Origin of the sequence: Corynebacterium sp. MSK012, assembly GCF_030232435.1 — a bacterium.
Classification (GTDB): Bacteria; Actinomycetota; Actinomycetes; order Mycobacteriales; family Mycobacteriaceae; genus Corynebacterium; species Corynebacterium jeikeium_D.
This window is the reverse complement of the sequence record NZ_JASPJU010000009.1, coordinates 57,672-115,342: the sequence shown is the minus strand read 5'-3', so window position 1 is coordinate 115,342 and position 57,671 is coordinate 57,672. Positions and strand designations below refer to the sequence as shown.

Genomic DNA, 57,671 nt, shown 5'->3' with positions numbered 1-57,671 from the left:
AACACAGCTTGCGTGCCGACGATCTGCGAGCTCGGAGTCACCAGCGGCGGGTAACCGGCGTCCTTTCGGACAATCGGTACTTCACGCATGACCTCTTCGACGCGGTCACCCGCGCCCTGGGCCTTGAGCTGGTTTTCCATGTTCGACAACATGCCACCAGGAATCTGCGACATGAAAATGTCGGTATTGACCAGGGTTTTCGACTCGAACTCTGCGTACTTCGGACGCACCTTGCGGAAGTGGTCACGAATGGTGATGAGGTTATCCATGTTCAGGTCGGTGGTGTAGTCGGTTCCCTCCAACATTTCCACCAGCGACTCGGTCGGGTTGTGCCCCGGGCCCAGCGACATCGACGAAATTGCCGTGTCCACGACATCCGCACCAGCTTCGATGGCCTTCATCAAAGTCACCATCGTGACACCGGTGGTCGAGTGACAGTGGACGTTAATCTGGGTGTCCTCGCCGTACGTTTCCTTGATGCCGCGGATGATGTCGTAAGCCGGCTGGGGTTTCAGCAGCGCTGCCATGTCCTTCAACGCAATGGAGTCCGCCCCCATATCCAGTAGACGACCAGCGAGCTTCACGTACCCGTCGACGTCGTGAAGCGGAGACGTCGTATAGCAGATCGTGCCCTGCGCATGCTTGTCGACGTTCTTGACCGCGCGCATGGCGTGCTCGAGATTGCGTGGGTCGTTGAGCGCGTCGAAAACACGGAATACGTCCATACCGTTTTCAGCGGACTTCTCGACGAACTTGTCAACCACCATGTCCTCGTAGTGGCGGTAACCGAGGAGATTCTGGCCGCGCAGCAGCATCTGCAGGCGACTATTCGGCATCAGCTTGCGGAATGTCCGCAGGCGCTCCCAGGGATCTTCATTAAGGAAGCGGATGCAGGCGTCAAAGGTTGCGCCGCCCCAGCACTCCACACTCCAAAAACCGGCCTTGTCCATTTCTTCACAGACATCGACCATGTCTTCCATAGCCATTCGCGTTGCCATGAGGCTCTGATGAGCGTCTCGGAACGCTACTTCCGTTACACCAATGGTTCGTGGACTCATAACTCCAAAAGTAAAGGCCTTTGGGAATCTTCGCGCGTTGGTGACCGCGAATATTGGTGATTCGGCGCCCGCCAAGGTGCGTTTAGAGTGTCAAATTGCCCACTTGCAGGGTTAAATACTTATTTTCGCGCGAAGTTTATGCTCTTAACCGTTCGACTCGAATTTTTCCTTGGGGGTCGTTTTTGCGAAGTGCGCTCGACAGATGGGACGGATGGCGCGCCCACACGGGACCGAAAAAGGCTCATGTTTTTTACAAAACGGTTAAGGTAGTCACATGAACCAAGCAAATACAGTCGGCGATTATCAAGTATGGCCGGGTGAGCCTTACCCGCTCGGATCTACCTACGACGGCGCTGGCACCAACTTTGCACTCTTTTCCGACGTTGCGGAAAAGGTTGAGCTTTGTCTGATTAGCGCCGAAGGCGAAGAAACACGCATTGAGTTGGAAGAAGTCGATGCGCATATCTGGCACTGCTACATCCCGTCTATCATGCCGGGCCAGCGCTACGCCTACCGCGTACACGGCCCATTCGATCCGGCCAACGGTAAGCGTTGCGACCCCAACAAGCTGCTGGTCGACCCATACGCCAAGGCTTTCGACGGCGAATTCGACGGTCACCCATCACTGTTCAACTATGACATTCATGACCACTCGAAGCGCAACACCGAGGACAGCCTGGGACACACCATGACCTCCGTGGTCATCAACCCATTCTTCGACTGGGGCGCTGACCGCGCACCTCGCACGCCGTACAACGAGACCGTGATTTACGAAGCCCACGTCAAGGGTATGACCATGACTCACCCGGATATCCCGGAGGAGCTACGTGGTACCTATGCCGGTCTCGCGCATCCGGCAATTATTGACTACCTCAAGGACCTTGGTGTCACGGCTATCGAACTGATGCCGGTCCACCAGTTCCTCCAGGACGACCACCTGCGCGAAAAGGGGCTGCGCAACTACTGGGGCTACAACACCTTCGGTTTCCTAGCACCACACCAGGACTACTCGGCTTCCCAAAAGCCAGGCGGAGCAGTCAGCGAGTTCAAGGGCATGGTGCGCGCATTTCACGATGCCGGCATTGAGGTCATCCTCGACGTGGTCTACAACCACACCGCCGAGGGCAACCACATGGGCCCAACCATCTGCTTCCGAGGCATCGACAACGAGGCCTACTACCGCCTGGTCGAAGGCGATCGCCAGCACTACATGGACTACACCGGCACCGGTAACTCCCTGAATGTGCGCCACCCACACTCGCTGCAGCTGATTATGGATTCGCTGCGCTACTGGGTCTCCGAGATGCATGTCGACGGCTTCCGCTTCGATTTGGCATCCACCCTGGCTCGAGAATTCCACGATGTGGATCGCCTCTCCGCCTTCTTTGACTTGGTGCAGCAGGATCCGATTGTCAGCCAGGTCAAGCTCATCGCAGAACCGTGGGATGTCGGCGAAGGTGGCTACCAGGTCGGTAACTTCCCACCGCAGTGGACTGAATGGAACGGTAAGTACCGCGACACCATCCGCGACTTCTGGCGCGGTGAGCCATCCACGCTCGGCGAGTTCGCTTCACGTATCACCGGCTCCTCGGACCTGTATGCAAACAATGACCGCCGCCCAACTGCGTCGATTAACTTCGTGACCGCGCATGACGGTTTCACCCTCAACGACTTGGTCAGCTACAACGAGAAGCACAATATGGCCAACGGCGAGGACAACCGCGATGGCGAGTCCCACAACCGTTCGTGGAACTGCGGTGTGGAAGGCCCGACCGACGACGAGCGCATCATTTCGCTGCGCGCCCGCCAGCGTCGTAACTTCCTGACCACTCTCCTGCTGTCCCAGGGCACTCCGATGATTAGCCACGGTGACGAAATGGGACGTGGCCAGAAGGGCAACAACAACGTCTACTGCCAGGACAACCGTTTGGCCTGGGTCGACTGGAATCAGACGCGTACCAACTCTGAACTGGTCGAATACACCCAGTTCCTGACTGAGCTGCGTGCGGAGCACCCAGTCTTCCGACGCCGCCGGTTCCTGCGCGGTGGCCCGCTCGGTGCGGAAACCGACGATCGTGACATTGCCTGGCTGACCTATGAGGGTCGTGTCATGACGACCGATGACTGGAACTTCGACTTCGGCAAGTCGTTGATGGTCTGGCTCAACGGCGATGCCATCACTGAGCCTGATCGCCGAGGTCACAGGATTGAAGATGACTCCTTCCTGCTGTGCTTCAACGCCCACCACGAGGACATCATGTTCCAAATTCCGGGCACCGAATACGCACACAGCTGGGAAGTCATCATCGACACCACAGAGATCACGGGTCGCCCGACCCGCGAGCGCATCGTTGAGCCAGAAGGCGAGCTCCGCGTGCCAGCCCGTTCTACCATCGTGCTGATCGAGCGGCACTAGCCGCATCCGCGTTGGGTGTAGGGGCCCGGGCCTGGGTTGGTTCCTACACAAAATCCCCTGTCGGCGGAAGACTTTTCTTCCACTGACAGGGGATTTTCGGCTCTGAGTTCAACTCAAAACAGGGTTTGGGTCAACACAGCACCGCGGGAGCCGAGCTGGCGTGAAGTCTTCTTACGCAGATGCGCGCATATTGAACTCCGCCTGAGAGTTCAACCAGTACTCCGGCTCGGTGTCAAAGTAGTCGGACAGTCGATTTGCGAGGTCAGTGGTGACCGCAGTGCGGCCGGTGCGAAAGCGCTCCAGAGTTGAGCTTGGCACGCCGATGGCAAGAGCCAGTCGGTAGATAGAGAGGTGTCGCGGCTCGAGGAAATTATCGTTCAAGATAGAACCAGGGTGCACAGGATGCGTGCTCAAAATGTTTACTCCTTATTTCATCGCTTCACTGGCATACGTTGTTTCCGCTTTGCCCTTCGCTTGAGCTCGAAAGCTCGAACGACCAGTTACCGCCGTTCGTCGAAAAGTATAAGGAGCGCCCGCTCAAAATGCATCCGGACATTTAACCCCCCAAAACATGTGGTTTTCAGGGGTACAGACACCCCCACTGTCCGAACGCTCCATAAATATTCCTATTTTTGTGGGCATTTCCACATTGTCGGAAGCCACGTGTACTCGGCGAGAACCGCAGGTACCACAGCCTCTATGGGGCTCAATCCGCCATCGGCGCTACCATCTAGTGCATGACTACGACCACGCCATCCTCCGAGCCCGCCGTCGTCTTCGAGCTCACCGGCGACACGGTGACTATTACCGCAGATGGGCTCCGCCTTACCCACACCATCAACACGGCCAGCACCGCCCCCGCGAAGCCCCTCCCGCTTACCGACGTTGCCGAGGTCGCATCGGCAAGTAAAAACGGTGTCTACACTCCGGCCAACCGCTTTTTCCCCGGCACGGTAGACCTCGGGGTAGCTTTACCAAAGGCCCGTGTGATGCCTCATCGTCAGGCAGCAGCGCAGTTGCTGGCAGACCTCGTGGCGGAGATAGCCAAGAATCCTGAGTTCTACAACTCAGCAGATGCTTTTACTTCCACGTTGATGCCGTGGGTGGCACAGCGCGCGGCGGTCACCGAAGGCGTGAGTGTGGTTGAGGGCGCGGGCGACGTCGTAAAGCACTCTGTGCCTTTTGCACCGCTTCCTACTGGGGATGAGGTTGCGGTGTCAGACATCGCACCGTTTGCGGCGTTCGATGTAGAGACAGCGAACGAAGACACCGGCTCGATTATTCAGCTTGGTGTTGCGGTCGTGCGTGGCGGGAAGGTGACGGATCGTTATTCCTGGATGTGCCGTCCGCCAAAGGGGCTGGAGTATTTTGATGAAGCCAATGTCGCGATTCATGGCATCACAGCGGCGGATGTGGCCGGTGAGCCGTCATTTCCGGAGCAGCTGGCGAAGTTTGTTGACGTCGTTGGGGATTTGGACGTAGTTGCTCACAATGCGCGGTTTGATTTCACAGCCCTGTCGCGGGCGTGCCGGGCGGAAGGCATTCCAGCACCGAAGTTGAATTTTGCGTGTACTTATATGTGGGCTCGGCAGATGCAGTTGGGGCTGCCCAACTTGAAGCTGCCGACATTGGCGGAGGCCGCGGGGACGTCGCTGGAGAATCATCATGATGCGACGGCCGATGCGGTCGCATGTGCTGAGGTAGCGCTGTGGTTGATGGAGCAGCAGCGCGCAACATCGGTGGCTGATTTGAGCCAGAAGGTCTCGCTGAGCTTGGGCCAGATTGGCAGTGGACGAGTGCGGATGGTGCGCTATGACCCGGCTGGTGTCGCCAGCACTGGTGCCGGGACCAACGCGGGAACTGGTGCTGGTGCTGGTGCGCAGTCCGGCAGTTCCGCGCCGTCACGACGGCCGCGTCGCAATGCGAAATGGGATGCGGCCAAGACACCGGACACCATTCCAGACCCGAATCCGGACGCGGATCCAAGCGGCCTGTTGTACCAGCAGCGGGTGACACTGACCGGTGATTTTGCACCGTATGACAAGGGCTTTCTGTGGGACAAGATTGCCTTTGCAGGTGCGAATATCAATAAGGGTGTCACGAAGAAAACGACCATTTTGGTCGCCGGTCCGTGGGATTCGGTGACGTCGAAGGAGAAGAGGGCTCGACAGCTGCAGGCCGAAGGCCAGGAAATCCAGATCTGGACTGAGAAGGAGCTCTTCACCGCACTCGGGCTGAATCCGGAAGAGGATGGCGCGTCCGAAGCGGGAGACACTGCGGAAGGAACACCTAGCGCCAGCACCGGGGACAACTCCAGTGAGTCGGTTCCAATGTTTGGTTCCACTTCCCTGCCGGGCGATGACGGAATGCCACCCTTCTAGGCCACGTTCACGAGAAAAAATTCGCATTCGGACGGCGGGTGCAGACTCTGGGGCTAGCTGCTGCCACAGCGGTCAGGCAGCAGCTTTTCCTGGTGGGCGGTATAAAGGGGAACATGAGTCGCCGACCAATTACGTCCACCTACCGTCTCCAACTCCGTGGCCCCAAGGCCGACCCAAACGGGCGCGCTTTCACGTTCGCTGACGCGGCTGAACAGGTCGGCTACTTGGCAGACCTCGGAATTTCACACCTGTATCTGTCGCCTATCCTCACCGCCGTACCGGAGTCTAACCATGGCTACGATGTCATCGATCCGACGACAGTGAACCCGGAGCTCGGCGGCATGGAAGAGCTGCAGAAGCTCGCGCAGGTGGCGCACAAGGCCGGTCTGGGCATCATTATCGACCTGGTACCGAACCACCTCGGTGTTGAGGAGCCCAAGCTCAATGCCTGGTGGTGGGACGTTCTGACCTATGGCAAGGATTCTCAGTTCGAGCCATACTTCGATATCGACTGGCACGAGGACAACGGTGCCAACGGCAAGATGGGGTTGCCGATTCTGGGATCCCCGGAGGATATCGACAAGCTGGAGCTCGACACCTCTGGCGACGAGCCACTTCTGCGTTACTACGACAACACATTCCCGGTGCGCCCCGGCACCGAGGACGGCACCCCGCAGGAAGTACATGATCGCCAGGCCTATCGCCTGATGTACTGGAAGGACGGGGTCATTGGCTACCGTCGATTCTTCAGCGTCAACGGCCTGGCCGGCATCCGCCAGGAAAACCCGGTGGTATTCGAGCACACACACCGCATCATCCGCGAGCTGCTAGCTGCGGACATCATTGACGGTGTCCGCATTGACCACCCGGATGGCCTCAGCAACCCATTCGGATACCTCAGTGAGCTGCGCCGTCTACTCGGCGATGACAAGTGGCTGGTTATCGAGAAGATTCTGGGTGCCGAAGAGCCACTGGATCCGAGGCTCCAGGTTGACGGCACCACGGGTTACGACGCCCTGCGTGAGTTCGACAATGTCTTCGTCAACCGCGACTCCCGAGACGCCATGAGTATGTTGGCTCTGCAGCAGTCCGGCTCAACCTGGGACAAAACTGCCGTGCAGGCAACTGCGCAGGCTCTCAAACACGATGTCGCAGCGCACGAGTTGGCTGCAGAAGTCCGTCGTCTAGCACGTGCCCTGCGCCGCGATAACTGGTCTATCAGCGGTACCAGCGTCAGCGATGAGGTACTTATCGACACCATCTGCAAGCTGGTCGCTGCCATGCCTGTCTACCGTTCGGACTATGTCTCCCTGTCGCGAGTGGCTTCCACGGTCATTGGTGAAATGGCAGCGCGTTTCCCCTCGCGTGTCTTTGCCCTCGACCTCATTTCGGCAGGTTTGGTAGCCGGTGGTGAGGCCGCCACGCGGTTCGCTCAGGTTTGTGGTGCGGTCATGGCAAAGGGTGTCGAAGACACCACCTTCTACCGTGCCTGCCGCCTGATCAGCCTAAACGAAGTCGGCGGTGATCTCGGTCGCTACGGCATGTCTGCGGCGGAGTTCCACCTGTTGCAGTCGGAACGTGCTCGCCTCTGGCCACGAACCATGACCACGCTGTCCACGCACGACACCAAGCGCGGCGAAGATGTCCGCGCCCGCATTCTCCAGCTCTCCGATGTCTCCGGCGACTGGGCTGAAAATGTCCGCAACTGGATGGCCATCACCCCCGCCCCGGACGATGCCACCGGCTACTTCCTGCTGCAGAACATCATCGGAGTCTGGCCGACCGACGGCGTGATTACCGATGAACTGCGCGAACGCCTCCACGACTACGCCATTAAGGCCATCCGCGAGGCAGATGTGCACACCTCCTGGACGGAGCCGGTCGAGGAGTTCGAACTCGGCATCCGCAGCTGGATTGACGCGCTTCTCGACGGCCCCCTGACCGACTCCATCACAGAGTTCGTCCGCTCCATTGCGCCAGCTGCCCTGACCACGTCACTGTCGCGCAAGCTCCTCCAGCTTGTCGGCCCCGGCATCCCCGATACCTACCAGGGGACGGAGTTCACAGAGGACTCCCTGGTTGATCCTGACAACCGCCGGTTCGTCGACTACGATGCGCGCGTCGCGGCGCTGGATAAGGTTGCTCGCGATGAGGTCACGTCGGTAACTAAGAGTCCAGAGCACCCAGCTGAGCTGCCGGAGGACTTTACGGATGCCGATGCGGACGTCGCAAAGCTGATGGTGACTCACCACGGAGTGAAGCTGCGTGCGGAACGCCCGGAGTCCTTCGTCGGCGGCGCCTACCAGCCAGTATTCGCCGTGGGTGTCGGCGAGCGTCATTTGGTCGGTGCAGCACGTGGACCGAAGGGCGAGCCGGAAGATGTTATCGCGCTGGTGACGCGCCGTCCGCTGGGGCTGCAACGCGAAGGCGGTTGGGGCGACACTACAGTGACACTTCCCAAGGGATTCTGGACCGACCGTTTCACTGGCCATACTTGGTCCGGCACCATCGCCGTGGCTTCTCTGTTCAGCTCCTTCCCAGTAGCACTGCTGGTACGCGAGGACGATGACGACTAATCGAATGAAGGATTCGCTTCCCGACGATTCCCGCGACCAGACCCGCAAGACTCAGTTGGCGGAGGATCGAGAGGTTACACGTGCACTGCAGTCGAAGTACGACTCGTGGGCAACTCGGCACCCCACCGCCGCGCAGGACTTTGTCGATGCGATTAAAGAGATTCTCTCCGATGCCGGTTTGGCCTTTGACAATGTCACGGCGCGGGTGAAGTCTTTCCGCTCATTGCGGCAGAAGGCCCTGCGTCGTGAAGCGGACGGCAACTACGTCTACCCTGACCCGTGGCACGGTATCCACGACATCATCGGTGTGCGTGTAACCACGTACCATTCGACGGAGATTCCCGCGATCATGGATGCGCTGGGAGATTCGCTGACTGTGCTGCGTAGGATTGACAAAACCGCGGAGACACGAATCAGCGGCCGGTTGGGATACGGCTCCCAGCACTTGATCTGCAAGGTGTCGACGGCGGCGCCGTCAGAGCTAGCTCCATATGCGGATATGCAGTTTGAGGTGCAACTGCGCACTGTGCTGCAGCATGCGTGGGCGGAATTTGAGCACGATATTCGCTATAAGGCCCCTGAGGGAGCGACAGACCCGCGGATTGATCGAGCTTTTGCGCTGGCCGCTGGCCTTATTGAGCTCGCGGATCAGCAGTTCGACCAAGTCGTTGCCGTGCTGGAGGAATCCACGCCGGACGATTCCGCGCAGGGAGAGGGCAAACAGCCCTCAGCTCCGGCAAAGACCACAGCCGATGACATTGTGGTGACTGAGGAAACCCTACCCGGCGTGCTGACGATGCTGCTTCCAGATGCGCCCCGATCGAAATCAGAGCATTACGACTGGGCAGAAGAACTGCTGGAGCGCAATGGCATCCGCACTGTCGGGCAGCTGCGAGAGCTACTTAATCCGCAGCGCCTCAGCGCGGTAAGCAAGGCCATGAAGTACCGCTTTAACCCAGGTCATGTGCGTGTTATCGATGACCTATTACTAGCGGCTCGCGGTGAAAAGCACATCAAGGCCACTGCGGATACCAGCCATAACCCGAAGCGTCGACCAGCCCGTTTGCGCGCACGGTTGCAGCAACTAGCGGAGGCCGGGATGCCTATGAGCGACGTCCCCGAAGACGATCGAGCTGACGGCGATCGCGCTTCGTAGGCCGCCCGGCACCGCGGTCGCGCGTCGGCATCGATGCGAGAATCTCCTTCGGAGGCGGTGGCGGAGAGTGGTCGATATAGCACTGCCTGGCCACCGGAGCTCCGACCCGCTTCTTCACCGTCTTGGTGACCTCAACAATGTGTTCGCGGTGGTTTGCCCACAGTCGCACTCTGTCCCCGGGGACGACCAGAACTGAGGGTTTCACGGCTTCGCCGTTGACTTTGACGTGGCCGCCACGGCACGCATCTGCGGCCAATGAGCGAGTTTTCAGCAACCTGACCGCCCAAATCCAGGCATCGATACGCACTGGTTCGGTAGACAATTGCTGCTGAGCAGGCATTTACTGCGGATCCTTGTAGTTCACAATCCGCTGAACCTTTTGCCAATTGAGAAAACCACCGACCAGGCCGACTACTGCCAGGATGAGGAATAGGGACATGCTTCCGGCTAGAAGTCCGAGCACTGCACCGCCGACGACACCGCTGCCTGCCCACACAACGGCATTGCGGGAGTACTTTCGCACCGCGTTCTTACGGAGCTCAATGGGGTTCTGAGGTTGGGGCTGAAGATAGCTCATGGAGTACATATTAGAGCGTTCTGGTCGCCCTGACGCATCGCATAGGTCGATAGGGCGTACAATTCGGGAAAAATTTCTACAGCTATAGCAAACCTGCTAGATATTCCTATTTGGGTAGGTAATTAACACAATGGCGTAGGTTGATTGCTAGTGTTAGTCCTATGACAGAAACTGTCCGCCCCCGCCACCGCATGGTCGACCGCGTTGCGGCGATCCTCGAACTCGTTGCGCGCTCTAACGAAGGTCTAACCCTCACTGACATCGCCCACACGCTGAACTATCCGCTCAGTACCACGCAGGGCCTTGTCAACGGTCTGACTGTGACAGGTTACCTTGACGAGTCCAACAAGCGTTACACGCTCGGCATGGCGCCGTTTCTGCTCAATGTCATGGCCGGTCGTCGCATGGTCAACGTTCCGACGGCTGAGCTCGAGGCGATTCACAACGAAACTGGCTTGATTACCGTGCTGGCACTGCCGGTTGGTGGCAAGCTTTTCTACCTCAAAACCGTCGGTGAATCCATGCGCTACCAGTACCTGACGGAGAACTTCCTGCCGCGCTCGCTGTTGCGCACCTCTGCAGGTTGGGTTTTGATGAGTCGGTTTGAAAAGCGCGAACTGTGGTCCTACCTGAACTCCGCGCGGCCGGAAGACCAGGTCTATGTGGATGATTTCCTCCGCCAGGCCGGGGAAATCGCAGAGACCGGCGTCTGTGCTGCCCCGGGTATTGCCGAAGGCGGTGGCGTTGACGGTGTCTCTATCGCAGTGGAGGAAGACGGTGCTACTGTCGCGGCAGTCTGCGTTTTCGGTCGGCCAGAAAAGATTGCGGAAAATAAGGACGAACTGGTGGAAATTCTCAAGCGCCATCGCGGCGCACACAACGGCGAGGAATCCCCGAACCAGGGTTAGCGGCTGTTAAGCGCGCAGCTCCCACCAGATTTCGCCACCGTCCGTAGACGGCTCGCTAGCTCCCTTAGTCAGCGCCTGCATTTCGCCGTCAAGCTGGGCAATCCCATCGGCAGTCACCGCGATGGAAAACTCCACGTTCTGGCCCCACCGCGTTTCCACGATCTCATAACCACGAGCACGCAATTCCGCTTCGATGCGACCGGCATCTGCGGCGGAGACACTCACTACTCTCAAGGCTCTTTGCACGCGCCGCATGCGCGTGACTTTTTCTAGACACTCTGAGACCGAATCCGAATAGGCCCTCACAAGCCCACCCGTGCCTAATTTGATGCCGCCAAAATAGCGGATCACTACGGCGGTGACATTCGTCATTCCAGAGCCCTGGAGCACATCGAGCATTGGGCGCCCTGCCGTGCCGCCAGGTTCACCGTCATCTGAGGATCGCTCCACCCGATTCCCTCCGACGACCTCATGAATGTATGCGCTGCAGTGGTGGCGAGCATCCGGGTACTCCGCCTTGGCCAAATTGATGACCTCTCGGGCGCTGTCTTCGTCGTCAGCACGCGCGATCCACGTGATGAAGCGAGATTTCTTAATCTCGATTTCATTCGTGACGATGTCACCGCCGGCGGGGACAATCAGCTCGATGTCGCGCTGCTTCTGCGTCGCTTCGGTCGAAGTGGATGGCTCGGTGGTCATAGTGTCCATTGTTGCGTATGGGCTTCGTGCACACCCAATCACCGTCGCTCGCTACTATCTCGACTTCACCTTGGACTCACCTCAAATACGCGGTGTTCGAAAACGGTTCCCCTGTGCCAATCCGCTGACTGACCTACCATGGTGCCCATGAGCAACTACCGAGTCTGGGCCCCGTACGCTTCCGAAGTCCGTCTGCTGTTGGGCAATCCTGACGCGCCAGCGATTTTTGATATGCATCCAATCGCTGACGCCACCGATGGCTACGGCGCCAACTCTGGTTGGTTTGAAGCTGATGTGGCTCGTACACCGGGGGATCGCTACGCATTTTCGCTGCGGGCACATGCGGGATTCGGCGCGCCTGACGACGAATCGGGGGACGGCTCCTCCCCTGCTGTCGGTGACTGGACAATACCGCTGCCAGATCCGCGTTCCCAGTCGCAGCCGGATGGTCCGCATGGTTTCTCCGAGGTCGTTGACCTGGGTGCCTATAAGTGGAAGGACTCGGCCTGGTCGGGCCGGATTCTGCCAGGAGGTCTGATTTATGAGCTGCATGTGGGCACCTTCAGCGATTCTGGTGATTTCGAAGGTTTGGTGGAACATCTAGACCATCTGATTGAGCTGGGGGTAACACATATTGAGCTGATGCCAGTGCAGCCTTTCGGTGGTGACCGTAATTGGGGCTATGACGGTGTGTCCTGGCACAGCGTGCACGAGGGCTACGGTGGCCCGCGGGGTCTACAGAAGCTGATTGATACGTGTCACCGAAAGGGTTTGGCTGTCATCTTGGATGTGGTCTTTAACCACTTTGGTCCAGACGGCAACTATGTGGGATTTTTCGGCCCCTACACCGCTGGTGGTTCGACGGGTTGGGGTGAGGTTGCCAATCTCACTGGCGACAACTCTGATGAGGTGCGTGCGTATATTTTGGATGCAGTGCGCCAATGGCTGGTGGATTACCACGTCGACGGTCTTCGTCTGGACGCGGTCCATGCCCTGCATGACGAGGGGGCATTCCACATTCTGGAGCAGATGCAGGTTGTCGCAGACACTGTCGCAGCCGAGACTGGTATTCCGCGTTCTTTGATTGCAGAGTCCGACCAGAATGATCCGCGTTTGGTCCGCCCGCGCGCTGCAGGTGGCTTTGGCCTCAACGCTCAGTGGGATGATGACGTCCACCATGCACTGCACACGCTGGTCTCTGGCGAGGACCACGCCTACTACTCAGACTTTGGGTCGGTGGAAGCGCTAGCTAGTGCTTTGGAAACTGGCTTCTGGCATACGGGCACAATGTCGACGTTCCGTGGTCGCACTCATGGTCGTCTCTTCGACCTGTCTGTACAGCCCATGCATGCTTTCGTAACGTACACGACCACACATGATCAAACGGGAAACCGCGCTGTCGGTGACCGTCCGTCGATGAACCTCACTCCGGCGCAGCAGGTTTTAAAGGCAGCAGTTATCGCCTGCAGTCCTTTCACCCCGATGCTCTTCCAAGGTGAGGAATGGGGCGCCTCTACCCCGTTTGCTTTCTTCTGTTCCCATGAAGATCCGGAGCTGCAACGGCTCACGCGCGAGGGACGCCTACGTGAGTTTGCCCGTGCCGGGTGGGATCCGAAGGAGGTATCCGACCCATCGGATCCAGAGACCTTCCACCACTCGAAGCTCAATTGGCAGGAGGTCTCGGAGGGCTCGCACGCCACTATTCTGGCGGCCTACCGCGATCTCTTCGCGCTGCGGAAGTCCCACCCGTCGCTTCGCACTCCCTGGTCGGCATCTGTGGTGACTGAGTATGACGAGGACAATCGTTGCCTCGTCGTTGTGCGCAGCCAGGATGAGCGCGAAATGGGTGCCCGAAACTCGGATGCCTTTGAAACTGTCGCTTTGGTGGCGAATTTCTCCGACGCCGAAACCAGCGTCAGCCTGGATTCCGAGTTCGGTTCCGCCCACCTGCTGCACACTTTTGAAGACGCAGCAGCCAGCATCGTCAATGACGAAGCTGCCGGTCCCGAAATCTCGCTTCCAGCGTGGGGCTACGCTGTCGTCTCGCTCAGCTAGTCAGCCGGATTTTCAGCCTCGGTGTCGGACTCTTCCTCATCCGCTGCACCCGACTCGGGTGCTGGCCACGGCAACTCGGTGACATCACCGTGGAGGACGTGAGCCACCAACGCGTCTGCGATGAGAATATCGCTCATCACCAACGTCGGAACCAGGTCCGCCAGCTGAGCCCACATCGGAATCAGCTCACGGACAGCGGCGACACTGGCATCAGAGTTCTCAGCCTGAGTACGAGCCAATACGCGGGCAGCCACTGCAATAAGCAGTGACGTTCCCGGCACCAGAGTCCAGTGCAGCGAAGGATCATCCGCATCGATGCCGTCGAGCTTGTGGAAGCGCACATTGACCGCCTTGCGCAGTCGTGGAGACGCCTTCGATACCGTCTTAAACAACACCCGAGAGGCGGCGGCAAGCTGGGTCATGACACCGGATTCCACAATCTCAGCACGATTGCGTACCACTTCGTAGATTGCGGTGAAGCGAGCGTCATCGTCGGTCAGCGGACCCGGGACCATGCGGTAAGGATCAAAGACCTGCGACAGAATAGCGCTGGCCTGTGCTTCCGGCAGCGAGGTAATCTGCACCGAGCTCTGGTCGATAGTAGCGGACTCCAGGGTGGTGTCCTGGCCGCTGGCAGCAATGTCCAGCAGTCCCTGGCCACCAGTTGTGCGCAGGTAATCCAGCTGACGAGAACGGTCCACGCTCTCATCAGTGAGATCCGCCAATGCTGCCAATGCACCGAGCCACGGCACACGGCGACGCCCCGGCACTGGCTTAGTAGCGCTGAAGTCTCCCAGCACGAGTCCGGAGGCGATAAACATACCCGGCTGATCGTCGAGCGCGATGACTGAACGGTTCAACGCTGCCAGACCGGCGCGTGGTTCGGCACACAAGATCGCACCCAACCTAGGTGCGGCCAGCAGCGGATTCGCCTGCACCATGTCGGTTGCACGACCAGCCCGCAAGGTCGCCAGTAGTGTCCACAAACGTGCGAGCTGATCCTGATTTAGCTCGCCCCACAGTTCCTGCGCGCGAGCAACGGGATCGGTGTCCTCGCCATCGAGGTCGATAGCCTCTGCATCATCGACATGATTCAGAATGGTCGACCCGGCCGCCGGCCACTGCGGGTGGCGTTCCTTTTCCACACCGAGAGTCACCTGCGCGACAAATGGGCCAAGGCCGCGGAGTTCGGCGGGAAGCTCGCATTCGCCCTCTACGACTTCCAGGGCGACGGGTTCGCGCCACGGCTGACCGGCGGCCCAGAGCCACAGGGTCATCGGCAAGTGCGAAACGTCGTCAGCGACATCAACCTCGATGATGTCAGTGGCTTCATCGTTGAAGGCAATCTGGCGGATGGCATCGCGGGAGGAAGCCTCCACCAGTGGTACAGACAGGCGCTTCCGTCCCGTCACACGTGTCCAGTCCAAACTGATGCGCAGGGCCTTCAGCAGGGAGATACGGTCGGCAAACTTGCCGAACTCCGCGTAGCCAGTATCGCCGAAACGCTTGATGGGGACACGACAGATGTCGCGCTCACCGCTGGAAACTGCAACATGCGCATGGCGCAACTCGCCCGGGGCATTGACGACAATCTTGCCGAAGGCATCGACACGCTTCGGGCGGGTGACCAATGTAGTGGTGCGGCGGGCGACGGATTCGTCGGCAAGCGGAACCTCAAACTGCAGCGTGCCTGGCGTGACCTGCAACTGCAGCCATGCGCCTTCTTCGGTGGAAAGCTCGACGGTACCTGTGACTTCGTCTGCCCCGAGGCGTACGATAGCGGGCTCGGCGTCAAGCGGCTTGTCACCCGAGACAACGCGGATGTCGGCGGGGCTCAGCCCGTCGATGGTTGGGATGCGGAAGCCGTCGCCACCACCGCTGTAAGTAATCGTGAGGTCTGCCTGCTCGGCAATGGCGAAGTGCTTCTGGAAGCTGCGGCCACGCGGATTGACCAGGCGAACCACGAACTCGCCGACCCACGGATAATCATCATCGGTAAGGATCTCAACCTCGCCACCCGCGGCGGGCACCTCGAGGTCATAGACCATGACGGAATCCGTGGTAAACGCACCATAGCCACCAAAATCGGTGACAATGGCGCGCCAGGACTCGTCCTTACCGGACAGCGTCGGCGGGAACACAGCGACCGGCCCACCGGCGTAAACCGGGGTGCCGTAGGCAGACACCGTGCCGTCGAGACGTGCGTGGGGCATGGTCATTCGCGGTTGCCGCTGCGGTGATGCCGAGCGAACCTCGCCAGCCGCCCCGGACCGACGAACCTGAACTGCATGAACATCGCGAAGGTCGATCTCAGCGACTTGCCACAGCTCCCAGTTAAATGGGCGCGGGTCCGATAGCAATGGCACCTCAGCGCCTGTGACGGGGTCAACGAGTGTGGCATCAACCGGGTAGACCACCGTAGCGGACGTCGAGTGTAGCGAGACCTTGTCTGTGACTGACTGACCGTCGGCACCGAAAATGAGAATCGGGTCCTCAGTGCTAATCGCGGGGACTCGCCAGTGCTTCTCATCGCCGATTTCCACCAGCACATCGCGCACCGGCTCATCGATGGTCACCACTGGACGCGGCAGCGAATCCTGCAGGCCCACCACCGGCGTCGTTGCTACCGTGCCGCCGAAGGTGACACGCCAGGTCCGTCCCGCCGGATCCAGCGGCGTCGGTAGCTGTACGCCAACGGTCTGCGTCAGCTCATCGAAGTACAGCTGCGGGCGGCCGGTCGTTGCCACCACGCCCACGGCTTCACGACGATTCGCAGTACCCGCCGGACGCATACGCAGCTCTTCACGCGCAGCGGCCACCAGAATAGGCGGCAGCCCCGCATCGAGCTGGCCGAGTTCTTCCCGAGCCTCCCAGTTGGCCGGATCAGCGGCGGTGGCAATGGCATAGCCGAGGGTTGCCTTAAACAACTTGTGCGCCTGACGAGGTGCCGTCCTGGCCAACTGACGCAGCGCCAGTGGGTAGACACCATCTTCCGCCTCTGCGATTTCGGTCAGCAGCTCCTCGAGCAGCGGATGAACCTTCGACAGCGCCTGTACCAGGTCATTTGATGAAGGGTCGGATAGCTCCGATACGCCCGCAAGCTCCTCACAGCGCTCGATAATCAGTGGCATCACTGATAGCTGCACACCCGCGTGCAGAAGAAGCACCTGCGCTGCCCGCTGCAGCGGATCCGCGTCGGCCTGGCTGCTGTCGACGTCGTTAGGCAAACCAGCATTGGCCAGCATTGTCGGCACTGCGGCGGCGAGGTGCTCGATGAGCGCGCCGGTAGTGTCAGCGTCTGGATCCAGCTGCAGAGCGGCTGGCCAGTCCAGCCACATTTCGCTTGCCGACGCAACACGCGCGGCGCGTCCTACCAGCGAGGCAAGGGTGACCAGCGGGTGATTGTCAACGACACTCTTCGCAGCTTCAATATCGGCAGCAGTACCACCCACCAGATGATGGGCCAGGAGCGTTCCCAGGAAGCGGTCGATACGCTCAACCTCGTCCATCGCCAGCCCTGACCAGACAAACAGTGGCTCAACTTTGGCCTGTGTGGCGGATTCCAGCAGACCCGGAATCCGGGTGGCCAGGTCCTGCTCTGCGGCAGCCAGCCACATTTCGACAATCACGGTATTTTCCACTCGGACACCCTGGTCGACACTGCTTGCCCCAGTCATAGTGGGTGGACGCTCCCCTTCGCTACAAAGCTTGCTCGAAAAGATTCATTTAATTAACGAAGCTGGGAGGACTTCCTCGGAGGTTTCCCAGCTGGACCCAGCAAGTCTAGGTCAAAAAGTCATACTCTGGTGTGCCGGGTACCAGTCGGCGGCACTTCAGCGGCGAGGCATCCATGCGTGCCAGCAATTCCTCGAGGTCAGAGGCACGACGTAGCTCAATACCGACAAGAGCCGCGCCAGTTTCGCGGTTGTTGCGCTTGAGGTACTCGAACTGCGAGATGTCGTCATCCGGGCCGAGAACATCGCTGAGGAACATACGCAGCTGGCCGGGCTTCTGCGGGAAGTTGACCAGGAAGTAGTGCTTGAGGCCGCGGTAGACCAGCGAGCGCTCCATGATCTCGGCATAGCGCAGCACGTCGTTATTACCGCCCGAGATGATGCAGACAACAACCTCGTCCGGTTCAAACTGCATCTGCTCCAGAGCTGCCACAGACAGCGCACCGGCCGGCTCAGCGATGATCCCTTCGTTCTGATAGAGATCCAGCTGCGCCTCACAGACCGCGCCCTCCGGCGCAATCATCGGATGAACGCGGTTGCGGTTGGCCTCCAGGATGTGCCATGGCAGGTCACCGAAACGGGCCACCGCGGCGCCATCGACGAACGGATCGGTGTGCCCCAGCGTAATCGGGCCATTGTTCTCCAGGGCTGCGCGCATGCAGGCCGCACCCGCAGGTTCCACACCCATGACCTGGGTGTTCGGCGACATATCCGACAGGTAAGAGGTGACACCGCTGAGCAGACCACCGCCACCGACCGGTACGCAGATGGTATCCAGAGTCAACCCCTGACCGGAGAGCTGCGCAATAATTTCAGCTGCGACAGTGCCTTGTCCGACGATGGTGTTGAAGGAGTCGAATGGCTCCACCATGGTGGCACCAGTGCGCTGTGCGTCAGCACGCGCCGCAGCGGCGGCCTCATCGAAGGAGTCCCCGACAACGACAATCTCAACGGCATCGCGGCCGTGGTAAGCGATACGGTCGCGCTTCTGCTTCGGCGTGGCATTGGGCACATAGATGCGCCCCTTAATACCCAGCTGGCGGCAGGCATATGCCACGCCTTGAGCGTGGTTTCCTGCAGATGCCGCAACGACGCCTGCTGCTCGCTCTTCGTCGGTAACCTGAACCATGGCGTTGTAGGCACCGCGAATCTTGTACGAGCGCACGTCCTGGAGGTCTTCCCGCTTGAGGAATACCTTTGCACCGGTGATTTCGGAAAGACGTGGGCTGAACTGCAGCGGAGTGGCCGCAATAACCGAAGAAATTCGTGCCTGCGCAATCTGAATATCGGCCGCGTGAACAAGTCGGCGTTCGGTCTGGGAAGCAGGCACAGAATTCTCACTCATGAGCTATGACTCTACTCGGTCATACAACCGGTTGCGACAATCAGGGCCGCGATAAGCTACCCCAAAATGCTGGCCCCAATCGTCGCCTTCAGATCACCAATCAAGCTGGCGTCCCGGTCGACCCGCAAGTGCTCGCCGAGAACCAAAGTGGTGTGGGAATCGCCGTCGACAAGCTTGAGGTAAACGTCGGAGTCGCCTGGGTTGTCCAGCAGTACTGACTTCAGCTTGGCAATCATCTCCGGAGTGCACTGATCAGTGCGCATGGTCAGACGCAGCGGCGCCGAAGTGGAGCCATTGCGACCAAGGTCCGGCAGCTTCAGGTCATCACAGACCACACTCATGCGGTCATCGCGGTACTGAACGCGGGCACGAATAAGCACGATGGCGTCTTCAGCAATGCTGGTGGCAATCATCGCGTAGGTTCTCGCAAAAGCCATAACTTCCACGCGCGCGCCGTTGTGGTCCTCAATACCGATAATCGCCCAGGGCTGGCCGTTCTTATTCACGCGACGGTCAACGCTAGAGACAATGCCACCAATAGTGATTTCGGTGTTGTTAGCGACTTCCCCACCGACGACCGTGGTCAAAGCGGTATCGGTCTGCGCGGCCAGCGATTCTTCGAACCCATCGAGTGGATGACCGGAGACATAGAGGCCCAGCATTTCTCGTTCCAGGGTCAGCTCGTGCTTGCGATCCCACTTTTCATCCGGCACACGGATTTCAAAGATGCTCTCCGATCCGGTGTCCTCTTCCCCACCGAAGCCCGCAAACAGGTCGAACTGTCCCTTGTCTGCAGCCTTCTTGGTCGACAGCACCGAGTCAATGGCCTCTTCGTGAATGAGCGCAAGGCCCTTTCGTGGGTGCCCCAGCGAGTCGAAAGCGCCGGCCTTAATCAACGACTCGGTGATGCGCTTGTTACACGGCAGCGTCTCAATCTTGTCCAGGTAGTCCGAGAACGACGTGAACTTGCCCTTCTCCTCGCGCGTCTTCACAATCGACGCGACCACATCATGGCCGACGTTGCGGATAGCGCCAAGGCCGAAGCGAATATCCTCACCGACCGGCTCGAAGTCCATACCCGACTCATTGACATCCGGCGGCAGCACCTTAATGCCAAGGTGTCGACAGTCCGACAGATAAATAGCCAGCTTGTTCTTATCATCCGCCACCGAGGTCAACAGCGCCGCCATGTACTCAGCGGTGTAGTTGGCCTTCAGATACGCGGTCCAGTAGGACACCAGGCCGTAGCCCGCCGCGTGAGACTTGTTAAACGCGTACGAGGCGAAGGGCAGAATAATATCCCACAGCTTCTGGACAGCATCCTTAGAGAAACCATTTTCCAACATGCCGCCTTCGAAGTTCACGAACTCCTTGGCCAGCACCTCGGGCTTCTTCTTACCCATGGCCTTACGGAAACCATCTGCTTGGCCCGCGGTGTAATTCGCCAGCTTCTGCGAGATCTTCATGATCTGCTCCTGGTACACGATCAGGCCGTGTGTTTCTTCCAGGATTTCTTTCAGCTGCTCATCCAGTTCCGCGTGGATGGCGTTATAAGGCTTGCGACCATTCTTAATATCCGCGTAGTCAAAGTGCGCGTTCACACCCATCGGCCCCGGACGGTACAGCGCCAGCGATGCCACGATGTCGTCGAAGCCCGTTGGCTGCATGCGTTTGAGCAGCTCACGCATTCCGCCACCATCGAGCTGGAACACACCGAGGGTGTCACCGCGCGACAGCAGCTCATAGACCTTCGGATCATCGGTCTGAAGGTCATCGAGCAGAACTGTCTCGCCTCGGTTGGACTTGATGTGCTCAATACAGTCACCGATAACCGTCAGGTTTCGAAGACCCAGGAAGTCCATCTTCAACAGACCGATGGCCTCACACGCCGGATAGTCCCAGCCAGTGATAATCGCGCCGTCAGCCTGTCGCTTCCACATCGGGATGTGATCCAAGAGTGGCACCGACGCCATCACCACGGCACAGGCGTGCACGCCGGTCTGCCTAACGACGCCCTCGAGACCACGAGCCGTCTCGTAAATTCGAGCCACATCCGGGTCGGTTTCAATAAGCTGACGAACCTCGGCGGCCTCGCCGTAGCGTGGGTGCTCCGGGTCGACGATGCCGCTCAGCGGAATGTCCTTAGCCATAATCGCAGGTGGCAGCGCCTTAGTAATGCGGTCTGCAATCTGGTAACCCGGCTGACCGAACTGCACACGCGCCGAGTCCTTCAGAGCCTGCTTGGTCTTCACCGTACCGAAGGTGACCACCTGCGCCACCTTGTCTTCGCCCCAGCGATCGGCGGCGTAGCGAATCATTTCATCGCGGCGGCGGTCATCGAAGTCGATATCGATATCCGGCGCGGACGGGCGCTCTGGGTTCAGGAATCGCTCGAAGAGAAGACCGTGCTCAATCGGGTCGATATTGGTGATCCACGTCGCGTATGCAACCAAAGAACCGGCAGCGGAACCACGCCCCGGACCGACCTTGATGCCCACCTCACGGGCATGGCGGATCAACTCCGCCACGATAAGGAAGTACGACGGGTAGCCCTTACCGTCAATCACCTCAATTTCGTACTCCGCGCGCCGGATGTACTCCTCCGGTACCTCGCGCCCTTCAAAGCGCTTGCGCAGCCCCTCCATCACGTTGTGATGCAGCCATGTCGTCGGCGTCTCCCCTTCCGGAACGTCCGCCTTCGGCATGCGATCGTGCGGGTGCTCCTCCCACAGCTCGTCGTAGTCCTCGACGCGCTCTGCGATGAGCAGCGTGTTATCGCAGGCACCCGGGACTAGGTGATCCCAGGTCGCGCGCATTTCTTCGGCGGACTTAATAAAGTAGCCGTCACCGTCGAACTTAAAACGGTCCGGGTCATTGAGCGTCTTGCCCGTCTGCACACAGAGCATGGCCTCGTGAGCCTTGGCCTGGTCACGGGTGACGTAGTGGCAGTCATTCGTAACCAGTGGCGGCAGGTTCAGCTTCCGGCCAATCTCCAGTAGCTCACTGCGCACGCGGGTCTCAATATCCAGCCCGTGATCCATCAGTTCAAGGAAGTAGTTTTCCTTGCCGTAGATGTCCTGCCACATCCCGGCGGCCTGCAGAGCCTCGTCGAACTGCCCCAGACGCAGACGCGTCTGCACATCACCCGACGGACACCCAGTGGTCGCGATAATGCCCTCGGCGCGTTCTGCCACCAACTCGGCATCCATACGCGGGTACTTACTAATTTGTCCCTCATACGATGCCATCGACGACAGGTAGAACAGGTTCCGCAGGCCCTGCGCATTCGCAGCCAACATGGTCTGGTGCAAGTAGGAGCCACGACCCGAGACATCGTCTCGACGCTGATGCGGTTCACCCCACTGAATGCGCTTTTTATTAAAACGGCTCTCCGGCGCCATATATGCCTCAATGCCGATGATTGGCTTGATGCCCTTGGACTTCATCTGCCGATAGAACGCATTCGAGCCAAACATATTGCCGTGGTCGGTGACACCGACCGCAGGCATTCCCTGTCGCGCAACCTCGTCGGCAAGCAAATCGATCTTCGCCATACCGTCGAGCATGGAGTACTCGGTGTGATTGTGGAGGTGCACGAAGGAGGAGTTAGCCATGAGTCCAGATTGTAGACAATCCCCCGGACTGAACAAGATTCCTTCGAACACCGCTGGTCAGAGGGGTTCCGCCACCCACACCGTCGTCACGCTTGATGACGACAACCTCGTCGCGTCCGTTATCCCCCAGCAAATGGCGGCAACACGTCCAGAGTTTCGACTCCGCTGACGCTGGCAGAGCCGTCGATGCGCTTGCCGTCGGCGAGGAACGAACACTGCTCCGCGACCTGGCTCAGTGTTAGCCCTGAGTCCGTAGTTCCCGGGTAGCGCTGAGATAGCTCGTCGATGACGTCAGCGACAGTGGCGTAGTTGTCTTCCAGCTGCACGGACTCTTTTCCAACTGCGGCCATTGCGGCGGCGTACAAGCGAACTTGAATCATTGAACTCCACTGCCTTACACAATCAGCGATGAAATATTGCGTATATTAAATACTAGTAAAACTGCGATGGTGAAGGCCTTTTCGGAGACCCCTCACACTGCAGCATATAGGTAGTCTCGAAAGCGTAATTTTATTCGGATTGGCATGAAGGACTGTGATGACAAACTCGCATGTTCCCTGCTCCTCGTCGAGCTCATCGGCGACGAACACGGATGCACAAAAGCGCTCAGCAATTGTCGTTGTCGCCTCTACCCGCGCCGCTGCCGGAGAATACGAAGATAAAACGGGAACCGTGCTGGTGGATTTCCTTCGAGACAAAGGCTTTTCCACGCCAGCGCCAGTGGTCGTGGCCGACGCCGACATCGCAGATACTGTGACTGAACTGCTGCAATCCGCCGATGCTGCACCAGATGTGTTGCTTACCACTGGTGGAACGGGCGTCACCCCGGACGATCAGACTGTGGAGGCCGTCGCTCCTCATATCACGAAAGAAATGCCGGGAATTTCCTACGCTTTTTGGGCGCGCGGATTGGAATCGACACCAACTGCAATTCTTTCCCGCTGCGTGGCAGGCATTGCCGACTCCACATTTGTAATGACATTGCCGGGCTCTTCGGGAGCGGTAAAAGACGGAATTGCCGTGCTGAGCCCCATTGTCCACCACATTGTTGATCTTGCTCACCGAGGAACCGGATAGCGCTATGAACACCCACAATTCTGGCTGCATTCTCGATGTCGTTTTACACGACGACGCCCTGGAACCACTTGCAGCGGCTACCAAAAAGCAGATTGTCACTGATGAAATGGGCGCGCTAGTTACTTTCGATGGCATTGTTCGCAATCATGACAATGGCCATAGCGTGGAATCGCTGACTTATACCGCGCACCCAGATGCACAGAAATTTATGGCTGAAGTCGTCCAATTCGTCGCTGTTGATTTCCCCGACGTACGCCTGTGGGTAGCTCATCGCACTGGCAAACTGGCAATTGGCGAATTAGCATTTTGTGTCCTGGCCGCATCTGCGCACCGCGAAAATGCATTCCGCGCCTGCAGCAGAATCGCCGACCGCGTCAAAGCCGAAGTGCCCATTTGGAAGGAGCAAGTGCTTGTCGACGGACGCTCCACCTGGGTCGGCCTCGATGAGAACATCACTTCATAGATTGCGGACTCTCAGTGAACCGTTATGACGAATTCTGAACTTTCCAGCTCTGACCTGGCACTTTCTGACAGATATCGCCGCCAGTTATCGCTTCCGAGTTTCGGGCTGAGCGCGCAAAAAGCCTTGGCCGAGGCCCATGTGCTGTGCATTGGTGCAGGTGGCCTCGGCTCACCTGCGCTGCAATATCTCGCAGCTGCGGGAATTGGCCACATCACAATTGTCGACGATGACGTGGTGGAACTGAGTAATCTGCATCGCCAGATTATTCACACCACCGACGATATTGGGAAGAATAAGGTCAATTCGGCTAGCGCACATATTGCGGCAATTAATCCGGACACGGTGGTTGAAACGCATTCTCGCCGCCTGGACTGGGAATTTGCCGTGGAATTGTGCGCTCGCGCAGACGTGGTTTTTGATGGCAGCGATAACTTCGCTACTCGCCATATTGTCTCCGCCGCGTGCGCACAGAATGAGATTCCGCATGTGTGGGGCTCGATTCTCGGATTCGATGCGCAAATGTCCGTTTTCTGGGCGGGACGTGGCCCCATTTATGAAGACCTCTATCCTCATCCGCCGGCAGCAGGACAAGTTCCCAACTGTGCTCAAGCCGGTGTTTTGGGCCCGACTGTGGGAATTGTCGGCACGACAATGGCCCTGGAGGTCATCAAAATTATCAGCGGTGTTGGCGCACCGATGATTGGAAAAGTCGGCTATTTCGATGGCTTACTTTCGAACTGGCGGTACTTCCCTCTTGCGGCTAATCCGGAGGTCACAACCAAGGTGCAACACACGGGGCCAGTCACACACGAGATTCCCAGTGTTCGCGACGCAGCCGAGGCACTGGCCACGGGCCTGCCACTCATTGATGTCCGCGAACCAGAGGAATTTGCCGAAGGGCACCTCGAAGGTGCGCGCAATATTCCGCTCAGCACAATTCGCGCAGATGAAGAATACAAACTGCCAAGCCCCGCCCTTGTCTACTGCGCATCGGGAATGCGGTCGGCAGTAGCAATTGAACTTATGACGCAACGTGGAGTTACCGGAATACTCAATGTGAGAGGAGGAATACTGTGACGGAATCTGCAAATGCATCCGCCTCAACAAATGCGGTCGAACCGATGACGGATAAATTCGGGCGGACTATTCGTGACCTTCGCTTCTCACTTACTGATCGCTGTAATTTGCGCTGTGTTTATTGCATGCCGGAAGAAGGCGCAGATTGGATTAACCGGGACGATATCCTCACCGACGAGGAAATAATCCGTCTGATTCGGATTGCCACCTCGCGTCTCGGCATCACCATGGTGCGGTTTACCGGCGGTGAACCGCTACTTCGCAAATCGCTGGAAAAGCTCATCGCAGCGACACCAGTCTCTACCGCAATTACCACTAACGGGCTCGGCCTGGTTCACCGCGCGCAGTCGCTGAAAGATGCTGGTCTGGACCGCGTCACGGTATCGCTGGACTCGGTAAATCCAGAGGTATTCTCTTCGCTGACCAGGCGCGATCGGCTTGACGACGTTCTCGCGGGCCTCGATGCCGCAGTTGCAGCCGGGTTGCAGCCCGTGAAGGTAAATTCCGTCGTCATGCCAGGCGTTAATGATGGCGCCGAGCTTAAAGAGCTGGCCAATTATTGCCTGGCTAAGGGGCTAGAGCTGCGTTTTATTGAACAAATGCCGCTTGGCCCACCGGCGCGGTGGAATCGCGACATTATGGTCAAGCGCGAAAATATTTTGGCGACGCTGGAGTCAGAGTTTGAGCTTTCCCCAGCGGAAACTCCGCGGGGTTCCGCGCCGGCGGAAGTTTGGCGGGCAACCAGCCGCAAGAATTCCGAGCTCAACGGAAAAATCGGCGTCATCGCATCTGTGACACAGCCATTTTGTGGAAATTGTGACCGCACACGCATTACTGCGGATGGTGCTGTTAGAAATTGTCTTTTTGCCAATTCGGAGGTGTCACTGCGCGATGTCATGCGCGCGGGCGGCACGGATGATGAGGTTATTGCCGCATGGCGCCAGAATACGTGGGCGAAACTGCCAGGTCATGGCATTGATGAGCCCGGATTCTTGCAGCCCAAGCGAAATATGTCAGCAATCGGAGGTTAATCAGTGAAGCCCATCGAAGAGTATTTGCGTGACGTGGTCTCCCATTGCCCGCCACGTGCAACTGTCACACTCCCCATTGCTGATGCGGCCGGATTGGTGCTGGCCGAAGATGCCATCGCTGGCCTTCCGGTTCCGCCATTTTCCAATTCGGCAATGGACGGCTACCTGGTGAATAAAGCCGATTTGGCTGGTGAGGGACCGTGGATTCTGCCGGTATCAGGTGATACTCCCGCAGGTGATGCGCCAAAGCCGGTTGCTGCCGGCACCGCGCAGCGCATTATGACTGGCGCCCCCGTCGTTGATGGCGCTGACCTTGCTGTAATTCCGGTGGAAGACACCAATGTTGCGCCAGGTCCGGTACCACTGCCGAGCGAAATTACTGTTCATTCCTACAATCCCGAGCGCGATCACATTCGTCGTCGAGGTACGAATATTGCGCCGGGTGCGATGACGGCTCCAGCCGGTACCGTCATCGATGCCGGGACCACAGCTGCTCTTATCTCTACAGGTGTGAAGAACGTACAGGTCGTCGCGCCGCTTCGCATTGCCGTGATCAGCACTGGTGATGAGGTGGTGTCGCCAACGGCAGACCTGCAGGCTGGTCAGTTGCCGGATTCCAACTTGCCGATGATTGCGCAGTTGTGCACCCAGCACATTCCTTCCCCGCTGGCCCCGACTGTCGCACACTGCTCGGATGACCCCGAGGTTTTCGCCGAGCTACTCGATCAGCTTTCCGCCGACCATGACCTCATCATTACAACTGGTGGCATCTCAGTCGGCGCATTTGATGTCACTCGTGATGCCGGCGAAAAGCGCGACATTTGGTTTGGCCCCATCAATATGAAGCCGGGCAAACCGCAAGGTGTCGGCCAGTGGAATGACACAGTGCTGCTCTGCCTACCAGGTAATCCTGTTGCCGCTTGGGTGAGCTTTCAGCTTTTCTGCAAACCTGCAATCGATGCCCTGCGTGGATTGGCGCCGGCAACTTCACTGTTCGATCGCCCATTTGTGGACGCCACCGCCGGTGCAGACTTCCCCATTCCACGCCCATTCGGCCGCAATGTCGCGGTCCCAGTTCGCATGAGCTACTCCGCTGACGGTGCCGTAGCGACACCGTATTCCGGCACGACTCTCGGATCTCATTTCGTCGGCTCGCTTGCCTCACTCGATGGGCTCTGTCTGATCAACCAGGAAGACCAGCTGCACACTGGCGACACCGTCCGCGTCCTCCTCGCCTAAACCTTTTACAATTTTCTGACAGGAATTCCTCACCATGACCGACAGCACCAACCTCACCGCCCCTGCCCTCACCCACCTCGACTCCCGCGGGGAGGCACACATGGTCGACGTCACAGAGAAAAAGCCGACCATCCGCACCGCCACCGCCATCGGCGAAGTTGCCTGCTCGCCCGAGATTCTCCGTGCGCTTAACGACGGCTCCGTTCCCAAGGGAGACGTTCTGGCAGTTGCTCGCATTGCGGGTATTTCCGGCGCAAAAAAGGTACCCGAATTGCTGCCACTGGCACACACCATCGGTGTTCATGGCTGCTCAGTGGACCTGGATATTTGCGAAGACCACGTCGCTATCAAGGCCACGGTTCGTACGGCTGATCGCACGGGTGTGGAGATGGAGGCGCTAACGGCTGTCTCCATTGCCGCGCTCAATGTCATTGACATGGTCAAAGGCGTTGACCGCTCGGCGTACATCCGCAAGTGCGGCATTGTCGCCAAGTCGGGTGGTCGCTCCGGCGACTGGTCGCGGACGCTGTAGCGAGAGCACCATGCCAGGCACCGAATCATTCGCGACACCCGAGACGGGTTTTCGTTGCGATGCCATTGTCCTTGCCGGTGGCGAGAGCCGTCGCATGGGCACAGATAAGGCGCAAGTTCGCATTGGAGAGCACAGAATGATTGACCTCTGCCTGGCTGAACTTCAGACTCAGCCGACCGTAGGCCGTGTTGTGGTGGTTACGCCAAGCGATTTATCCGTTCCGCCTTCTGTGCGCGTAACGTGCGAAAACCCACCATATGGAGGCCCGGTTGCAGGCATTGAAGCTGGCTTGGCATTCCTGGAAGATGCGGATGCTGACACCTTCAGTGCTGAAAACGAGTTTGTGTTTGTCACCGCTGTGGACGCGCCTTTTACCTCATGCCTGTTAGAGGTGCTGTGGCACAAATGGCAACAGATTGCCTTAGAGGTAGAAACGACGTCGCAAAGCACTGGTGTCGTAGTCGTCGACGGTGAACCGCTTTGTGCGCTGTGGCGGAAGGGCGAGCTGGCGCGTGCGCTTCGACTGCTTCCGAGTACTCGCGATGTGTCGGTTCGACGGCTGATTCGTGGGGCGTCGGCAAAACATATCCAGCTGACCAGCGCCGAGCAGCATTGGTGCGCGCAAGACTACGACACGCCAGCGGATGTGGCTCAGTTGCGCGCGAAACTACTCGGCGATGTTGCAACTGAGTAGAATACTTGCGGCAGTCTAGTCAGTTTCATCGAGCTGGTCGAAGATTGGCTCTAGCAGCGGAATGACTACGCCGAGCGTGTCCTTGATACCGCCGCTGCTGCTTGGGCAATTGACAATGAGTTTTCCGGTATCGGTGGTGCCGATGACCGCACGCGAAAGGCCCGCGCGAGACGTGTTCTCCAGGCCGACCAGCAGAATCTGTGTTTCCAGTCCGGTCAGTTCTTTGTTGATGAATTCCTTGGTGACATCGGGGACTCGATTGGCGGCGCGCAGTCCCGTTCCGCCAAGAGTGAGGATTACTCGGGCCTGCGAATTGAGCGCCTCGGTCAATGCTGCACGGAACTTCTCCTCATCTTCTTCGATGACCGCGTAACTCACGACATTGAGAGGATAGTCCGATATACGCGAGGCGAATTTATCTGTTCTTTCCCCGCTTTTAATGCGATCATCATAGACAATTACCGCGGTATTGAATTGCTCTCCACTCTGACCTGCTGCACTGGACTCATGCATCGCTAACCCCTTTCGAGCAACGTTCAATCTTTTCAACTGCTCTTAATTGTGCTCAATAACAGAAGATGCCCCATAAGGGCATGAAAATACACACCCCCGTTAGTAGGCAGAAAACCTTTGCTGAACTGGGTTTCTAGTGTCAGACTTAATTATGTAATTAAGTTTGCAACCCCTGGACTATAATGAATATTCTAGATGCGCATTACATTATTTTTCTATTTTTACACCTAGATTCCTTACGTTCCTCAATACAAAAACGATGCATTTACGCAACAACTTTGTTGTTTAATTCTTCAATTTCTCCATTCTTCACTTCGACAAGGAAGAGGTAAGGAAAATTTCTACACCAAATGCGGCCGCAGAGCTGGAACCTCTGGACACAAGCGGCAAAGTCATCAAGGGATGGGATCCCGAAAATCCAGCACACTGGGATTCCAAAATTGCGTGGAAGACGCTAACGATTTCCACCATCGCGCTGATCATCGGCTTTGCGACCTGGTACCTGGTCTCCGCAATCGCGCCGATGCTCAACCGGATCGGTTTCGACCTCACCGCTGGCCAGCTGTATTGGCTGACATCTATTGCCGGCCTATCCTGCGGTCTTTTCCGCCTGGTGTTCATGTTCTTGCCGCCGATTATCGGTACGCGCAAGCTGGTCACCTTGTCGTCGTTCCTTTTCGTCATTCCGATGCTGGGCTGGTATTTCGCGGTTCAGAACACTGACACTCCGTACTGGTGGTTGCTGACGCTGTCCTTCCTCTCCGGTATCGGCGGCGGTGTTTTCTCCGGCTTCATGCCATCAACCGGTTACTTCTTCCCCAAGAGGATGTCCGGTACTGCTCTGGGTATTCAGGCGGGTATCGGTAACTTCGGTATTTCGCTGATTCAGCTGGTCGGCCCATGGCTGATGGGCTTCAGCCTGCTTGGCCTGGGCTTTGTCGCACCAATGCGCACTGACGAAGGCCACGACGTATTCGTCTATAACCCAGCCATTGTCCTGGTTCCCTGGACCATCATCATGGGCATTGTCGCGTGGACAATGCTGAAGGATGTGCCGATTCGCGCGAACTTCCGCGAACAGATTGACATCTTCGGCAACAAGAACACCTGGATTCTCACCATCGTCTACCTGGTAACCTTCGGCGCCTTCTCCGGTTTTGCCGCTCAGCTGGCGCTACTGACCAATGATGTCTTCGGTGCTAACTCCAAGTTCGCTGAAACCTATGCCCTGGCCGATCTGCCACAGGGCGCCAAGTACGCCTTCCTTGGCCCGCTGATTGGTGCTCTCGTCCGCGCCCTCTGGGGTCCGCTGTGTGACAAGTACGGTGGCGCAATCTGGACCTTCATTGGTTGTGCGGGCATGACCATCTTCACCGGTGTCGCTGCTATCTTCCTGACCCCGGACAGCCCCGATGAGTACGGCTGGTTCCTGGGCTCGATGCTGATCATGTTCTTCTTCACTGGTCTGGGTAACGCCGGCACCTTCAAGCAGATGCCGATGATTCTGCCGAGGCGTCAGGCTGGCGGCGTCATTGGCTGGACCGGCGCGATCGGCGCCTTTGGCCCGTTCATCGTCGGTGTGCTGCTCTCCGTGATGGCTCCGGTGGCTTTCTTCTGGGGCTGCGTGGTCTTCTTCGCTTTCACGACCGTGCTGGTGTGGATCTACTACGCCCGCCCGAACGCTCCGTTCCCCGGTTAATTACTAATTAGGAAAACTCTCATGGCACAAGATTCCTCCCCATCTCACGCCGGTTCTGGCTCTAACCAGGCCAACTCGCTGCTGCGTTTTGGCAGCTTCCTCCGCAAGGGCGAAGTCTCTGAGTCCGGTCAGCAACTGTTCCTCCAAGGTGGCCGCGGCGCCGATGAGTTCTACCGCAACCGCTGGTCCTTCGACAAGATGGTTCGTTCCACCCACGGTGTGAACTGCACGGGTTCCTGCTCGTGGAAGGTCTATGTCAAAGACGGTGTTATTACGTGGGAGTCACAGGCAGTTGACTACCCCACCACTGGCCCTGATATGCCGGAGTACGAACCCCGCGGCTGCCCGCGTGGTGCATCGTTTTCCTGGTACACCTACTCGCCGACGCGCATTCGTTACCCATACGCGCGCGGTGTGCTGGTAGAGATGTTCCGCGATGCAAAGGAAAAGCTCGGCGACCCAGTGCTGGCCTGGCGTTCCATTGTGGAAGACCCGATGAAGCGCAAGAGCTACGTCAGCCAGCGCGGCAAGGGCGGCCTCATCCGCATTCCGTATGAGGAAGCAATTGAAATGGCCGCCGCTGCCCACGTCTACACCATTCGCCAGTACGGCCCGGACCGCATTGCCGGTTTCACCGTAATTCCGGCTATGTCGCAGGTCTCCTACGGCGCAGGTACTCGCTTCCTGCAGATGATTGGTGGCGTCGCACTGTCCTTCTACGACTGGTACGCCGACCTGCCACCGGCATCGCCACAGACTTTCGGCGACCAGACCGACGTTCCAGAGTCCGGTGACTGGTTCAACTCCAGCTACCTGATGATGTGGGGCTCGAACATTCCGGTTACCCGTACTCCGGATAGCCACTTCATGGTCGAGACTCGCTACAACGGCACCAAGGTTGTCGTCGTCAGCCCTGACTTCGCTGATAACACCAAATTCGCCGACGAGTGGATGCGCATCAACCCAGGTACCGACGGCGCACTGGCCTTCGCCATGGGACATGTCATTTTGAAGTCCTTCCACGTCGAGCAGAAGACGCCATACTTCCTCGACTACATGCGCAAGTACACCGATGCCCCATTCCTAGTCGAGCTCGACGCGCGTGACGACGGCACCTTCGTACCCGGTAAGTTCCTCACCGCATCCAATATCGAGGAAGCGGCTCTGCACGATTCGCAGAATGCAACGCACCGTCTGCTGATGATGGAAGCCGACGGCAAGGTCGTTGACCCAGGCGGAACTCTCGCTGACCGCTACGGCGAAGATGGCGAGGGCAAGTGGAACCTCCGCCTGGACAACGTCGACCCGGTGATGTCCGTTGCAGACGTCACTGACGGCTTCGAACCGGTCGAAGTGGTTTTCCCGCGCTTTGACCTGCCAGGCCTTGGCGAATCCGAGGAAAATGGCCCAATCGGTGCCGGAATTGTTCACCGAGGTGTCCCCGCCCGGCGCGTCGGCAAGCGTCTTGTCACCACGGTCTACGACATCATGCTGGCGCACTACGCCGTAAACCGCGAAGAGCTGAATCTGCCTGGTCAGTGGCCGGCGGACTTCAAGGATGCCTCCGTGCCGGGTACTCCGGCATGGCAGGAGGAGCTCACTGGCGTCCCAGCAAACGCTGCAATCCGTATTGCGCGTGAGTTCGCGCAGAATGCTGCTGACTCTGGCGGCCGTAGCCAGATCATCATGGGCGCTGGCGTCAACCACTTCTTCCATGCCGACAGCATCTACCGCACCTTCCTGGCGCTGACCTCCATGTGTGGCACGCAGGGCATTAACGGTGGCGGTTGGGCTCACTACGTCGGCCAGGAAAAGCTGCGTCCAATGAATGGCTGGGCACAGTACGCATTCGCCCTGGACTGGCAGCGACCACCACGTCAGATGATTACCACGGGTTTCTACTATCTGACCACCGACCAGTGGCGTTATGACAACACTCGCGCTAATCGCTTGGCCTCGCCGCTGGCTAATCACGGCGCTGTGGACGACAAGTTCACGTCTGAGACCCTGGTCGAGGCCATGAAGCGCGGCTGGATGCCCGCATACCCGCAGTTCGACCGCAATCCGCTGCTGCTTGCCGACGAGGCGAAGGCCAAGGGCATGGCCGTCTCGGATTACATCGTCGATGAATTGCAGTTCGGACGGATGAAGTTTGCAGCTGAAGATCCGGATAACCCGGTGAACTTCCCGCGTATCCTGCTCAACTGGCGTACCAACCTTATGGGTTCGTCGGCAAAGGGCACGGAGTTCTTCCTGCGTCACATGCTCGGTGTGGATTCCGATGCCACGGCAACGGAGCTGCCAGAAGGCGAGCGTCCAGCCTCTATTATCTGGCGTGACCAGGCACCTGAGGGCAAGCTCGACCTGATGCTGACGACGGATTTCCGCAATACCTCAACCACGCTGGTCTCCGACATTATTCTGCCGGCGGCTACCTGGTATGAGAAGCACGATCTGTCGACAACGGATATGCACCCGTTTATCCACTCCTTCAACGCGGCAATCAACCCACCGTGGGAGGCCCGCAGTGACTTCGAGGTCTTCCGCGACCTGTCGGCTTCACTGTCGGCCATGTCGGAAAAGTGGCTGGGCACACAGACGGATGTCATCACTGCCCCACTTGGCCACGACAGCCCTGACGAGCTGAACATGCCAAACGGCATTGTCCCGGACGTGGATACTGAGGGACTTGTGCCGGGCAAGACCATGGCCAAGCTCATTCCAGTTGAGCGCGACTACACCAAGGTCTACGAGAAGTGGACACACTTTGGCCCCTTGACGGAAAAGGCTGGTACAGGCACACACGGCACGGCGTACGACGTATCCAAGCAGGCCAAGGAATTGGCCATTATCAACGGCACGTCGATGACGGAGTCGGCTGGTAAACGACCAAAGCTGGACTCGGCCATCAAGGCTGCAGAGATGATTCTGCATCTCTCCGGTGTCTCCAATGGTGAGGTCGCCCTCGAGGGCTTCCGCAACCAGGGCAAGCGCGTCGGTGCAGATATGACCGACCTGGTCAGTGGCTCCGAGCAGACCCACATCAAGTGGGACTCGGTGAAGGAGCGCCCAACGGAGGTCATCACATCGCCGGAGTGGACGGGCATCAAGAAGGACGGTAAGCGCTACACCGCGTTTTCCATCAACTTGGCCTACGACAAGCCGTGGCACACGCTGTCCGGTCGTATGCACTACTACCTCGACCACGACTGGTTCCTGGACTACGGCGAGGCGCTACCGATTTACCGCCCGCCGCTCGACCGTCTCCACCTCAATGGTGAGGTTGGCCCAGGTGAGCTGCTAACTGGTGAATCCGGCGATCCAGAGGTCACAGTTCGCTACCTGACGCCACACAATAAGTGGTCGATTCACTCGCAGTACTTCGACAACCTGCACATGCTGTCGATTTCGCGTGGTGGCCAGGTTGTCTGGATGTCCGCCGAGGACGCCGAGAAGATCGGTGTGGCCGACAATGACTGGATTGAGCTCTACAACCGCAATGGTGTGGTCTCAGCACGCGCGATTGTCACGCACCGTATCCCTGAGGGAACGGCCATTATGAACCACGCGCAGGAGCGCACCACTGGTACACCCCTCAATGAGCGCACAGGTCGCCGCGGCGGTACTCACAACTCGCTGACTCGAATCATGATCAAGCCTTTGCATGTGGCCGGCGGCTACGGGCACATCACCTACGGCTTCAACTACATCGGTCCAACCGGTAATAACCGCGATGAGGTAACCCGCATTCGTCGTCGCAGCCAGGAGGTTAAATTCTAATGCGCGTCATGGCACAAATCGCGATGGTCATGAACCTGGACAAGTGCATCGGCTGTCACACTTGTTCTGTGACCTGTAAGCAGGCATGGACCAACCGCGAGGGCACTGAATACATTTGGTTTAACAATGTGGAGACCCGCCCTGGCGTCGGCTACCCACGCACCTGGGAAGACCAGGAAAAGTGGAAGGGCGGCTGGGAACGCACCAGCAATGGCAAGCTCAAGCCCAAGGCCGGTGGTCGCTTGAAGAAGCTGGCCACTATCTTCCACAACCCACTGCTGCCGGGCATCGAAGATTACTACGAGCCCTGGTCCTACGAGTACGACAAGTTGCTGTCGGCACCGCGTGGCCAGAAGACTCAGCCGACTGCGCGCCCAGTTTCACAGCTGGATGGCCGTCCCATTGATACCGTCAAGTGGTCATCGAACTGGGATGACAACCTCGGTGGTTCGACTGCAACGATGGACAGCGACCCAACGCTGCAGCAGATGAACTTGGAGGTCAAGAAGGATATTGAAGATACCTTCATGTTCTACTTGCCTCGCATCTGTGAACACTGCTTGAACCCGACCTGTGTGTCCTCCTGCCCATCGGGCGCGATGTACAAGCGTACGGAAGACGGCATTGTTCTGGTCGACCAGGACCGCTGCCGCGGTTGGCGCATGTGTGTCTCCGGTTGCCCGTACAAGAAGGTCTACTTCAACCACAAGACCGGCAAGGCAGAAAAGTGCACGCTATGCTACCCGCGTATTGAGGTCGGTCAGCCAACCGTGTGCTCGGAAACCTGCGTCGGCAGGCTGCGTTACCTCGGCGTCATCTTCTACGATGCTGACCGCGTGGCTGAAGCCGCATCAGTGGAAGACCCACAGGATCTGTATGAAGCACAGCGCAGTCTGCTGCTCGACCCACACGATCCTGAGGTCATCGAGGCTGCTCACAAGCAGGAAATCCCAGCATCGTGGATTGCAGCCGCGCAGGAGTCGCCGATTTATGACCTAATCTTTACCTACGGTCTGGCACTGCCGCTGCACCCGGAGTACCGTACCCTGCCAATGGTCTGGTACATCCCGCCGCTGTCCCCGATTGTCGACACCATTACCGCGTCTGGCATCGACGGCGAAGACCACAAGGTGCTGCTGACCACCTTGGCCAATATGCGAATTCCGCTGGAATACCTGGCGGGAATCTTCACGGCTGGTGATACTCGACCGGTGGAACTCTCGTTGCGTCGTCTAGCGGCGATGCGCAGCTACATGCGAGACATCAACCTCGGGCGAGAACCGCAGGAGGAGATTGCGCAGTCCGTCGGCATGACGGGTGAGGATCTGTACAACATGTACCGTCTGCTCGCAATCGCCAAGTACGACGACCGCTATGTCATTCCGACAACCTCGCCAGAGACGCCTCGTGGCATCGCATCGCTCGATCCATTCGGCGACAGCACCCCGGAGAAGCTGATGAATCAGTTCCGCGATTTGGGTCCGGGCGAAGGTGCACCGGAGGCATGTGGTTCCGGTTGCGGCACGGGCAGTGGCGATACGCGCAAGGTTTCTCTGGTGTCGTGGGGCGATGAGGGGCCGCAGGCCATGTTTAAGAAGCCGAACGGATAGACCATGGCCAAACGTAATTTTCTCGGACGTATCCCCGATCAGTTCGTACAGTCAGTGCCGCTGACCAACCAGCAGCGCCAACTGCTGTACATGGCGTGCTCACTGCTGTTGGACTACCCACATGAGAATGCTGAACAGCGGTGGGAGGCGGTCGCACGGGAGCTGCCTGCACTTCCGGCAGAGGTCGGCGACGAGCTCAGTGCATTTTTGACGGAAGCTGCCGAGATGCCGCTTCAAAAGCTGCAGGCTCACTATGTGGAGACCTTCGATCAGCGCCGTCGGTGCTCGATGAACCTGTCGTACTACTCCGTCGGCGATACACGTCAGCGCGGTGTAGCGCTCCTTGCCTTCAAGGAGCAACTGGCTGCACTGGGCTTTGAGCAGGAGCGCGAAGAGCTCCCAGACCACCTCTGCGTGGTACTGGAGGCCGGCGCGCTTGCCGACGACGTTGGTCACCGCATCGTGACAGAGATGCTCGCTTCCCATCGAGACGGTCTGGAGGTTCTGCGAACCGCGCTGAATGATATCTCCCCCATGTACGCGCACGTGGTGACGGCGCTGTGCATGTCATTGCCAGAAATCGATCAGGAAACTATCGACGCCTACATCAATCTCATCCGCACAGGTCCCCCGGCTGAACTCGTTGGTCTTGGGACTCCGCTGCCGCACGTCGGCATGCAAGAAACTCAAAGGATTTAAGTCATGAATAACTTCGAGCTGTTCCTCTGGACAGCCTTTCCATGGCTGGCCGTCAGCGCGTTCGTCATCGGCATCATCTGGCGTTGGCGCACAGACCAATTCGGCTGGACCAGCCACTCATCGCAGATTTATGAATCAAAGATGCTGCGGCTGTCATCGCCGTTGTTCCACTGGGGCATGATGTTCGTCATCATTGGACACCTGATGGGCTTGGCAATTCCGAAATCGTGGACTCGCGCCATGGGCATCTCAGATGGTTTCTACCACCTGATTGCTACGATCCCCGGCACGATTGCCGCAGCCGCCGTGGTGTTGGGACTGGCGGGGCTCATCTACCGACGTGTTGTCAACCGCACGGTTTTCTTGGCAACGTCCACGTCCGACAAGGTGATGTACTTGCTGCTGGCCCTGGCAATTCTGTCGGGCACTATCGCGACGGTGTCGCTGCAGGTATTCGGCGGTCCGCATGGCTACGACTACCGCGAAACTATTTCGCCGTGGCTGCGTGGAATCATGATTTTCAATGCCCAGCCTGAGCTGATGGCCGATGTGCCATGGCAGTTTAAGCTGCACGTCCTGGCTGGCTTCACCATCATCGCCGTGTGGCCGTTTACTCGCTTGGTCCACGCATTCTCTGCACCTATCGGCTACACCAACCGCCCCTATGTGGTCTACCGTTCTCGTGATGTCCGCACTCGCCCGGCACGCCGAGAGGTAGCATGGGAACCAATCCGTTCCCACGCGGAGCAGTTGGATCGCCACAGTCGGTAATTCGCCGCTGATGGCCTGATTAAGAAAGTCTGTGTGATGAGCTCGAAGAAGGTTCTGGCAGCCGCCGTCACCATATTGATCACTAGCGCAGCCTGTGCGCCAGAGACGAGCTCATCGCAGGCTTCCGGAAAAGAGACACTAACGGTCTTCGGAGCCGCATCCACTCGAGTTCTCAATGCTGACCTGCCGCAATCGGCGAGCATTGATACTCACTTGGCGTTCATCAACGGCGGTTCCGGCTCTCTGCTTCAGCAGTTGGAAGATGGTGCTCCCGGCGATGTACTCATCACGGCTGACCGCGCAACCATGGACGAGGCCGTCGAACGAGGTGTCGTGAGCGATCCTGTCAAAGTTGCTTCTAATTCGATGGTGCTCATCGTGCCTAAGGGAAACCCCGCCCACATCACCGGTGCTGACGCGTCCCTGTCCGCAGCGAAGGTTGTCACCTGTGATCGCAAGGTTCCTTGCGGGAAAATCGCTGAGGAACTCATTTCCTCTCTGGGGCTAGATTTCACTCCGGTTAGCCGTGAGAATTCTGTCAGCGATGTCGCAGGTAAGGTGCTGTCTGGCGTGGCGGATGCCGGGTGGGTGTATCGCACCGACGCACAGGCGCTTTCGGATTCTGTCGATGTCTTTGACATCCCGGGAGCGGACAGCCACTCAAACGAAATCATGGCTGCAGTTGTCAACAACAGTGATACAAAAGAAACCGCTCTTTCACTGGTGAAGTATCTCGCCTCCGCTGAGTCTGCGCAGCTGTGGTCACGCCATGGTTTCACGCCAGCCACCGAAACAGCGGAGGACTCCGCGACTCAGTAGTCGATTTTCGTCATTATGCCCACCTCTTTCCGCCCATCGTCTCGCCCGCTGCCAGCCGTCGTCTGGCTCATTGCACTGCTGTGCCCGGTATTTCTGCTGTTTCCCGTCGTCGCACTGCTCTTCGAGGTGCCGTGGTCTCAGTTCTCCAGCATTCTCACTGAGCCTGAGACCATCGATGCACTGAAGATTTCCCTGTGGGCTGGCATGCAGGCGACCCTCATTGCGGTCATCCTGGCGGTTCCTCTCGGCGCAGTCATTCATGCCCTTCCGAAGGGCCAATGGATTGTCCGTCTCCTAGTTTTTCTACCACTGGCGCTGCCTCCGGTTGTCGCAGGTCTTGCGCTCACCAGTGCCACGCGAGCCCTAAATCTTCCGCTGCCATTTACATTTCCGGCGGTCGTGATTGCTCACGTTTTTGTCATTCTCCCTTACGCTGCCATTGCGATTGATACATCCCTAGGCAGTCTCAAACAATCAGTTCTGATTTCCGCGGAGAGCCTCGGCATTCCAACGACCACAATTTTTCGCCGCATCATTCTGCCTGCCATTACTCCTGGAATCCTGTCCGCAGCAGCGCTGTCGTTTGCTCGTTCGCTTGGCGAGTTCGGCACCACCGTCACGTTCGCAGGCACCTACCCAGGAATCACCCGCACGCTGACTTCAAGCATCTATTTGGAGCGGGAGCTTCATCCCGATCGCGCTATTGTGCTCGCTGCATTATTGATTGGGATTTCGCTGATCTTCCTCGTTATCGCGCTACTGCCCTACGCTTTACGACGGCGCCCTGCACCCACGCCCGTACGGCTGGAACCGATGGCCCGCCAGCGCCTGAACCAAATATGTCTTCCTTCTCGCTGCCCGGAGGACCTCGAGGTGCGGTGGCAAGGCCAGACCTACCAGTTCCCAGCGGGGAAAGTAACGGCTGTCATTGGACCGAATGGGTGTGGAAAATCGACTCTTGCCGGACTCATTGCCGGAGCCTTGGAAGGCGCTGATGTTTATGCGGGTACGACGGAGCTTTCCCCGCTCCCGCTTCGGCAGCGCGGAATCGTCATTGTGCCGCAGGATCAATCGCTTCCTCCGACAACGACGCCGCTGGAAGCAATCGCCATGGCACTGCATTCCCGGCCCCATTCCGCATCCGCATCGGCCACTGATAACCGCGAGCGTGCGCAGGAGATTCTGGCCGCGGCGGGTCTTCGGCCGGTTTCCACGACCCCAGTGCCGTCCCTGTCCGGTGGCCAGAATGCGCAGGTTACACTCGCCCGCGCACTAGCGGTGCAGCCAGAGATTTTGGTACTCGATGAACCTTTTGCACCGCTGGATTCGACGAGCCGACAGTCCTGGCAGAACCTCATCGCTGATGGCATTGGCACGCGAACCGTCGTATTCATCACGCACAGTGCTGCAGATGTGGAGAAGCTGGCTGACTGGGTTGTCGTGATGAAAGATGGTGAGCTTACCGTGCAGGGACACCCCTCGCAGCCTGCAATTCGTCACCATTTGGACGGTTTGCATTAGTGCTACAGACACCTTTATCTCGGCATTTGTATGTCTAAAGACGTGTTTAACATCACCCCTCCACTTCCTTTACTTTTCAAAACCAGTTGACAATACTCAACACCACGGTTCGTGAGGAAGTCCTCATATTTCCTCGCGGCCGCTAGCCTTTCCGTGTTAATCCCAAGCAAAGAACCAAAGGAGCAATACAGTGTTCGCACCACTTTCCGATGGCCACTTCACCTACTTCCCCAAGCCCGAGCTTGACGAGGTTCTTGCAACCATCGACCGCCGCCCCGTTGCCGCCGGCTACCTCATCGATGGCGATGTCATCACCTCCAACATGGATGCCGCCCGCTACAGCTGGCTGGTCTAAAAAAAGCGCAGACCTGGAAAATTCTGACTTTCTTTTCAAAATCAAAGACAGTACAGGTTTTCAATGATTACGTTTTAGGGCATGAAACTTTCTCGAGCTTCTGCCCCGGAGTCCTCGGGTACATCCCGCCCGGCTCCGACACCGACGTCTCATTTACCCGAGGCGCTGCCGCCGCAGACGTCCCAGACAGCCCGCCCGCCACTAGCTACCGACACGCTGCTTAACTGCACTTCCCTTCCTGCAGTCGTCGTCGACCTCGCGGCGGTCGAAGCCAATGCCCGCGATATGCTCCGCCGTGCAAACGGGATGCCTATCCGCGTGGCCTCGAAATCGATTCGCATTCCACAGCTTATTTCGCACGCCCTGGCCTTCCCCGGTTTCCAGGGCGTGCTGGCATATTCACTGGCAGAGGCGCTGTACCTATTCCGAGAAGGCATTAGTGACGACATCGTCGTCGCCTACCCAACTCTTGACGCCCGCGCTATCTCAGAGCTTGCCGACGATGATGCAGCGCGTGCCGCCATCTGCGTCATGGTTGACCGTCCCGAGCATCTAGAGGCGCTGGCGTCGTCGGCAAGCGAAAATGCGCCAATCCGCGTGTGTATGGACGTCGACGCATCCTTTCGTCCCCTCCCCGGCGTGCATATCGGTACGCTGCGCTCAAGCCTGTTCTCGCCGAAGCAGGCAGCGGCGTTTGCCAAGCAGATTATTGCCCGTCCGGAGCTGCAGCTGGCGGGAATCATGATGTATGAGGGACACATTGCCGGAGTGGGCGATGCCGGAAACTCCCTGCGTGCGCGCGCAATTCGAGTGATGCAGGCCGTCTCAAAGAAGGAATTGGCAAAGCGCCGCGCGAAGGTTGTCGCTGCAGTCGAGAAAGTGGCGGGGCCGCTGGAGTTTGTCAACGGTGGTGGCACGGGGTCGCTGGAGTCGACGTGCGCCGAGGCCGCAGTCACCGAGGCAGCGGCGGGGTCGGGGTTCCTGGCACCAACCCTCTTCGATAACTATCGCGCATTCAATCTGCGCCCGGCGTCCTGGTTTGTGTTGCCGGCGACGCGACGCCCTAAGAAGGGCGTGGTCACGGTGTCCGGCGGTGGTCGAATTGCCTCTGGACCGGCGGGAGCTGACCGGCTGCCAACCCCCTGGTACCCCACTGGCCTGCGCTACGCGGCAGAGGAAGGACCAGGTGAGGTGCAGACTCCGCTGCTCGGCAAGACCGCCGACGCAATTTCGCTGGGAGATCCCGTGTGGTTCCGCCACGCCAAGGCCGGCGAAATAGCCGAGCACACACAAGAAGTCATTGCAGTTCGAGATGGCGCCATCATCGCCCACTGGCCCACGTACCGAGGAAAGGGATTGATCTTCACATGAGCAATTCACGCAACAACGCCCGCTTCACAGTCTCTACAGTTGAGTCCCGCGTACCACGCGTACGTCGGCGTGCGCAGGCAAAAGCCGTCGCCAACTCTCATTGGAGCAATTGGGCGCACACGCAATCGTGCACCCCGTCCTACACTCATCAGCCGCACGATGATGAGGGCGTTATCTCGGTAATTAAAGCGGCGAAGACCGAAGGAACTACGGTGCGCCCGCTAGGGGCCGGTCATTCTTTTACTTCCGTGGCCACCACCGATGGGCACCGCATTCAACTCGACCGCTGCTCTGGTCTGGTCGAACTCGACGCCGCCAACCAGACCGCCACGCTGCGTGCCGGCACTCGCCTGCGCGACACTCCAGGTATTCTGCGCCCGCTCGGTTGGGCACTTCCCAACCAGGGCGATGTCGATCCGCAGTCGCTGGCCGGTGCTATCTCTACTGGCACACACGGCACCGGGCTTGGATTCACCGGCTTCGCAGGCACCGTGAAAGGATTCAAGATTGTCACCGCGGATGGCGTCGTCAGGCACTGCCATCCGGACGCTGAGGGAATCGACGGCGAGCTCTACCGCCTCGGACGGCTGGGACTGGGTGTCTTCGGCGTGCTTACGGAGGTCACGATGTCCGTCGTGCCAGCGTTTGATCTGCACGCCGACGAGCACCGCGAAGAGTTTGATTCCCTGCGCAAGAGTTTCGCCGAGCGCTGCAAAGAAGCTGACCACCTGGAGTTTTTCTGGTTCCCGGGACAGCGCGAGACGCTGGTCAAGCACAATACTCGCATTGAACCGCAGCGCCACCGCCGCCCGAGCCGCAATAGCCTGAAGCAGCGCCTGGGCAGCGCGCGTACGTATCTTAACGACGAAGTCGTCAACAACATGGGACTCTTGGCGTGCTGCGAGATTGCTAAGGCCATTCCCGCTACGACCGATACCATCAACCGGATTGCCACCAACACCGTGCCAGAGCGCAGCTACTCCAATGAGGCGCACAAGGTCTTTGTCTCGCCGCGCCGAGTGCGTTTTTCCGAGATGGAGTACTCCGTCCCGCTCGAGGCCGCTTCCGATGTCCTCGGGGAAATCCGCGACGCGATTGCCCGCAAGAGGATGAAAGTCTCCTTCCCCATCGAGGTACGCTCCGCGAAAGCCGATGATGTGGCCCTATCCACTGCGTACGGTCGCGACAGTGCCTACATCGCCATCCACCGCTACTGGAAGGAAAATTATCGAGAGTACTTCAACCTCATCGAGCCGATTTTCAAGGCCCACGAAGGTCGCCCGCACTGGGGCAAATTGCACACGCTCCGCGCGGAGGATTTCGCGGAACGTTATCCGCTGTTCGGCGAGGTCCAGGCACTACGGGAAAAGGTCGACCCGCAGGGAATCTTCCTCAACGAGCACCTGCGCGAACTTTTCTGCTAATTATCTGCCGGCTTTACGACGTCCCGGGTAACCGCCCCATCCGTCTGGTCGGCGGCATCGTCGGAAACCGCGGCCGGTTCAACACCGGCCTTGCGGAGTTCCCGGCGAACCCGCCTCTGGCGCCGCATCTTCAGGATGAGATCGCAGATGAACAGCGCGACGGCACCCCAGATGATGAAGAACCCGATCCAGCGCTCCGGTTCGAGCTGCTCGCCCAGCACAGTGACTGCCAGGGTGATTTGGAGAACTGGAGTCAGGTACTGCATCAGGCCCAATGTGGCCAACGGCAGGCGCTTGGCACCTTCGCCGAAGAGAAGCAACGGAATGGCGGTAGCAACACCGGCGCTCATCATGAGCAGCACGTGACCAGTTCCTTCGGAGGTAAAGGTGCTCTGCCCGTTGTAGGTCAACCAGAGGATGTAGGCCAGCGCAATCGGTGTGATTACGGCGGACTCGGCCGTCAGCGAAGCTGCAGAGGAAAGCGATACCCGCTTCTTCATTAGTCCGTAAAAACCGAAACTGAACGCCAGCGCCAGCGCACCCAACGGCGGATGTCCCACACCGATTGTGAGAACAATGACCGCAATGGTTGCCAGGATGACACTGCCGAGCTGCAACCGCGAGATGCTTTCACGGAAGAAAATCATCGCCAACAAAACGCTGACCAGCGGGTTGATGAAGTAGCCGAGCGCGGCCTCCGCCACCTGCCCATTGTTGACCAGGTAGACGTACACACCCCAGTTGACGGAGATCAACAGTGCGGCAATAAAAATAGTGCCCCAGGTCTTGGCACTCGCGGCCTTCAGCTCTGGCCATGCGCGCATGAAGCTGAGGGCAATGACCATAAAGACAAGGGTCCAGACGAATCGGTGCGCCAAAATCTCTACGGCCCCTGCTGGTTCCAGCAAGGGGAAATAGAGCGGAAACAGCGCCCACAAAAGGTACGCACCGAATGCCTGAATCACTGTTGACTGACTCCTTTTCGTTCTCGTTGAAACTGACTGCGTACTGGCGGCAGAGTTCTAGCCGCTTCATCCTAGTCGTTTGGATTTGGGCACTCAGTTCTGGCTTCTATTAGTTCTGACCGCTTAGTTCTGGCTCAGCCCCGGCGCAAAGAGCGGATCTTTATCCGTGAAGCCGGAACTCAGCACCGGGCGAATACCAAAACGGCCACGCGCCGCATCTGATGGCAGCGCCTCGACAGCTTTCACATCGGGCATTTTCTTGACATCCATCAACGATTCAGCGTCACCATAGACCAGTAACCCGTTGAAGCCGAGCCGTTCGTCGTCAATCGCGACGTCTGCGTAAGCAGCTGCTAACTCCAGCTGATCTTGCAGCAGCTTTTCTTCGCTCGCTGTTTTACTCGGCTGCGGCAAATACCGGGTGCTCACACCGCCGATGATTGCAGTCGACACTCGCAGAGAGGGCTCTTTTTCATAGACCTGTGCCGCTTCTTGCGCATCGAGCAGCCGGTCAAAAGTCACCATCGCCCAGAACTTCGGGTCCTCCACGACTGGCTGGCCGGTCTTTAGCCGGTAGTCCTCTTTCTTCATATTCGCGAGGGACTCGTCGGCACGCTCTACGTACTGCTCGGTTGCTTCCCACGGGTCCGGGCCGAGCGCATCGCCGTTGAGATTTTGCGGCTTGCTTACCCGATCGGAAGTCGAAGCGACTGCTAAAACAATCACCAATATGACAACACAGAAACCAGAGATCAGTGCCATCACTGGCGAAATACTGCCGTCACCAGTGCTTTTCGCACGAGTTTCACGGCGTGGTGGGTTCTTGGATCCCGATGGGGTCTGCGTCATGCGCTCTGCCTCAAAACTTCCAATGCGTGGTTCAAATCATCTGGGTATGGACATTCGATTTCCATCCAGCGCCCATCTGCCGGATGGTGGAAACCAAGCGAGACCGCGTGAAGCCACTGGCGGTTGAGCCCCAGGCGCTTGGCCAATGCCGGATCGGAACCGTACATGGGATCGCCGCAGCATGGGTGATTCAGCGCAGAGAAGTGCACGCGAATCTGGTGCGTGCGCCCAGTCTCTAGATTCACCTTCAGCAGCGTTGCTGGGGCGAAGGCCTCAAGCGTTTCGTAGTGCGTCACAGCATGCTTGCCATCCTGGCGGACGGCAAAGCGCCAACCCGCCGAAGGATGACGGCCAATCGGCGCATCAATTGTCCCCGACAGCGGATCCGGATGCCCCTGAACCAGAGCGTGATAGGTCTTGGACACCTCACGGTTTTTGAACGCCCGCTTGAGCACGGAGTAGCCCCGTTCGGAGCAGGCGACAACCATCACGCCAGAGGTGCCAACATCGAGGCGATGCACGATGCCTTTTCGCTCGGGCGGACCGGAGGTAGAAATGCGGAAACCAGCAGCCGCCAGTCCGCCGATAACCGTTGGGCCTTCCCAACCGACCGACGGATGTGCGGCCACACCGACAGGCTTGTGAACAGCCACCAAATCGGAGTCGTGGTAGAGCACGTCCATGCCCTCGACGAGTTCCTCTTTGGGAACCAATGGCTTTTCCACCGGCGGCAACAACACAGAGAGGAAAGCGTTTTCTTCCAATCGGTCGGACTTACCAACGCTCACGCCATCGACCGTGATGTCCCCGGCCGCTGCCAAATCAGCCACCGCTGTGCGCGAGAGCCCCAGCAACTTAGCCACACCGGCGTCTACCCGCATACCGGCCAAGCCCGGTGGAACGGGCATCTGCCGGGTTTCTCGGTCGGGCTGGTGCGCTCCCCCGAGTGCTGCACCGGTATTTACTGCATTGTCGTTCACTGCTGTCCTCCCTCCGCCGACTGCTTCTGATCCGTCTGGGAAGATTTCTTCTCCGCTGCAATCTGATCAGCGAAGAGATCCGGCTCCTTGGAAAAAACCATCCAGATAACGAGGATAATAACGCCCACTGTAATCGCGGAGTCCGCGATATTAAATACGGCAAAACCCTTAACCGACAGGAAATCGACGACGTGGCCGACGTAGAAACCGGGTTCCCGAAACAGCCTATCGATGAGGTTGCCCAGCGCACCACCAGCAATAAGCCCCGCCGCAGTCGCCGATATAGGACTGCGCAACCAATGGGAAAAGCACATCACAGCCAGGATGTAAACCAGCTGCAACGTAGTAAAAACCCAGGTGGCGTTCGTGCCAAAGGAAAAGGCTGCACCGGGGTTAAAAACGAGCCGCAACTCGAAGAGATCGCCAATGACCTGCACCGCAGGACGGCCATCGAGAGTCTTCAAAGCGATAATCTTGGTCAGCTGATCGATAATCGCAACTGACACAATAACCGCAGCGAGAATCCCCCGCCGCGGGAAATATGTCCTCGTTTCCTTCTTAGTCACTGTCCCATAATGGCCTAACAAACCCATATTCAGCCAACTGACACCGCCCGGGTGGTTCCTATCCACCGCGAAACCGGTACGCTAACCGGTGTGACTCGACGTTTCCAATCTCAGTTTGTTCCGGCCTCCACTGCTTTACGACGTGCAGGAGACACCACCTCCTCGTGGTTCCGTCGACCTAGCCGCAGCGACCAGCCTGGTCACACCAAGCATGGCCTGCTGGCGAGGGTCGGCACCGCTGTTGTTGCCGCTACCACTATGGTGTCATTGGCCGCGTGCTCGTCGGAAAGCTCGGTGGAAACGCAACCCGTGGACGTTGCACAACCCAAGGTCGAATTGACCAGTGCTGGTAGCGGTGAGCTGGCGAGCGTGCGCTGGAAGGACGACGGTGCAGAGCAGGAGTCGACCGTGGCGGTGACGCAGGGCTTCGCGCAGCGTGGCGGAAACGCCGATAGCGACCAGACCTTCCCGGACACCCGCCTGGAAATCCCCCTGACTAGTACTGTTACCAGCGATGACGATACTCGTGTGGTGACGTCAGAGGTGGGTAAACCCCACGGCTCCAACGATGAGCTGAATGAGGATATCGCGACCGCGCAGGGCTTCATCTCTGATTGGTCAACAACGGCCACTGGTGAGGTCAAGGAACTCAAACTGGGAGCGCCGGAGAAGGCGACCGACACCGCTCGCGCTGGCGTGGAGATGGCGCTGCAGCAGCTGCATTCCGTACCTATCGTCTTCCCCTCCGAGGACATCGGAAAGGATGCGACCTGGACGGTCGAAAGCGAGGTCGAAGGCCAGACCACGATGACGCAGAAAGTGACCTATACCCTGCTCAGCCGTGCGGGCGACATTGTTAATTTGAAGGTCGATGTCAAGCAGGTTCCGACAGTCACCGAGTTGGACACTGGCGGCGAGGGTGCACTGAAGGTTGTCGAGGCCACGACTGACATGCTTGCCGACCGCGTCACCATCGACCTGACTAAGCCGCTTCCGATGAAGGGCAACATCGACTTTGTGACCTCCGTGACCTACGGCGACGGCAACTCCGATGTGCGCATCACTCAGCAGACGCACCGCGGGCTGGAGTTTAAGGACGGCAGCGGGTCGAAGAAGTAGCCCAGAAGAAATAGCTCTGGCCAGCGCAAGGTTAGAAGACGAGAAAGTGTCTAGGTTTATGTCACTTTTCTTCCCAAAAAATGGGCGGAACTGTCATAAACCTAGACACTTTCTTTTGTCTGCCCAGTGCACCCGACCGGACTAGGCTGTGATACCTGGCCCGACGGCGCCTAAGCCGGTGGAGGCGGAGGAGGCGCGTCCTCCGCCGGAGCCGGAGCCGGGGCCGGCGCAGGAGGCGGGACCTCCTCAGCCGGCGGTTCAGGTGCAGGAGGCGGAACTTCCTCAGCGGGTGGTTCGGGCGCCGGAGCCGGGGCTGGCTCCTCGACCGGTGCTGGGGCCTCCTCAACCGGAGCCTCTTCAACTGGGGCTTCTTCCTCCGGCTCAGGCGGCGGCGGAGGGGTTTCGCCCGGCGCGAGGCAGAACCCAGGCTTGTGCTCCGGATCAAGCGTCGATGCCAGGTTGCAGGCCCATTCCTTGCTCAGCATCCAACGGCCATCCCTGTAAATGAAGTCCACCTGATCCACGAGCATCGGATCTTCCTCCGGGCGGAGGATATTGACACCGGCTACGGCCTGCTTCGTCGTGAAGCCGGGCGTGATCGGATCAATGACATCAAAGCTGATTTCCTGCTCATTGGCACTATTGGTGACAATGTCGAAGAAATCGCCGGCAGTATCTCCGTCCTCGATGGTCAGCGCCTTTTCCTCGATAGGTAAATCGGGGTTGATAAGGCGTGCGAGGACGTCGTTAAGCTCTGCGCGCGTCGGCAGCATGATGACGGGTTCCGCCGAGCTGGATGTCTTCGATTCAGTCGTCGGCGCTGCAGTATTGCCGCCACCGCAGGCAGCGAGCCCAAGTGCGCTGACCGAGACAATCGCCGCTACTGTCACACCACGCGCTGTGCGCCAACGCATTCCGCTAACGCGCTGGTTGCAGGGGACTTTCATATGTGCACTACTCCAATAAAATCTGCATGAAGATTCGCTGGCTTCACGCCTTCCATAATCCTACACAAGGCCAAAACATCGCCTAGGTAAGATGGTGGACATGTCGACTCAGGATCATTCCCCGGCTAGCTCGGCCTCGTCTAGCACGGTCTCCCCTCGCCGAATCGTTGTCATCACCACCGGCGGCACCATCGCCTGCACCACGGATCGCAGCGGTGCGCTAACCCCGACCATCTCGGGCACGGAGCTCGTCGCAGCGGTCGCGCAGCGTTATCCAGAGGGCATGTTAGAGCTGGAGGTTCGTGAGCTCGGGATGCTGGACTCGTCGAATCTCGCGTTCACCGACGTTGACCGTGTTCTCGCCGCTATTCACGAAGTGCTTGATGACGACTCCGTGGACGGTGTCGTCGTAACTCATGGCACGGACACGATGGAGGAAACGGCCATGGCTGCCGATATTTTCCATGCTGACTCGCGTCCGGTTGTCTTTACTGGTGCACAACTTCCCTATGATCATCCGGAAACCGACGGACCGGGGAACCTCTTTGAGGCCGTGACCATTGCTTCCGATGCCTCTGCGCAGGGAATTGGCGTTCTTATTGTCTTTGGCCACGCAGTCTTGCCGGTACGAGGTGCGACGAAGTGGCACACAACCGATCCTTTGGCTTTTGCCACTAATGCACCGGAGGAGCCGGTTCGTCCAGATCCGCTGCCTCTGGCGGCTTTGGCGGGCTCGAAGGTAGAGATTATCCCCGCCTACTTGGGTGCAGATGGATCACTGCTGGATTCGGCAGTCGCCGCCGGTGCACGCGGCATTGTCGTAGAGGGCCTGGGGTCGGGCAATGTCTCCGATGAGTTTGCCGCTGCCATTGACCGGGCCATTGCGGCTGATGTGACCGTCGTGATGGCAACGCGCGTTCCGCGCGGTGATGTCCACGCCGCCTACGGCGGTGCCGGTGGCGGTGCGACGCTGGCTCGGCACGGTGTGATTAGCGCTGGTTGCGTGCATGCACCGCAGGCGCGCATCATTCTCGCCGCCGCGCTGGCTGCGAATGTGCATCCGCAGACGCTGTTCTAATTCACGCCTCGATGATGCGGATGATTTTCGCCGGGTTTCCAGCCACAACTACGCCCGCGGGAACGTCCTTAGTCACCACGGCACCCGCGGCGACCACAGAATTGTCGCCGACGTGAACACCGCCCAGGATGATGGCTCCGCCACCGATCCAGGCATTGCGTCCGATGATGATTTCATCTCCAGACTCTAGATAAGCGGCGCGGGCCTCAGCTCCCAGTGGGTGTACTGGTGGAAGCAGCTGTACGTTGGGCCCGAGCTGCGCATAGTCGCAGATTGTCACCTTCACCACGTCAAGTGCGGTGAGCCCAAAGTTGATGAAAACGTTGTCGCCGATGTGGATGTTATCGCCGTAGTCCAGGTAGATCGGCGGGCGAACGGTGCTGCTCTCTCCGAAAGACCCCAGTGCCGGTGCTAGCACTTGCTGTGCTGCCTGCTGGTCTTCGCGGAATGCGACCTCAAATTCAGCGGCCACCTGGCCAATTCGCACGTTCAGAGCCTGTGATTCCGGATGATCGGCGATATACCACTGACCGTTCAGCATGCGCTGGCGGTTATCCAGACCGTCGTCGGGAAGTGTGGTCGACGGATTCGGATCTCGATCGGTGTTGCGCAACGAGGCGCGGCGAGCTGCCTCGAGCTCTGCAATGCGGGATTCGGTAGTCATAGTGCCCCAGTTTACGGACAGCGCATAAACAGAGCGCCGCGAACGGCATCGAGGCAGTCAGCCATATCAAGCATCCGCGTCGGGGCCGAGTTCGTCTTCGCTTTCCCGTTCAGGTTGCGGCAAGTCGAGAGCTGCTGCTTCGTCGGATGCCAGCCACTCCGGCCAGTCCAAACTGCACACCGCGGAGCACGGGCGCAGCTCCGGGTCGTCTTCCTTCAGCGTAATCATGCGCCCGGGGCCACTGGTGCGGCTTTCAAAGCGGACGGTCACAATCCCGTGCCCCGAACCCTGTACCCAACCATGTCCATACTCGCTGTGGTGCACATCCGAGGTAGGTGCCCACTTGGAATCGGAAAGCCGAACGGTCGGCAACGCACCGGTTCCGGATAGCTCGACCAGGCCGGCGGGAGCGTCGGAAAGCGCAGGTGCTGGCACTCGATCTTCGACGGTGATAGCGCGGTCGAGCTCAGGAAACAGGACTTCTTGTATGTGCGAATCCAGCCCGGAGAAACCGACGCCCACCAGTCGCACTGGGCCGACCTCCGCGGGCGTGAACGCGATTCGGTGCGCCACTGCCATGAGGGTGTCGAAATCCTGTGTGGCGTAGGCGAGCGTCTCAGATCGGGTATGGATGCTCAGGTCAGACAGACGCACCTTGCAAGTGATGGTGCGAGCACCACGGCCATCTTTTTTGAGCCGTCGAAAAGCGGACTCACCCGCGCGATCGATGGCGGCGTGGAGCTGGGCCTGCGACTCCAGATCCTCAGGATAGGTGTACTCCGCCGATACAGACTTGGCGACATCTCGCTCCTTAACCGGCCGATCGTCCGTCCCCTGCGCCAGCTGCCACAGCATCACACCGGTTTTGGATGTCAGCGAAACCTCGACATCGCGCTGGGACATGGCGGCAAAATCACCGATCGTCTCCACACCCAGCGTGTGCAATTTTGCAGCGGTGACAGGGCCGATGCCCCAGAGCTTCTCTACCGGCAATGGGTGTAGAAGCTCGTGATTGCGTGCGGGGTCCAGCACGTACACGCCATCGGGTTTCGCCAGGCCTGACGCAATTTTCGCGAACTGCTTGCCCGCGCCCGCGCCTATCGACGAGGCCAAGCCGGTCTCCCGCCGGATATCTGCCCGCAGTTGCTCCGCCCAGGCAATGACCTGCTCCTTCGAGGCTCCCTGAAGCTCTTCGGGTTCCATGAAAGCCTCGTCAACGCTGAGCTGCTCGACCACGGGCACGCGCTCGCGGATTACAGAGAACACGCGGCGCGACACCGGCCCGTAGATGCCCTTGCGCGCGCTGACCGTCACTGCGGTCGGTGGCATGAGACGACGTGCGCGAGCCATCGGCATAGCCGAGTGCGCGCCGTACGCGCGGGCCTCATAGGAGGCACCGGCGACCACACCTCGACCACCCAGCCCGCCGACGAGAACTGGCCGCCCGCGCAGAGTCGGGCGAGTGAGCTGCTCGACGGACGCGAAGAACGCGTCCATGTCGATGTGCAGAACCCACCGCCCGGAAGTCGGCATAGAGATTACTCTCCCCTACTGCTTGGCAATATCCGCCGAGCAGCCGTCCGCCACATCGTAGCTCAGGGACTCTCCGCCAGCGACGACCTCGAAAGCGGTTGCGAGAACTTCCCGGGCGATGAGGTCAGCGTGGCGGTTGGCCCACTCCTCACGCTCGGCCGGCACCTGCAACTTCACCGAAATGCGGTCGGTGACCTCAAGGCCAGCGTTCTTGCGGGCATCCTGCAGACCACGGATGCGGTCAGCGGCCCAACCGCGGGACTCCAGGTCCTCGTCGAGCTCAGTGTCGAGCACAACCAGGCCATTGACGCCGTCGACCTCAGCGGTGGAATCTGGCGAGATCGCGACCAGGTTGCGGGTGTACTCACCCTCCTGCAGCGGAATACCATCGGCGACAACCGTGCCGTCGACAACCTCGTAGTTGCCAGACTTCACAGCCTTAATGACCTTCTGGACGTCCTTACCCAGGCGCGGACCGGCCACGCGAGCGTTGACGGAGACCTCGAATCGTCCCACCGAGTCCACGTCGGAGGTGAACTCCACCTTGTCGACGTTGACCTCGGAGGAAACGATGTCGGTGTACTCACGCAGACGCTCGGCATCCGGGAATGCCAGGGTCAGATTCTTCAGCGGCAGGCGGTTACGCAGCTGGTTGGCCTTGCGGATGCGCGATGTTGCCGAGCAGACATTGCGGACAATGTCCATGGACTCAACGAGTTCGTCATCGGTCGGCAGCTTGTCGACGTCCGGCCAATCCTCCAAGTGCACCGAGCGGCCGCCAGTGAGCGAGCGCCAGATGACCTCGGTGGCCATCGGCAGCAGCGGAGCAGCCACGCGGGTGAGAACCTCCAGCACCGTGTACAAGGTATTGAAGGCCTCTGGGTGCTTGACATCGCCGGCCCAGAAGCGGTCGCGGGAGCGGCGCACGTACCAGTTGGTCAGTGCGTCACAGAACTGACGGACCTCATCGGTGGCAGAAGCAATGTCAGTGTTGTCCAGGCACTCAGTAACAGCACGGACGGTTGCTGCAAGCTTGGCCAGGATGTACTTGTCCAGGATGATGTCGGAGTCTACCGACCACTCGGCCGGTTTGGAAGCGTAGAGCTGCAGGAACGAGTATGCGTTCCACATCGGGAGCAGCGCCTGGCGCACGCCCTCGCGAATGCCCTGCTCGGTGACAATCAGGTTGCCGCCGCGCAGAATCGGGCTGGACATGAGGAACCAGCGCATAGCGTCGGAGCCGTCGCGGTCGAAGACCTCGTTGACGTCCGGGTAGTTGCGCTTGGACTTACTCATCTTGTTGCCGTCATCGCCCAACACGATGCCGTGGGCGACGACCTTCTTGAACGCCGGGCGGTCGAACAGTGCAACCGACAGGACGTGAAGCAGGTAGAACCAGCCGCGGGACTGGCCGATGTATTCCACAATGAAGTCGGCCGGTGCGTGGGACTCGAACCACTCCTTGTTCTCGAACGGGTAGTGGAACTGCGCAAACGGCATGGAACCGGAGTCGAACCAGACATCCAAGACATCCGGGACGCGGCGCATCATGGACTTACCGGTCGGGTCGTCCGGGTTCGGGCGAACCAGCTCGTCAATCTCCGGGCGGTGCAGTGTGGTCGGGCGAACGCCGAAGTCCGCCTCCAGCTCATCGAGGGAACCGTAGACGTCGACACGCGGGTACTCGTCGTTGTCGGAAACCCACACCGGAATAGGCGATCCCCAGTAGCGGGTACGGGAGATGTTCCAGTCACGTGCGCCCTCGAGCCACTTGCCGAACTGACCGTCGCGGACGTGCTCCGGCATCCACTCAATCTCGTTGTGGTTGAGCTCCACCATGCGCTCGCGGATCTTGGTAACGGACACAAACCAGCTCGGCAGTGCCATGTAGATCAGCGGCTCGCCCGAACGCCAGGAGTGCGGGTAGGAGTGCTCGATGGTGCGGTGCTGGACGACGCGGCCAGCGGCCTTCAGGTCACGGATGATGTCCTTGTTGGCGTCAAAGACCAACTTGCCCTGGTACTCCGGCACCTGCGAAGTGAACTTACCGTCCATGTCCACCGGAATGATGACATCAATGCCGTATTCATTACAGGTGTTCATATCGTCTTCACCGAAGGCCGGCGCCTGGTGGACCACACCAGTACCGTCCTCGGTGGTGACATAGTCGGCCACCATGATCTGGAAAGCGTTCGGGTGATCTGCGAAGTAGTCGAAGATCGGCTGGTAGGTCAGACCTTCCAGGTCAGCACCAGCGAAGGTAGCCACGACCTCGTGTTCCTTGCCCAATTCCTTGGCGTAGGCACCAATCAGTGCTTCTGCCAGCAGGAAGTTCTTACCTGCAAACTCCGGCACGGAGGAATCCTCGCTGACCTTAACTACGGCGTAGGTGACCTTCGGGTTCACGGCCAGACCAAGGTTGGACGGCAGCGTCCACGGCGTGGTGGTCCATGCGATAGCCGCAGTGTCAGCGAGCACCGGGTTATCCGCCAGCGTCTTCTCCGCTGCCGAGCCTGCCTTGGCGCCGGTGAACGGGAAGGTCACGGTCAGCGTCGGGTCCTGCCGCATCTTGTAGGAGTCATCCAGGCGGGTCTCCTGGTTGGACAGCGGGGTGTGCTCTGCCCAGGAGTACGGCAGCACGCGGAATCCCTGGTAGACCAGGCCCTTGTTGTAGAGCTCCTTGAAGGCCCAGATCACGGACTCCATGTAACTCATGTCCATGGTCTTGTATCCGCCGTCGAAATCAACCCAACGCGCTTGACGAGTGACATATTCCTTCCACTCGCCCGCGTACCGCAGCACCGACTCAGCGCAGTACTTGTTGAAGTTAGCCAGACCCATTTCCTCGATCTGGCCCTTGTCCTTAATACCGAGCTGCTTCTCTGCCTCCAGCTCAGCCGGCAGACCATGGCAGTCCCAGCCAAAGACGCGACCAACCTGGTAGCCACGCATGGTCTTGTAACGCGGAACAATGTCCTTGACGTAACCGGTCAGCAGGTGACCGTAGTGCGGTAGACCGTTGGCGAACGGCGGGCCATCATAAAAGACGTATTCGTCAGCACCATTACGCTGATCGATAGAGGCCTGGAAAGTGCTGTCCTTGCCCCAGTACTCCAGAACCTTTTCCTCCAGTTCCGGAAACTTCGGGCTGGAGGTGTACTTACCAAAGTCAGCAGTGCGCGGATACGCGCCACCTGCCGGAGTGGCCTCAGCAGAGGCATTTACATCGTTCGAATTAGACACCGTTTCTACGTCACTTCCGTGGTCGAACATCATTAATACTCACCACGGGGACGCATGCCTAGCCCCTTCAGCGTTGTTACTGGTGACGCTGAAAAGGAGTCTCGCGCGGTACCACCCCGCTTGGCATCACGCTTTACGACGGTTCTTGCGAACAAGAACCATGCGGCTTCACGCGATAGCCCGCTTATTTAATAAGGCTTTGTAACGGTGCCAAACCGTTCGGTTCTACTGGGCCCATTTTCTACTGGACTGTTCTTCCGAAACGCTCCCCGGTGATGGCCGGCTCATTGCGCGTATGGGTGTCAGTATAGCAGTGTCTCAGGCAACTACTACAACCCTGACCGGAACAAAGAATGCGATTGGTTCACAGGGAAAGATAGCAAAAACCACCGCGCTCTGCCTCCCCTCCCTGGGGAGCCGAGCGTGGTGGTTTTCTACGTGTTGGCTACGTAATTAGTTGTTGTAGCCGTCGGCCGGGGCAGCCGACTCGCGAGAGTTCAGGTCGTCGAGCTGGGACTCCAGGAAGGTCTTCAGGCGAGTGCGGTACTCGCGCTCGAAGATGTGCAGCTCCTCGATGCGCCCCTCCAGAGCGGTCTGCTGCTCCTTGACGGTGGTCATGATCTCGTGGTGCTTGCGCTCTGCATCGTCCTGCAGCGCGGTTGCCTTCTGCTGCGCTGCGGTGATGGTGGCGTTAGAGCGAGCGTCTGCGTCGCTGATCATCTGCTCGCTGCGCTGGCGAGCGTCAGTGAGGGTCGACTCAGACTCGTTACGGGCATCAGCCAACAGCTGCTCACTGCGCTTCTTGGCATCAGCCAAAGTTGCTTCTGCCTCATTGCGAGCGTTGGTGATAGTGCGCTCGGCCTCTTCATTGGCCTCTGCCACGGTGCGGTCAGCGTTTTCACGAGCCTCGGTGACAAGCTTGTTGGCCTCAGCGTCGGCGTCAGTGGTGACGCGATCAGCGGTGTCCTGAGCAGCCTGCAGGATACGAGCAGCGCGGAGGCTAACTTCCTGCGACTCGGTGCCGGTGCTTGCTGCAACTGCCTGCGGCTGCTCCGCAGCTGCGGAGGAAGCCTGCTGTGCAGAAGCCTCTGCCTCAGAAGCACGCTTCTCAAGAGCATCCAGACGATCCTGGTAGTGAGCCTCAATCTCCTGCTGCTGAGCGCTCAGGCGCTCGTTGTACTCAGCGCGCAGCTCCTGCTCAATTTCCTTGCGCAGCTTGTCCTCATCGACAGCCGGCGCCGCAGCGGCAGCACCGGAAGCAGCGTAGTCTGCGCCGCCACCCTGCTCTAGCTGACCCTCAAGGTCCTCAACCCGCTGGCGCAGCTCAGCGTTTTCATCCTGGAGCTCACCCAGTGCGTCCTCCACGAGGTCGAGGAACTGATCGACCTCGTCCTCGTTGTAACCACGCTTGCCAATCGGAGGCTTGCTGAAAGCCACATTATGCACATCAGCCGGAGTCAACGGCATGGTGAGTTCCCCTAACACTTTGAGCGGACAGTTCTTAAGAAATCTTAAGAGAATTATTTCCAGTAGTACTGTTTACCCGGCCAATCCTACCTGCTCTAGTCACAGTCCTCACCCCATTTATTTTGGGCAGGACTCTATCCCCCACGTTCTAACCAATGGCAAAGTTCTAGTAAAACGTTAAACCTCGCCCTTACCCTGCACCTTTAGCCACAGAACTTTACCCCCGACACAATAAAAACCCATTGGGGATTACAATCCCCAACGGGTTCCTATTGTTGCCCCCGATTAACACCCCCGGCGGCAATTCAATGCCCGAGAACATCGCATTCGGGACAGTCAAAACAACACAGCTCCACCGAAATCCACATTGTGGATCCCAAGCAAACAGTTAGCGATATTTACGCCACCGCGCCGAGAGCTACCTGCAGCACCATTCGCAGAATCATAAGGATGAAGAACAAAACAAGCACAGACATGTCCACCATCACGTTGCCCATCGGCATAGGCGGGATGAGTCGGCGCAACAGCTTCACCGGCGGGTCGGTAATGACAAAAACAACTTCGCCAATCGACGAAAACACCCTGCCTGGTCGCCAAGAGCGAGAAAATGACTGAATCATTTCAATCACAATGCGAGCCAACAGCAGATAGGTGAAAAGCTTCAGCAGGATTAGCAGAACTAGCAGTAGTGAAGACACGAATAAACAGTCTAGCTAATTAATCGAAATACGAAACACTAACAGGCCATGCGAGCCGGCTGACTAGCCAGACATCCGGTCGAACTGGCCCTCGTTGACATCGCAGCCATGCGGGTACAGGGTGAACACGGAGCCGTCAGCCTTGATTCGACCGCGCAGACCGAAAACCAGTCCAGCAACGAAGTCGACATAGCGCTTAGCCTCAGATGGGTCAAGCTCACTCAGATCGAAGGTGACAATGTCACCGTCGCGGAAGTGCGAACCGATGTCCGGAGCCTTGGAGTACTTGTCCTGGAAACCACTTTCCGGCTTGATGAAGACCTGCTCCGGTTCCTTGGTCTCAGCAACGGAGTGCAGGTTGCCGTAGC

The 57,671-nt window shown here is 58.7% G+C and carries 46 protein-coding genes (2 of these 46 cut by a window edge); 25 read left to right on the top strand and 21 right to left on the bottom strand.

All coding sequences use genetic code 11. The features are described 5' to 3' along the window. On the bottom strand, positions 1-1,058 hold the 5' portion of the coding sequence (locus QP977_RS07700; RefSeq protein WP_049170291.1) for a methylmalonyl-CoA carboxytransferase subunit 5S. It extends 439 nt beyond the left edge of the window; the window shows 1,058 of its 1,497 coding nt (coding positions 1-1,058); the start codon lies at positions 1,056-1,058; its stop codon lies off the left edge, out of view. Between the two features lie 274 nt (positions 1,059-1,332). Here QP977_RS07700 and glgX point away from each other — a divergent pair, with 274 nt between their 5' ends. Further along, entirely contained in the window at positions 1,333-3,474 is a 2,142-nt protein-coding gene (gene glgX, locus QP977_RS07695) for a glycogen debranching protein GlgX (RefSeq protein WP_049193987.1), read from the top strand. A 171-nt stretch (positions 3,475-3,645) separates the two neighbouring features. On the opposite strand, the gene QP977_RS07690 is transcribed toward glgX, so the two are convergent. Continuing rightward, a complete protein-coding gene (locus tag QP977_RS07690; protein WP_005510305.1) occupies positions 3,646-3,888 on the bottom strand; it encodes a HigA family addiction module antitoxin in 243 nt (80 codons plus the stop codon). A 323-nt stretch (positions 3,889-4,211) separates the two neighbouring features. On the opposite strand from QP977_RS07690, the gene QP977_RS07685 reads away from it, so the two are divergent. The 3 genes from QP977_RS07685 to QP977_RS07675 all read left to right on the top strand — a co-directional run bounded on the left by QP977_RS07685 (position 4,212) and on the right by QP977_RS07675 (position 9,587). Further along, positions 4,212-5,855 carry an exonuclease domain-containing protein gene (locus QP977_RS07685; protein ID WP_070595599.1) on the top strand — a complete coding sequence of 548 codons (1,644 nt, stop codon included), beginning with the start codon at positions 4,212-4,214 and terminating at the stop codon, positions 5,853-5,855. Between the two features lie 113 nt (positions 5,856-5,968). After that, positions 5,969-8,431, top strand: coding sequence for a malto-oligosyltrehalose synthase (gene treY / locus QP977_RS07680; RefSeq protein WP_016422970.1), 2,463 nt, complete (start codon positions 5,969-5,971; stop codon positions 8,429-8,431). Next, positions 8,421-9,587: a GTP pyrophosphokinase gene (locus tag QP977_RS07675; protein WP_070827222.1), complete on the top strand. Its 1,167-nt coding sequence runs from the start codon at positions 8,421-8,423 to the stop codon at positions 9,585-9,587. Before treY ends, QP977_RS07675 begins: the two co-directional genes overlap by 11 nt. Here the strand turns inward: QP977_RS07675 and QP977_RS07670 are convergent. Further along, entirely contained in the window at positions 9,535-9,927 is a 393-nt protein-coding gene (locus QP977_RS07670; RefSeq protein ID WP_083304802.1) for an RNA-binding S4 domain-containing protein, read from the bottom strand. The two genes, QP977_RS07675 and QP977_RS07670, sit on opposite strands and share 53 nt — an antisense overlap. Then, entirely contained in the window at positions 9,928-10,173 is a 246-nt protein-coding gene (locus QP977_RS07665; protein ID WP_005510313.1) for a hypothetical protein, read from the bottom strand. Between the two features lie 152 nt (positions 10,174-10,325). Between QP977_RS07665 and QP977_RS07660 the strand changes: the two genes are divergently transcribed. After that, positions 10,326-11,072 (top strand): helix-turn-helix domain-containing protein, encoded by a 747-nt coding sequence (locus tag QP977_RS07660; protein WP_016422973.1) that lies wholly within the window; start codon positions 10,326-10,328, stop codon positions 11,070-11,072. Between the two features lie 6 nt (positions 11,073-11,078). Here QP977_RS07660 and QP977_RS07655 read toward each other — a convergent pair whose 3' ends face one another. Beyond that, a complete protein-coding gene (locus tag QP977_RS07655; protein WP_370449640.1) occupies positions 11,079-11,780 on the bottom strand; it encodes a YigZ family protein in 702 nt (233 codons plus the stop codon). Positions 11,781-11,909: 129 nt separating this feature from the next. On the opposite strand from QP977_RS07655, the gene treZ reads away from it, so the two are divergent. Next, the gene (gene treZ / locus QP977_RS07650; protein WP_070827221.1) at positions 11,910-13,826 is read left to right on the top strand and encodes a malto-oligosyltrehalose trehalohydrolase; all 1,917 of its coding nucleotides are present in this window, start codon (positions 11,910-11,912) and stop codon (positions 13,824-13,826) included. Here treZ and QP977_RS07645 read toward each other — a convergent pair. The 4 genes from QP977_RS07645 to QP977_RS07630 form a co-directional block, all read right to left on the bottom strand. Continuing rightward, positions 13,823-17,503: a hypothetical protein gene (locus QP977_RS07645; protein WP_070566026.1), complete on the bottom strand. Its 3,681-nt coding sequence runs from the start codon at positions 17,501-17,503 to the stop codon at positions 13,823-13,825. The genes treZ and QP977_RS07645 overlap by 4 nt on opposite strands. A gap of 106 nt (positions 17,504-17,609) precedes the next feature. Further along, positions 17,610-18,905: a threonine ammonia-lyase IlvA gene (gene ilvA / locus QP977_RS07640; RefSeq protein WP_049190440.1), complete on the bottom strand. Its 1,296-nt coding sequence runs from the start codon at positions 18,903-18,905 to the stop codon at positions 17,610-17,612. Between the two features lie 56 nt (positions 18,906-18,961). Next, entirely contained in the window at positions 18,962-22,519 is a 3,558-nt protein-coding gene (gene dnaE / locus QP977_RS07635; RefSeq protein ID WP_016422978.1) for a DNA polymerase III subunit alpha, read from the bottom strand. Positions 22,520-22,638: 119 nt separating this feature from the next. After that, on the bottom strand, positions 22,639-22,899 hold the full coding sequence (locus tag QP977_RS07630; RefSeq protein WP_218641889.1) for a MoaD/ThiS family protein: 261 nt from the start codon (positions 22,897-22,899) through the stop codon (positions 22,639-22,641). Between the two features lie 157 nt (positions 22,900-23,056). On the opposite strand from QP977_RS07630, the gene QP977_RS07625 reads away from it, so the two are divergent. From QP977_RS07625 to mobA, 7 genes are read left to right on the top strand one after another with little or no spacing between them, the layout of a single operon-like run. Continuing rightward, a complete protein-coding gene (locus tag QP977_RS07625) occupies positions 23,057-23,596 on the top strand; it encodes a MogA/MoaB family molybdenum cofactor biosynthesis protein (RefSeq protein WP_082149810.1) in 540 nt (179 codons plus the stop codon). 4 nt (positions 23,597-23,600) lie between these two features. Then, complete coding sequence (locus tag QP977_RS07620; RefSeq protein ID WP_048734744.1) at positions 23,601-24,059, top strand: molybdenum cofactor biosynthesis protein MoaE; 459 nt, start codon at positions 23,601-23,603, stop codon at positions 24,057-24,059. 24 nt (positions 24,060-24,083) lie between these two features. Beyond that, positions 24,084-25,136 carry a ThiF family adenylyltransferase gene (locus QP977_RS07615; RefSeq protein WP_048734747.1) on the top strand — a complete coding sequence of 351 codons (1,053 nt, stop codon included), beginning with the start codon at positions 24,084-24,086 and terminating at the stop codon, positions 25,134-25,136. 44 nt (positions 25,137-25,180) lie between these two features. Further along, on the top strand, positions 25,181-26,167 hold the full coding sequence (gene moaA, locus QP977_RS07610; RefSeq protein ID WP_082149819.1) for a GTP 3',8-cyclase MoaA: 987 nt from the start codon (positions 25,181-25,183) through the stop codon (positions 26,165-26,167). Between the two features lie 3 nt (positions 26,168-26,170). Beyond that, positions 26,171-27,406 (top strand): molybdopterin molybdotransferase MoeA, encoded by a 1,236-nt coding sequence (locus tag QP977_RS07605; RefSeq protein ID WP_076771859.1) that lies wholly within the window; start codon positions 26,171-26,173, stop codon positions 27,404-27,406. A gap of 34 nt (positions 27,407-27,440) precedes the next feature. Continuing rightward, a complete protein-coding gene (moaC, locus tag QP977_RS07600) occupies positions 27,441-27,938 on the top strand; it encodes a cyclic pyranopterin monophosphate synthase MoaC (RefSeq protein WP_048734759.1) in 498 nt (165 codons plus the stop codon). A gap of 10 nt (positions 27,939-27,948) precedes the next feature. Next, complete coding sequence (gene mobA, locus QP977_RS07595; RefSeq protein WP_048734762.1) at positions 27,949-28,632, top strand: molybdenum cofactor guanylyltransferase; 684 nt, start codon at positions 27,949-27,951, stop codon at positions 28,630-28,632. A 15-nt stretch (positions 28,633-28,647) separates the two neighbouring features. Here the strand turns inward: mobA and QP977_RS07590 are convergent, their stop codons facing one another. Continuing rightward, positions 28,648-29,145, bottom strand: coding sequence for a molybdopterin-binding protein (locus tag QP977_RS07590; protein ID WP_053084350.1), 498 nt, complete (start codon positions 29,143-29,145; stop codon positions 28,648-28,650). Positions 29,146-29,509: 364 nt separating this feature from the next. Here QP977_RS07590 and QP977_RS07585 point away from each other — a divergent pair, with 364 nt between their 5' ends. From QP977_RS07585 to QP977_RS07540, 10 genes are all read left to right on the top strand, one after another. Next, positions 29,510-30,844, top strand: a complete 1,335-nt coding sequence (locus QP977_RS07585) for a nitrate/nitrite transporter (RefSeq protein WP_048734765.1) — start codon at positions 29,510-29,512, stop codon at positions 30,842-30,844. A gap of 21 nt (positions 30,845-30,865) precedes the next feature. After that, positions 30,866-34,624, top strand: coding sequence for a nitrate reductase subunit alpha (locus tag QP977_RS07580; protein WP_076771857.1), 3,759 nt, complete (start codon positions 30,866-30,868; stop codon positions 34,622-34,624). Beyond that, on the top strand, positions 34,624-36,234 hold the full coding sequence (gene narH / locus QP977_RS07575; RefSeq protein WP_048734769.1) for a nitrate reductase subunit beta: 1,611 nt from the start codon (positions 34,624-34,626) through the stop codon (positions 36,232-36,234). Before QP977_RS07580 ends, narH begins: the two co-directional genes overlap by 1 nt. A 3-nt stretch (positions 36,235-36,237) precedes the next feature. Then, entirely contained in the window at positions 36,238-36,933 is a 696-nt protein-coding gene (narJ, locus tag QP977_RS07570) for a nitrate reductase molybdenum cofactor assembly chaperone (protein ID WP_048734772.1), read from the top strand. 3 nt (positions 36,934-36,936) lie between these two features. Beyond that, positions 36,937-37,704: a respiratory nitrate reductase subunit gamma gene (narI, locus tag QP977_RS07565; RefSeq protein ID WP_048734774.1), complete on the top strand. Its 768-nt coding sequence runs from the start codon at positions 36,937-36,939 to the stop codon at positions 37,702-37,704. A gap of 36 nt (positions 37,705-37,740) precedes the next feature. Next, positions 37,741-38,523, top strand: a complete 783-nt coding sequence (modA, locus tag QP977_RS07560; protein WP_284847227.1) for a molybdate ABC transporter substrate-binding protein — start codon at positions 37,741-37,743, stop codon at positions 38,521-38,523. A 15-nt stretch (positions 38,524-38,538) separates the two neighbouring features. Further along, positions 38,539-40,044, top strand: a complete 1,506-nt coding sequence (locus QP977_RS07555; RefSeq protein WP_048734778.1) for an ATP-binding cassette domain-containing protein — start codon at positions 38,539-38,541, stop codon at positions 40,042-40,044. A 190-nt stretch (positions 40,045-40,234) separates the two neighbouring features. Next, positions 40,235-40,399, top strand: coding sequence for a hypothetical protein (locus tag QP977_RS07550; protein WP_016422979.1), 165 nt, complete (start codon positions 40,235-40,237; stop codon positions 40,397-40,399). A gap of 81 nt (positions 40,400-40,480) precedes the next feature. Continuing rightward, a complete protein-coding gene (locus QP977_RS07545) occupies positions 40,481-41,770 on the top strand; it encodes an alanine racemase (protein WP_048734781.1) in 1,290 nt (429 codons plus the stop codon). Beyond that, the gene (locus tag QP977_RS07540) at positions 41,767-43,194 is read left to right on the top strand and encodes a D-arabinono-1,4-lactone oxidase (protein WP_048734784.1); all 1,428 of its coding nucleotides are present in this window, start codon (positions 41,767-41,769) and stop codon (positions 43,192-43,194) included. The genes QP977_RS07545 and QP977_RS07540 overlap by 4 nt, the downstream gene beginning before the upstream one ends. On the opposite strand, the gene rarD is transcribed toward QP977_RS07540, so the two are convergent. The 4 genes from rarD to lspA form a co-directional block, all read right to left on the bottom strand. Then, complete coding sequence (rarD, locus tag QP977_RS07535) at positions 43,191-44,159, bottom strand: EamA family transporter RarD (RefSeq protein ID WP_048734788.1); 969 nt, start codon at positions 44,157-44,159, stop codon at positions 43,191-43,193. The genes QP977_RS07540 and rarD overlap by 4 nt on opposite strands. 123 nt (positions 44,160-44,282) lie before the next feature. Beyond that, entirely contained in the window at positions 44,283-45,008 is a 726-nt protein-coding gene (locus QP977_RS07530) for a hypothetical protein (protein WP_048734791.1), read from the bottom strand. Further along, positions 45,005-45,916 carry an RluA family pseudouridine synthase gene (locus QP977_RS07525; protein ID WP_042389388.1) on the bottom strand — a complete coding sequence of 304 codons (912 nt, stop codon included), beginning with the start codon at positions 45,914-45,916 and terminating at the stop codon, positions 45,005-45,007. The genes QP977_RS07530 and QP977_RS07525 overlap by 4 nt, the downstream gene beginning before the upstream one ends. Before the next feature lie 68 nt (positions 45,917-45,984). Continuing rightward, positions 45,985-46,554, bottom strand: a complete 570-nt coding sequence (gene lspA, locus QP977_RS07520) for a signal peptidase II (protein WP_016422985.1) — start codon at positions 46,552-46,554, stop codon at positions 45,985-45,987. Positions 46,555-46,644: 90 nt separating this feature from the next. Between lspA and QP977_RS07515 the strand changes: the two genes are divergently transcribed. Continuing rightward, complete coding sequence (locus tag QP977_RS07515) at positions 46,645-47,673, top strand: hypothetical protein (protein ID WP_242458677.1); 1,029 nt, start codon at positions 46,645-46,647, stop codon at positions 47,671-47,673. A gap of 170 nt (positions 47,674-47,843) precedes the next feature. On the opposite strand, the gene QP977_RS07510 is transcribed toward QP977_RS07515, so the two are convergent. Next, a complete protein-coding gene (locus QP977_RS07510) occupies positions 47,844-48,620 on the bottom strand; it encodes a WKL family lipoprotein (protein WP_069359184.1) in 777 nt (258 codons plus the stop codon). Positions 48,621-48,720: 100 nt separating this feature from the next. Here QP977_RS07510 and QP977_RS07505 point away from each other — a divergent pair, with 100 nt between their 5' ends. Beyond that, entirely contained in the window at positions 48,721-49,698 is a 978-nt protein-coding gene (locus QP977_RS07505) for an asparaginase (protein ID WP_069359185.1), read from the top strand. Between the two features lies 1 nt (position 49,699). On the opposite strand, the gene QP977_RS07500 is transcribed toward QP977_RS07505, so the two are convergent. The 6 genes from QP977_RS07500 to sepF form a co-directional block, all read right to left on the bottom strand. Next, the gene (locus QP977_RS07500) at positions 49,700-50,362 is read right to left on the bottom strand and encodes a sugar O-acetyltransferase (protein ID WP_083310801.1); all 663 of its coding nucleotides are present in this window, start codon (positions 50,360-50,362) and stop codon (positions 49,700-49,702) included. Positions 50,363-50,428: 66 nt separating this feature from the next. After that, positions 50,429-51,895 carry a DNA polymerase IV gene (locus tag QP977_RS07495; RefSeq protein WP_049170273.1) on the bottom strand — a complete coding sequence of 489 codons (1,467 nt, stop codon included), beginning with the start codon at positions 51,893-51,895 and terminating at the stop codon, positions 50,429-50,431. A 15-nt stretch (positions 51,896-51,910) separates the two neighbouring features. Further along, positions 51,911-55,171 (bottom strand): isoleucine--tRNA ligase, encoded by a 3,261-nt coding sequence (gene ileS / locus QP977_RS07490; RefSeq protein ID WP_284847226.1) that lies wholly within the window; start codon positions 55,169-55,171, stop codon positions 51,911-51,913. A 420-nt stretch (positions 55,172-55,591) separates the two neighbouring features. Then, the gene (locus tag QP977_RS07485) at positions 55,592-56,605 is read right to left on the bottom strand and encodes a DivIVA domain-containing protein (protein WP_049170271.1); all 1,014 of its coding nucleotides are present in this window, start codon (positions 56,603-56,605) and stop codon (positions 55,592-55,594) included. A gap of 398 nt (positions 56,606-57,003) precedes the next feature. Beyond that, a complete protein-coding gene (locus QP977_RS07480; protein ID WP_048731166.1) occupies positions 57,004-57,303 on the bottom strand; it encodes a YggT family protein in 300 nt (99 codons plus the stop codon). A 63-nt stretch (positions 57,304-57,366) separates the two neighbouring features. Continuing rightward, a protein-coding gene (gene sepF / locus QP977_RS07475; RefSeq protein ID WP_048731168.1) for a cell division protein SepF crosses the window boundary here: on the bottom strand, positions 57,367-57,671 show its 3' portion. Its footprint extends 217 nt past the window's final position; the window shows 305 of its 522 coding nt (coding positions 218-522); the start codon falls outside the window, past its right edge; the stop codon is at positions 57,367-57,369.

What these genes read in the sequence shown, in the direction of transcription:
- QP977_RS07525 (WP_042389388.1), bottom strand. Translation starts at nt 45,916, where the DNA reads ATGCCCGTTCCACCGGGCTTGGCCGGTATGCGGGTAGACGCCGGTGTG.
- moaA (WP_082149819.1), top strand. Translation starts at nt 25,181, where the DNA reads ATGACGGATAAATTCGGGCGGACTATTCGTGACCTTCGCTTCTCACTT.
- modA (WP_284847227.1), top strand. Translation starts at nt 37,741, where the DNA reads ATGAGCTCGAAGAAGGTTCTGGCAGCCGCCGTCACCATATTGATCACT.
- ilvA (WP_049190440.1), bottom strand. Translation starts at nt 18,905, where the DNA reads ATGAGTGAGAATTCTGTGCCTGCTTCCCAGACCGAACGCCGACTTGTT.
- QP977_RS07625 (WP_082149810.1), top strand. Translation starts at nt 23,057, where the DNA reads ATGACAAACTCGCATGTTCCCTGCTCCTCGTCGAGCTCATCGGCGACG.
- QP977_RS07485 (WP_049170271.1), bottom strand. Translation starts at nt 56,605, where the DNA reads ATGCCGTTGACTCCGGCTGATGTGCATAATGTGGCTTTCAGCAAGCCT.
- QP977_RS07505 (WP_069359185.1), top strand. Translation starts at nt 48,721, where the DNA reads ATGTCGACTCAGGATCATTCCCCGGCTAGCTCGGCCTCGTCTAGCACG.
- treZ (WP_070827221.1), top strand. Translation starts at nt 11,910, where the DNA reads ATGGTGCCCATGAGCAACTACCGAGTCTGGGCCCCGTACGCTTCCGAA.
- dnaE (WP_016422978.1), bottom strand. Translation starts at nt 22,519, where the DNA reads ATGGCTAACTCCTCCTTCGTGCACCTCCACAATCACACCGAGTACTCC.
- QP977_RS07510 (WP_069359184.1), bottom strand. Translation starts at nt 48,620, where the DNA reads ATGAAAGTCCCCTGCAACCAGCGCGTTAGCGGAATGCGTTGGCGCACA.
- QP977_RS07580 (WP_076771857.1), top strand. Translation starts at nt 30,866, where the DNA reads ATGGCACAAGATTCCTCCCCATCTCACGCCGGTTCTGGCTCTAACCAG.
- QP977_RS07655 (WP_370449640.1), bottom strand. Translation starts at nt 11,780, where the DNA reads ATGGACACTATGACCACCGAGCCATCCACTTCGACCGAAGCGACGCAG.
- QP977_RS07630 (WP_218641889.1), bottom strand. Translation starts at nt 22,899, where the DNA reads ATGATTCAAGTTCGCTTGTACGCCGCCGCAATGGCCGCAGTTGGAAAA.
- QP977_RS07660 (WP_016422973.1), top strand. Translation starts at nt 10,326, where the DNA reads ATGACAGAAACTGTCCGCCCCCGCCACCGCATGGTCGACCGCGTTGCG.
- QP977_RS07500 (WP_083310801.1), bottom strand. Translation starts at nt 50,362, where the DNA reads ATGACTACCGAATCCCGCATTGCAGAGCTCGAGGCAGCTCGCCGCGCC.
- narI (WP_048734774.1), top strand. Translation starts at nt 36,937, where the DNA reads ATGAATAACTTCGAGCTGTTCCTCTGGACAGCCTTTCCATGGCTGGCC.
- moaC (WP_048734759.1), top strand. Translation starts at nt 27,441, where the DNA reads ATGACCGACAGCACCAACCTCACCGCCCCTGCCCTCACCCACCTCGAC.
- ileS (WP_284847226.1), bottom strand. Translation starts at nt 55,171, where the DNA reads ATGATGTTCGACCACGGAAGTGACGTAGAAACGGTGTCTAATTCGAAC.
- narH (WP_048734769.1), top strand. Translation starts at nt 34,624, where the DNA reads ATGCGCGTCATGGCACAAATCGCGATGGTCATGAACCTGGACAAGTGC.
- QP977_RS07620 (WP_048734744.1), top strand. Translation starts at nt 23,601, where the DNA reads ATGAACACCCACAATTCTGGCTGCATTCTCGATGTCGTTTTACACGAC.
- QP977_RS07685 (WP_070595599.1), top strand. Translation starts at nt 4,212, where the DNA reads ATGACTACGACCACGCCATCCTCCGAGCCCGCCGTCGTCTTCGAGCTC.
- treY (WP_016422970.1), top strand. Translation starts at nt 5,969, where the DNA reads ATGAGTCGCCGACCAATTACGTCCACCTACCGTCTCCAACTCCGTGGC.
- QP977_RS07540 (WP_048734784.1), top strand. Translation starts at nt 41,767, where the DNA reads ATGAGCAATTCACGCAACAACGCCCGCTTCACAGTCTCTACAGTTGAG.
- narJ (WP_048734772.1), top strand. Translation starts at nt 36,238, where the DNA reads ATGGCCAAACGTAATTTTCTCGGACGTATCCCCGATCAGTTCGTACAG.
- QP977_RS07495 (WP_049170273.1), bottom strand. Translation starts at nt 51,895, where the DNA reads ATGCCGACTTCCGGGCGGTGGGTTCTGCACATCGACATGGACGCGTTC.
- QP977_RS07615 (WP_048734747.1), top strand. Translation starts at nt 24,084, where the DNA reads ATGACGAATTCTGAACTTTCCAGCTCTGACCTGGCACTTTCTGACAGA.
- QP977_RS07590 (WP_053084350.1), bottom strand. Translation starts at nt 29,145, where the DNA reads ATGCATGAGTCCAGTGCAGCAGGTCAGAGTGGAGAGCAATTCAATACC.
- mobA (WP_048734762.1), top strand. Translation starts at nt 27,949, where the DNA reads ATGCCAGGCACCGAATCATTCGCGACACCCGAGACGGGTTTTCGTTGC.
- QP977_RS07545 (WP_048734781.1), top strand. Translation starts at nt 40,481, where the DNA reads ATGAAACTTTCTCGAGCTTCTGCCCCGGAGTCCTCGGGTACATCCCGC.
- QP977_RS07645 (WP_070566026.1), bottom strand. Translation starts at nt 17,503, where the DNA reads ATGACTGGGGCAAGCAGTGTCGACCAGGGTGTCCGAGTGGAAAATACC.
- QP977_RS07670 (WP_083304802.1), bottom strand. Translation starts at nt 9,927, where the DNA reads ATGCCTGCTCAGCAGCAATTGTCTACCGAACCAGTGCGTATCGATGCC.
- QP977_RS07665 (WP_005510313.1), bottom strand. Translation starts at nt 10,173, where the DNA reads ATGTACTCCATGAGCTATCTTCAGCCCCAACCTCAGAACCCCATTGAG.
- QP977_RS07530 (WP_048734791.1), bottom strand. Translation starts at nt 45,008, where the DNA reads ATGACGCAGACCCCATCGGGATCCAAGAACCCACCACGCCGTGAAACT.
- QP977_RS07555 (WP_048734778.1), top strand. Translation starts at nt 38,539, where the DNA reads ATGCCCACCTCTTTCCGCCCATCGTCTCGCCCGCTGCCAGCCGTCGTC.
- glgX (WP_049193987.1), top strand. Translation starts at nt 1,333, where the DNA reads ATGAACCAAGCAAATACAGTCGGCGATTATCAAGTATGGCCGGGTGAG.
- QP977_RS07675 (WP_070827222.1), top strand. Translation starts at nt 8,421, where the DNA reads ATGACGACTAATCGAATGAAGGATTCGCTTCCCGACGATTCCCGCGAC.